Below are 56,326 nucleotides of genomic sequence, written 5' to 3'. Positions count from 1 at the left end.
CGACCCCTTGATACGCGTGTCCTTCGTGGATTGCACGCTCACCGGGCGCCAGCGCCAACTCTTGCGTGGCATAACCCGGAAGATCGGCACGCGCCAGGCGCAGTTCACCATCGGCACGCTGTATGGGTGCGAGCTCGTCGACCTGCGCTACGCGCTCAAGCACCTTGCTGGCGCCGACCGTGAGGCCGAGCATCGCAACGTTCTGCGCCACGGCCACAAGATGGCCAAGCGCAGCCTCGCGATCACCGAGCTCCCAGTCACGGTAGCCCTCATACACTTCCTCGGTCAGCTGCTCGGCGGTGATCGCCAGCAGTGGCAAGCCAAGTTCTGGAACGAAGAAGCTGGCAATGCCCAGAATGTCGAGACCCAGGCCCTTGAGCCAGTGCAGGCGACGATCACGCTCGACGCTGTCGACCAGGCTGGTCGGCACGGCCAGCACCTTTGCATCGTCCAGCAGGGTATCGATCTGCACCTGGCGCAGGTGGGCGAACAGCGCGCCGCCGACAGACTGCCACCGACCATCCAGCTCGATGGTATCCTGCGGGCCGCCTTCGGCCAGCAACCGTTTCAGCACCTGAGCAAAATGCACGCGATCCTTTGCGCTGACGAAGCGCTGGAAGAACGACCAGTAATCAGCCTTACGAAAACGCTTGCCTAACGCTTTGAACAGCTCGGACCAGGAGCGGTGGACACTCAGTACGCCCTGCGGATCGTCCGGTATCCAGGCAATCAACTGCGCAAGCTGAGCATCTGCGCCCTCTTTTACGGGCATCTGGAACACCACCACCCCCTGGATCTTGCGGCCAAGCAGGCGCATGTCCAGTGCCGTCAACGTGGCTGACTGGGGCGTCGCAGCGCAGACCTTTTGCAGCTCCGCCAGCATGTGCTCGTCGATATCGCCCTTGAGCCGCGCCAGCCATGCTGCAGCCTCCAGCCCCTCTCGCCAGCCCCGCTCGAGCAAGGCTTCATTGTTTCGGCGTACGGCATCGTTGCCAAACAGCACGCCCTTGAGATGCTGCTGGTAAAGCCCCCCCAGATCCAGGGAGCGACACAGGCCCGCAAAGGCCCGGGGCTGTAGGGCAAGCCTGTTGCCTTGCGCATCGACCACTGCCGACGCTGCCTGCCAGGCGACCTTCGATGTTTCGGCACGATCGAAATTATGCAGTGCCGAGGCCAGCAGACTGTTTTCGAAACTGCGAGTGACGATGCCATCCGGGACCCAGCCGACGCCTGACGGGAAGCGGATCTGGACTTCGCGCCGCAGCATGCTGCGACGCACATCCAGCGAGGGTTGCACCCGTTTGTCCAACGCTTCGCTCAGCAGGGGCGCGGCGAATTCGTCCAGCGGTTGGATCTGCCCAAGCAAGGCGCGCACCTCATGCTGCGTACGCTGCTGGGCGCGCAACGCCCGATGCAGAGCGTCCAGTTGTTCGGGCTTGGCTGCGCTCAACCAATTGGGCAGACGGCTGGCGATCAGTGTATCGATCGTTCCATCGGGAAGGGGTTGGGTCGACATGATACTGCTCCATCGCATTGAAAACGCGCATGAAGCCAGCGAGTGCAGAAGCGCACGTGGTAGCTATGTCTCAAGTGCCGGGCAAACGCAGGTCCACCCCCATGGCCTGGGCGAAGGTTTTCACCAGTGGGCTGCGTGGGGTGTTGTGCCGCAGGATCAGGCAGAACGGTGTATGAAAACGCACCATCTCTGGATGGATCGCACGCAAGCGGCCCTGGCTGACCAGCGATTGCGCAAAGTGACAGGGCAGAAAACCGATGAAATTGCCCGTGAGCAGCAGCATGGCCACCGCCTCGACCTGGGTGGCCGACGTCTGGTTGTTCTCCTGTTCGAAGAACTGCCATTTGACCGTGTGCATGGCATAGCGATGGTGCACGAAGTTGTGTTCGCGCAGGCTGTCGAGGGGGATGTCCGCATCGCTTCGGGGGAACAATGGATGGCCTTCGCCGCAATACAACGCCGAGGCTTCCTGATACATCTCGAAGTAGTCGAACTCTTCCCGGCGCTGGTACAGCGGGACAATGCCGGCGATGAACCGACCTTCGATGACGCCGCGCTCCACCTCGTCCAGCTGTGCCACGTTCAGGCGGACACGCACCTTCGGGTGATCGCTGGAAATTTGCCGGATCGCAGCGATCAGCGGCGAGCCGCGATCGGACAGGGTGTTGTCGATGGCGCCTACGCCCAGTTCGCCAATCAGCTCGTTCTGGGCACTGCTGATGCGGTCGCGGAAGTTGTCGACCGAGTTGAACAGCTCGATCGAGGCCTGGTACACCACCTGCCCTTCTTCGGTCAGGCTGAAACCTTCGCGCCCGCGGCTGCACAACCGCATGCCGATACGGATTTCCAGATCGGAAATCTGCTTGCTGATGGCTGCCAGGCCCACGTTCAATTCGTTCTGCGCCGCGCTGAAGCCTCCTGCCTCGACCACTGCCTTGAACACCTTGAGCAGTTTGAAGTCCTGGCCACTCAAGGCCAGTGGCGCACGAATGCGGGTTTTTTCCGGCAGGTTTCCCGCAGTGGAAAGTGAGGTTTCCATTGTAAGTATTTACCTCGCGCTCGGCTTTCAACAGGCTGGATAGCACAACAAGAAATCAGCCGGCCTCGCCATCATGACCTTATGCAACGGCATATTGCAAGACTCTCCGCAATCCCCATTTCAGTCGCAAGCGATTGATTTAATTCATTTTTATACCCTGCCCCAAGCTATGTGAAACCTGCTTTCGCAGGCCTCATGACGGCCCGAACCTGCTGATAGAAGATTCTCCTTCGAGGAACGACAACAATGACTCAGCCCACCGATCGCCTCTGGGGCGCCCGCTTCGCCTCAGGCCCTGCAGCCGCCCTCGCCGCCCTGTCGCGCTCGCCGCAACGCTATTTCCAGATGGCACCGTACGACCTCGCAGGCTCCCGTGCCCATACCCGTGAGCTGCAGCGCGCAGGGCTGCTGGACAGCGACGAGACCACGCGCATGCTGGCCGCCATCGACACCCTCGACGCCGACTTTCGTGCCGGCCGCGTGCAGCCGATCGAGGACGACGAGGACGTGCACACCTTCCTCGAGCGCGTGCTGACCGAGCGTCTTGGCGCGCTGGGCGGCAAGCTGCGCGCCGGGCGCTCGCGCAATGACCAGGCGGCCAACGACCTGCGGCTGTTCCTGCGCGATCACGCACGCAAGCTCGCCGAACAGGTGCTGGCCCTGCAGGACGCCCTGGTGAGCCAGGCCGAACAGCACGTCGACACACTGTGCCCAGGCTTCACCCACCTGCAACAGGCGCAGCCGATCAGCTTCGCCCACCAGTTGCTGGCCCATGCGCAAGCGATGCTGCGTGACGTGCAGCGCCTGGTCGACTGGGATGCACGCACGGCCCTGTCACCCTTGGGCGCCGCGGCCATGGCGGGCTCGGCCATCGCCCGCCAGCCACAACAGTCGGCGCTGGAGATGGGCTACAGCGGCCCGTGCGAGAACTCCATCGACGCCGTGGCCAGCCGCGACCATGTCGCCGAGTTCCTGTTCATCGCCAGCATGCTCGGCATCAACCTGTCGCGCCTGTCCGAGGAATTCTGCCTGTGGTCGTCGCGCCAGTTCCGCTGGGTCGAGCTGGACGATGCCTATACCACCGGCAGTTCGATCATGCCGCAGAAGAAGAACCCGGACATCGCCGAGCTCACTCGCGGCAAGGCCGGGCGCCTGATCGGCAACCTGACCGGCCTGCTGTCCACCCTCAAGGCCCTGCCGCTGTCGTACAACCGCGACCTGGCCGAGGACAAGAGCGAGGTGATGGACACGCTCGACACGCTGGGCCTGGTGCTCCCGGCCATGGCCGGCATGGTGCGGACCATGCAGGTGCGCGTGGACGAACTGCGCCGCCAGGCGCCGCTGGGCTTCACCCTGGCCACCGAGGTCGCCGACTGGCTGGCCATGCGCGGCGTACCGTTCAAGGAAGCCCACGAGATCACCGGGGCCTTGGTGCGCGCGTGTGAGGCGCAGGACATGGAGCTGTGGCAGGCGAGCCCGGCGATGCTCGCCGACATCGACCCGCGCCTGACACCCGAGATGCGCGAGAGCCTCACCCTGGAAGCTGCCATCGCCATGCGCAGCGGCCACGGAGGTACCGCCCCACAACGCGTGCGCGAGCAGATCGCGCGCCTGAAAGTCGCCCTTGAAGCACAGCAGGCCTGGGCTGCCCATTACCAAGGGCCGCGCACCTGAAGACCTGTGGGCAGCGGTTTCGCAAGGACCTGCTGCCCGCCACCGATCGACACGCCCAGGCGCCCTGCGCCGACTGCGGAGCCACACCATGAGTCAGATACACGCCAAACGCCTCGCCGATGAGCGCAGGCAACAGGAAAACGAGTTCGACATCAGCCGCTACGAGCATGTCCCGCGCCGTTATTACGGGCGCATGTTCTTCGCCACGCTGATCGTCGTGCTGTTGCTGGGGCTGGCCAATGCCTTTGCCAATGGCAAGATCGAATGGGCCTTCGTCGGCCAGTTCCTGACCTCCGAGGCGATCCTCTGGGGCTTGGGCAATACCATCGTCATGTCGGTGATCGCCATGGCCCTGGGCATCGTCTTCGGCGTCATCACGGCGGTGATGCGCATGTCGCAGAACCCGATCCTGCAGTACGTGGCGCTGGCCTACACCTGGCTGTTCCGGGGTACGCCGCTGATCCTGCAACTGTTGCTGTGGTTCAACCTGGCGCTGATCTTCCCCACCATCGGCATTCCTGGCCTGTTCCAGTTCGACACCGTGACGCTGATGACCCCCTTCGTTGCCGCGCTGCTGGGCCTGAGCATCAACCAGGGCGCCTATACCGCCGAAGTGGTGCGTGCCGGTTTGCTGTCGGTGGACACTGGCCAGTACGAAGCGGCCAAGTCGATCGGCATGCCGCGCCTGCAGGCGCTGCGCCGGATCATCCTGCCCCAGGCCATGCGCATCATCATCCCGCCGGTGGGCAACGAGTTCATCGGCATGGTCAAGATGACCAGCCTGGCCAGCGTCATCCAGTATTCGGAGCTGCTGCACAACGCGCAGAACATCTACTACGCCAACGCCCGAGTGATGGAGCTGCTGATCGTTGCCGGCATCTGGTACCTGGCAGTGGTCACCCTGCTGTCGTTCGGCCAGAGCCGCCTGGAACGTCACTTCGCCAAGGGCGCTGGCAAGCGCTCCTGATCGGCCATAGAGAGAACATGCCCATGAGAAGCATCGTCAAGGCCGTCGGCCTGCAGAAATACTACGGCGACTACCACGCGCTGAACGACATCAACCTGGAAATCGAGCAAGGCGAAGTGCTCTGCGTGATCGGCCCTTCGGGCTCCGGCAAGAGCACCTTCCTGCGCTGCATCAACCAGCTGGAAAAAGTCGATGGCGGCGGCCTGTGGGTCGACGGGGAGCTGGTCGGCTACCGCATGGCCGGCAACAAGCTGCACGAACTGACCGAATCGCAGATCGCCCGCCAGCGCCTGGCCACCGGCATGGTGTTCCAGCGTTTCAACCTGTTCCCGCACCTGACGGTGCTGCAGAACATCATCGAAGGCCCCTGCCAGGTGCTGCGCCGCTCGCCCAAGGAAGCTACCGAGGATGCCCTCGAACTGCTGGCCCGGGTCGGCCTGAGCGACAAGCGCGACCATTACCCGATCCAGCTTTCCGGTGGCCAGCAACAGCGTGTGGCCATCGCCCGCGCCCTGGCCATGCGTCCGAAACTGATGCTGTTCGACGAACCCACCTCCGCGCTGGACCCCGAGCTGGTCGGCGAGGTGCTATCGGTCATGCGTGACCTGGCCAAGTCCGGCATGACCATGGTCGTGGTCACCCATGAGCTGGGCTTTGCCCGCGAGGTGTCCAATCGAGTGGTATTCATGGACGCCGGACAGATCGTAGAAGCAGGAAGCCCCGAAGAGGTGCTCCTGGCCCCCCAGAACCCGCGGACCCAGAACTTCATTTCCGCGGTTCGTACCTGACTGCCGCCCACAACCATAAAGAGAACCCTAGGCATGAAAAAAACCCTTCTTGCGTGCAGCGTACTGACCGCCTTGGCCTTCAACGTCCAGGCCGCCACGGAACTTCCGGCCTCGATCAAGGCCAAGGGCGAAATCGTCGCCGCAATCGTCCCCAACTACCCACCGATGGATTTCAAGGACCCGGCCACCAACCAGCTGACCGGCGTCGATGTCGACCTGGGCAACGCCCTGGCCGAACGCCTGGGGGTGAAGATCAAGTGGCAGGAGACCGCCTTCGAGCAGATGATCAGCGCCCTGGTCACCAAGCGCGTCGACATCATCCTTTCGGGCATGACCGACACCAAGGAACGCCAGCAAGTGGTGACCTTCGTCGACTACTTCACCAGCGGCCCACAGTTCTACACCCTGCAAAGCCGCGGCGAGATCAACGAGATGACCGACCTGTGCGGCAAGAAAGTCGGCACCAGCCGCCGCACCACCTGGCCCAACGATGTCGCTACCTGGAGCAAGGCCAACTGCGAGGCCAACGGCAAGCCGGCAGTGATCGTGCTCGGCTCCGAAGGCAGTGCCGACGCGCGTGCGCAACTGCGCCAAGGGCGCCTTGATGCCGCCGTGCAAGGCAGCGAAACGCTGCCGTATATCCAGGACCTGGAGAAAGGTACCTTCAAGAGCCTTGGCACGCCGCTGACCACCCAGCTCACCGGACTGGGCGTGGCCAAGGATAACGCTGCGCTGTCGGCTGCGATTCGCAGCGAACTGCAGGCGATGGTCGACGATGGCAGCTACCGCAAGATCCTGGAGAAATGGGGCGCAGCCGATGGCGTGCTGAACCCGATCACCATCAACGGCGGGAAGTGATTCGACCGGTTGAAATTGCGGCGTACTTTTCGCGGGTGAAACCGCGAAAAGGCCCATACCGACATTTCCCAATGCCCGAGAATGGACTGTGGCCACTTACTCCCCCGTCATCCGCCGCTTGATGCTGAGCTCGCTGACCCTGGTGATCAGCCGCTCGCTCACCAGCCCCCTGTTGGCCTTGTTCCTCACGACACAACTGGGCATGGCCCAGCATGACGTCGGCTTGCTGATCAGTGTCGCCGCACTGTCGGGCACGGTGTTCGGCCTCTACGGCGGCTACGTGATCGACCGCTTCGACAAGCGTCGCCTGCTGGGCCTGGCGATGCTTTCGACCGCGATCGGTTTCCTCCTGCTGACCTTCGCCCAGGACGCCTGGCAGGCCGTGCTGACCCTGGTGCTGACCGAATCGGCCTCGGCGCTGTTCGTCATCGGTTCCAAGGCCATGCTCGGCGAGTACCTGGCCGTCGAGCAGCGCGCCAAGGCCTTCTCCTTGCGCTACACCCTTACCAATATCGGCTATGCGACCGGCCCGATGCTCGGCGTGGTGCTGGTCGGGGTGCACCCGCTGGCGCCCTTCTGGACCGCCAGTGCGGTGGCACTGCTGAGCCTGTGGGTGATGAGCGCGGTTCCCGCGAGCACGGCGAGCAGCGCCCCGTCCGCGCAGACGCCAACCCGCTTCATGGCGGTACTGGCGGCTGTGCGCACCGACCGCATCCTGTTGCTGTTCACCGCGGGCAGCTTGCTCAACGCACTGGTGCACGGACGCTTCACCATCTACCTGTCGCAGTACCTGCTGGTGAAATACCCACCCGCGCAAGCCATGACCACCCTCTCGGCGCTGCTGGCCTGCAACGCCCTGGTGGTGATCGTGCTGCAATTCCAGTTCGGCCGGTTGCTCAGCCGTGACAACCTGGGGCGCTGGATGAGCATCGGTGCGGTGCTGTTCATCGGCGGGCTGGCGGGGTTCCTGTATGCCGACAACCTGATCAGTTGGTGCCTGGCAATGTTCGTCTTCACCCTGGGCGAGATGATCCTGCTGCCCAGCGAATTCCTGTTCATCGACAGCATTGCCCCTGAACACCTCAAGGGCAGTTACTACGGATTCCAGAACCTGGCGGCAGTCGGCGGCGCACTGAGCCCGGTACTGTGCGGCTACCTGCTGGGGACAGGCATGCCCGGCAGCATGTTCATCGCGCTGATGGTCACCGCCGCCTGCGGCGGCGGGTTGTGTGCTGCGGCATGCCTGTGGGCGCAGCATCGGCGTGAGGGACCGCCGACGCTCTGACTCAATACGCCTGGCGCAGGGCCTGGTCCAGATCGCGTTGCAACGAACGCACGTCCTCCAGCCCCACGTGCAGGCGCACCAGGGGCCCGCCCAGGGTCGGCGCAAACTGGCGCTCGCGTGTGCCGGCCAAGGTCACCAGGCTTTCGTAGCCGCCCCAGGATGCACCGATCCCGAACAGGCGCAGGCCATTGACAAAGGCCTCGGCACTCGCCAGCGATGGATTCGCCAGGGTGAAACTGAGCAAGCCATTGCTACCGCTGAAATCGCGCTGCCACAAGGCGTGCCCAGGGTGCTCCGGCAAGGCTGGATGGAACACCTGCGCCACGTCCTCGCGCTGTTGCAACCAGCGCGCGATGTCCAACCCCTGACGCTCGTGCACGGCCATGCGGCTGGCCAGACTGCGCGCACCACGCAACACCAGCCAGGCATCGTCGGGGCTTACGGTGCAGCCGCAGTTGTCGCTCATGCGCGAGAGCGCGGCAAAGGCTTCGCGGGTGGTGCAGACACTGCCCATCATCACGTCGCTGTGTCCGCCCAGGTACTTGGTCAAGGCCATGACCGAAATGTCGGCGCCCAAGGTCAGCGGCCGGTGCAGGTAGCCCGAGCCCCAGGTGTTGTCGACGGCCAGCAGCACGCCGCGGGCCTTGCACAGGGCAGCCATGGCCGGCAGGTCGTTGAGCTCGTAGAGCAACGAGCTGGGGCTTTCGCTGTAGACCATGCGTGTTTCGGCGCGCAGCGCCTGCTCCAGGTCACGACCGTCGGCGGCGAAGTACTGCACCTGCACGCCGAAGGGTTCGAGCAGCTCACGCGCCAGGCGCCGCACCGGATCGTAGACACCATCGCTGATCAGCAGATGATCTCCCGGACGCAAGTAGGCCAGGAACGTCTGGGCGATTGCCTGCAGGCCGGTGGCAAACAGCCGGGTGCGATACCCCCCTTCCAGTTCGCTGACCAGGTCTTCCAGGGCAAAGGCCGTGGGGTTGCCACGGGCACCATAGCTGAGCACGCGCTCCTGGTCGCGACGGCTACGGGCCTGGCGCATGTCGGCGACGCTGTCGAACAACACCGTGCTCAGGCGACTGACCGGCGGATTGACGCCATGGGCACCCACGCCCTGCTCGCCTCGCCCACCGTGCACCAGGCGCGTGGCCACCGGGTCGACAGCGGTCAATGGGCTGAAGCTACGGGTTTCGGCCTCGTTCATCTGGGCAATCAGGCCGGTTTCCCAGGCCAGGTACTGGCGCGCCGCGTCCTTGTTGCCGCTGTGCCGGTCATGGACGAAGAACAGGAAATCGATACAGTCCGCATCCGGCAACGACAGGTCGTTGTCCACCTGCGGCCAGTCGTCCAGCGATGCACGGGGGAACAGCCGCGCAGCCTGTTGCTGGGCAGGTGTCAGCTCGGCGAGCGCCAACTGTGCCACGCGCGGATCGTCGGCGATGAACACCAGGCGCTGCCCAGCTCCGCCCACCTGCTGCGCCAATTGCGGACGGATCGACCACCGGGCGCCTTGCAGGTGGCGCTTGCGGTAGGCGGTGCTGGAGCGCAGGTCGATCAGTAACGCCTCTGCAAGCTCATCGGCGCGGGCTTCGGCGAGGGTCACCGGCAATGGCGCAGCAACGTCCAGAGCCAGGCCGCTGTCCAGGCCGCCTTCGAGCACATGGGCCTCGTGGCCCATCTGGCGCAGCCAACTGGCGACCACCGGCGCACGCACGCCATCGGTGTCGAACAGCACCACGCGGGCCTTGCGCACACCGATATACAGGTCGGTACCCTGAATCAGCTGGCCGCCTGGGCAATGCTGTGCGCCCGGCAGGCTGCCGGCGGCGAATTCTTCAGGGGTGCGCACGTCGCAGAGAAACAGGCTGCGCCCGGCGTCGGCGGCCCACTGCCGGACCTGCTGTGCGTCCACCCAGGCAACCCCCGCCTGCTGGGCCAGCTGCCGCGCTCGCGCACGCTGTCTGGGCAGTGCGGCGCCGCTGTGTTCGGGATACCCGCGTTGGCTGCCGTGATCCAGCGGCAGGTCCACCAGGTACCAGCCTTGGGTGCCGTTCTCCAAGGCATAGACCGGGTTGTCTATGCCCAGGTTGATCAGCGTCTGCGCACCGATGATGCTGCGGGTGCGGCCGGCGCAATTGATCACCACGGGGGTGTGCGGGTCGCTCACCAGGTCTTCCAGGCGATAGCCCAGCTCGCCATTCGGACAGCAGGTGGCGCCGGGGATGCTCATCTTGGCGAACTCCTCCAGCGGGCGACCATCGAGCAGCACCAACGGCTTGCCTTGGCGCTGCCACTCGGCCAGCTCCTGGGCACTGATGCGCGGGGTGTGGCAGGCATGCTCGACCAGCTCGCCGAAAGCCTTCGAGGGCAAGTGCACACCGGCGAACAGCTCGAAACCGGCGCGCTGCCAGCCCAGGCTGCCGCCCTCCAGGCACTGCACGCAGGTGTAGCCCAACGCTTGCAGACGCTGGGCCCCGCGTTGGGCCAACGCACCGCCGTCCTCGTCGTAGACCACCACGCGTACCGCAGGAGTGGGCGCGAGGCGCTGCGCTTCGAGCTCAAGACGGCTGTAGGGCAGATTGACGGCGTAAAACAGATGGGCCTCGCCGTATTGACCGTGCTCGCGCAGGTCGAACAGGGCGATTTCCTGGCCGTCGAACAGCCAGGTGTGCAGGAGCTCGGGGGTGATGCTGGGGATCATGGGACGCAGTCCGTGGTCGTTGGTGGGGTGCAGGGCTGGCAGATCGTGTCGCGCTGTTCGCGGGCAAGCCCGCTCCTACAGGTGCCTTACTGGGCATTCAGGATGTAGGAGCGGGCTTGCCCGCGAAAAGCGCGACACCGATCTCAAAGCCCGTAAGCCTCGATCGAAGGCGCCATCTGTGATTTGTTGTAGTTCACCACGCTGCCGTCATCCTTGACGCCGTAGCGGTGTTCCAGAGACTCCAGCGGGCGGCCATAGAGGTGGAAGTGCAGCGTCGGGCTGTCGCCCTCGACGCGGATGCCATGCAGATCCTCGCCCAGGAAGGCCACCGAGGTTCCCGGCTGCACCACGATCTCGCGCTCCAGCGCCAGGGTGGCACGGGCCGGATCGCTGCCGTCGTCTTCGCGGCGGTACACGCGGTTGAGCTCCTGGCCCTCGACGGCGACGATGATCGCCCAGGTCTCATGGTTGTGCGGCAGGGTCGCCTTGCCCGGCAACAGCGAATTGACGTACAGGGTCGGCGACTCGCCGTCGTCATTCAGGCGATAGCGAAACTGGGTTTCGCCGGTGGCGGCATCCGGGGCCGGAAAACGCTCGAAGTTGAACAATTCGCGGCGCTCGGCCAGGCCCTCGAGCAGCTTGACGATCTGCTGCAGAGCTGCACGGTCGACGCCGCGCGCATGGATGGCGCGCACTTGCGCAAGGAACGGCTGGATCACGGAATCACGGGACATGGTCGGTCTCTCTTGGCTGGAGGCTGAAATCACACGCTGAGGCTGTAGCGCCCCAGGTTGGTCAATACATCGGGCGCCGGGCGGCTCGGGCGCTGACTGCCCTCGCCCAGCGCGTGCTGGAGGAAGGCCTGGGTGCGTGCATGGGTCGGGGCACGGAACACCTGCTCGGCGCTGCCGTGCTCGACGATGCGGCCATGCTCGGTGAAGTACACCTGGTCGCTGATCTCTTCGGCAAAGCGCATCTCGTGGGTGACCAGCACGCAGGTCATGCCCTCCTCGGTCAACTCGCGGATCACCGCCAGCACCTCGCCGACCATCTCGGGGTCGAGCGCCGAGGTCACCTCATCGAACAGGATCAGCTTGGGCCGCATGGCCAGGGCTCGGGCAATCGCCACGCGCTGCTGCTGGCCGCCGGAGAGCTCACCGGGAAATGCCGTGGCCTTGTGGCCCAGGCGAACCTTGTCGAGCAGTGCCAGGGCCTCGTCACGGACCTCCTGACGCGGGCGGCCAAGGACCTTGGTCGGGGCGATCAGCAGGTTGTCGAGCACACTCAGGTGGGGAAACAGGTTGTACTGCTGGAAGACGAAACCGACCTGCTTGCGCAGGGCGATCAGCCCGGCTTCGCCCTGCAGTTGCTCCACCGCGGTATCGCCTATGCGGATGCTGCCGCGCTGCGGGCGCAACAGCCCGGTCATGCAGCGCAGGATGGTCGATTTGCCTGAGCCGGACGGGCCGATGATCGACACCGCCTGCCCGGCCTGCACGTCCAGGTCGATACCGCGCAGCACCGGATTGTCGCCAAAGGCCAGGTGCACATCGCGAAGCTGGATCAAAGGTTCAGAAGGCATAGCGACGCTCCAGGCGTTGGGTCAGGCGGGCAATCGGGTAGCAGTAGACGAAGAACAGCGCCAGCACACTGAAATACACCAGCACCGTGAAACCGCTACGGTTGACGGTGTTGGCAGCGATTTGCGCGCTGTCGATCAGGTCGTGCACGCCCACCAGCGAAGCCAGTGCGGTGCCCATGGTCACCACCGCGTACAGGTTCATCCACGGCGGCAACATGCGCCGCAGGCACTGCGGCAGAATGATCGAGCAGAAAATCTGACCACGGCTGAAGGCCAGCGAACGCGCAGCCTCCCACTGAGTCGCCGGAATCGAGGCGACCGCGCCGCGGAAGATCTCGGCAACGTTGGCGCTGGCTGGCAGTGCAAGGCCCACAGTGACCTTGAGCCAGTCGGGAAAGGCCACCCAGGTACCGGCAATCTGCACATCGAACGGGAATACATAGGAAGTAAAGTAGATCAGCACCAACCAGGGCGCATTGCGAAACACCTGCACCCACAACCGCGCCACGCCGCGCAGGGGGCGCAGCGGCGACAGCAGCAGCATCCCCACCAACAGGCCCAGCAGCGTACCCAGGGCGATGGCTCCGACGCTGATCTGGATGTTCTGCAACAGGCCCGCGCCCAGGGTGGGCGACCACTGCCAGAGCGTGGCGAAATGCTCAATGGCCATAACCGGGCATCCTCAGGCGCGCTTCCAGGGCGCGGCCGATACAGTTGACTGCAAAGCTGAGCAGTCCGAAAAAGGCCAGGATCAGCAGCATCAGTTCGATGACGTTGTCGCCCTGGGTCCAGATCATGATCGACGCATAGGTGATGTCGTTGACGGCGATGGCCGAGGCCACGGCGGTCATCTTCACCAGGTCGATCAGGTTGTTGACCAGCGCCGGCAAGGCGAAGCGCACGGCCAGTGGCAACTGCACCTGCAGCAGTTGCTGGCGACGGCTGAAGGCCAGCGAGCTGGCCGCTTCGAGGGTCACTGCCGGCACCGCCTCGATCCCTGCGCGCAGGGCTTCGGCGTGAAAGGCGCCCTTGTGCAGGGAGATCACCAGCACCACCCAGGCGAAGGGGGTCATGGGGTTGGCATTGCCCAGGCTCTGGTTGATCAGCATGTTCAACACCAGGAAGGCGCAGTACAGCTGCACCAGGGTCGGCGTGTTACGCGTCACCTCGATGAAGGCCCGCGCCGGCCAGGCCAGCCAGCGCTGCCCGGACGTGACCGCAGCAGCCAGCAGCACCCCCACCAGCAAGCTGCCGAGGATGCTGAACAGGCACAGGCCGAGCGTGGTCAGCGCACCGTCGAACAGCTTGCCACTGGCGTAGGTGTCGAGCAGGAATGCATAGTTCAGGCCGAGATGGGCAAGCTGCCCCACCAGCCAGTGCAGGCTGTCGCTCATCAGGCGCCTTCGCCCTGCAGCTTGGCACGCAACTCCACCAGCGCCGGCGAGGCCGGGGTGATGTGGTTGGCCTGCTCACGTTCGATCAGCCAGCCACTGCGGTGCCATTGCTTGACGAAGGGGTCCAGGCGCTGCTGGGTGTCGGTTTCGCCCAGGCGGGTCCAGATCACCGAGGGCGCCGGGTTCAGCTCCGGGGTCAGGGCACGATAGCCGCTCCACTCTCCCCCCTTGGCCAACAGCGGATTGATCAGCGTGGCGTCATGCACGGCGGCCACGCAGTTGTTACCGCGCAGGGCCAGCAGGGATTCGGCGGAGGTCTTGAAGGCCTTGAGGTCGGCGCCCAGGTCGATCAGTGCCTGGGTGTAGCTGCTGCCCTGGGAGGTGCACACCGGCTGGCCCTTGAGGTCGGCCCAGGTCTTGACCGGGCTGTCCTTGGCCAGCGCGGCGGTGCCGCCAACCCGGTAGAACGGCGTGGGCACATGGCCCAGCAGCTTGTCGCGCTCAGGTGTCCATTCCATGTTGGCGATCAGCAGATCGACCTTGCCTTGCTGCAGGAACTGCACGCGATTGGCCGGCTGTACCGCGACCAGATCGACCTCGACGCCCAACTGGCGCGCCAGGTCGCGGGCCAGATCGACGCTGAAACCGATCGGCTCGCGGGTGTTCGGGTCGATGGCACCGAAGGGACCGCCGGAAAGCACCACCCCCACCGCCAGCTTGTGGCGCTGCTGGATCTTGTCCAGGGTGGCATCGGCCTGGGCAAGGCCGCTGGCGGCAAGGCCGGTGGTGGCGAGCAACGCGGCAAACAGGCCGCGACGGGCAACGGTGGACAGCGACATGGTGGGGCTCCTCATCCCGGCAGCCGGAACATCCGGCCAATGAGGGCGCATCCTAGAAACTTGGTGGGATCAGGGGAAATGCAAATATTGACTATCGTTATAACTTGGATCGAATGAGTAGGAGCTTGATTTGGCATAAGCAGCGTAAAATATGGGTTTTGCATCAAGGCGTTGCAAATCCAGGCCAACAAAACATAATAATTCTTTATTGTTTATTGACTGACAGTAATGTAAAAACGGGCGATCCGCCTCCCCCACTCCAACCGCAGGCCCGCCGATGACCGCACCCGCCCTGGACCTCGATCTGCTACGCACCTTCGTCGCCATCGTCGATCACACAAGCTTCGCCGAAGCCGGTCGCCACCTGGCCCGCACCCAGGCCTCGGTCACCCAGCACATGCAACGGCTGGAACAGCAGGTGGGCGTAGCGCTGCTGCGCAAGCAGGGCCGACACAAAGCCCTCACCGATGCCGGCCGCCAGTTGTTGCGCCATGCCCGGCAGATGCTCGCACTCAATGACGAAGCCCTCGCCGGCCTGCGTCAGGACGGCCTGAGCGGCGTGCTGCGGATCGGTTCGCCGCATGACATCGCCGACACCATCCTGCCACCTCTGCTTGGCCATATCGCCCGTTCGGCGCCGAACCTGCGCCTGGAGATAAACGTCGGCCGCAGCCCGTTTCTGATGGACGACCTGCAGCGTGGCAAGGTCGACATGGTCATTTCCACCGTCACCGCCCCCGGCGTGGAGGGTTTCGCCTTGCGCACCTCGCCGGTGTGGTGGATCTGTGCAGCGCAGTACCAGCACATCCCCGGCGAACCGCTACCGTTGGTGCTGGTGGACGAACCCAGCCTGTACCGCCGACTGGCCCTGGACGCCCTGGAACAGGCCGGCATACCGTGGCGCCAGGCCTACCTGGCGTCCAACCTGATCGGCATCAAGGCCGCAGTCCGCGCAGGATTGGGCATCACCGCGCGCAGCCAGGAGATGGTCGGCCCGGACATGCGCGTGCTCGGCCAGAGCGACGGCCTGCCGCCTCTGCCGGACGTCACCTACCACCTGTGGGTACGGGCCAATACGGTCAACCCGCTAGTGCGCCAGGCCTATGCCATGGTGCGCGCCAGCGTGGGGCTGTGAGCCAATCGCCACGGCCCACCGCGATGCGCTAGAGTGGCGACCTCTCACTCGGTAAGGATGCCCCCATGTCGTTCGCCCCCGCCATTCCCGTGCTGCGCATCTTCTCGGTCGACAAGGCCAAGGAGTTCTACCTCGATTTCCTGGGCTTCACCATCGACTGGGAACACCGCTTCGCCCCGGACCTGCCGCTGTATGTGCAGATTCACCGCGACGGGCTGATCCTGCACCTGTCCGAACACTATGGCGACGCCACGCCAGGCTCCACCGTGTTTGCCCGGGTCGAAGACCTCAAGGCGCTCGAAAGCGAACTGCAGGCCAAAAAGTACGGTTATTCACGCCCCGAAGCCGAGCGGGTGGACTGGGGGCTGCAAATGCAGATCCGTGATCCGTTCGGCAATTTGCTGCGGTTTTGTCAGCAGATAGGGGATGCATAGCATTACTGAAATCTCCTACGCACTACTTAGAAGCAAGTGAATAGGCTCAGCAGCGAAAGTTCTGCATTGTGCGCGAACCTGAAATGGATTCGACACCAGTAAGGAACTTCGCTTGCAGGTTACAAGGACATATCAAGTCGTCGCTCATCACGGGATCACATTCCAAATCAACGAATTGATCGTCCAACCCTCAGATCGAAGCCGCTTGAACCAGCTTTGTTTTACCGCGGCCCGTCAAGATAATTATCGAATTACCGACCTCATCATTGATGTCTACGATCGCATGCAGGCAAATGACAGGCCGTGCTCGCTGCGTGTAGCCATCTCCTCCCCTCTCACTCGAAGCCAGGCTGACCTGTTGAACGAGCAGCGCAACAGCGTCGGCGCCGTATTTGGAAGCGCCGTCAGCACCCCGATCGGGACCGTTACGCTTGCAGGAGGCTTGGTAGTGGGCGGCCTGGTCGGCTCCTATGTCACCAGTCGCATCCCGACATTCCACTCCGGAGACAGAATTGTCAGTATTCAAGCCCAAGTTCAAGGCGGCATAGGACCTCAGCGCACCAACAAGAGCCTGATCATCAACAGTCGAGCCACCTGATGAACGATTTGATCAGCATCATCTTATTGTCCCTGATTGCACTCATCACAGACCGAATCCTTTGTCGTCCGAACATGCGCAAGTGGGCGGGCATCGCATTAATCTCATGTGCCATCGCAAGCCTTTTCTTGCTCGGACATGGAACATTGCTGGGCATCCCAGCATTTCTATGGCCGATATTTCTGGCCGCCACAGGCATCCACCTGCTTACCCATCAAACGAAACATTGTTCAGATGCCGATCATGGAGAAGGCTCGTAGCACAACGGTACAGAGCGAGCACTGCGGATAGGCCAAACGGCTACGCAAAATACCTCACGCCCGACCAGAGCCCCCACCAGCACTGCACTGCAGATCATCCGACAGCCAGCCAACCAATTCATGACTGGCCGTTCCCCATCCTCTGCGGATGTATTATCGTGGCGAGGTGCGCATTTAAAAGCAGCCCGAGCGATCGGGCCTCTGCAAGACAATAGAGGGTGTCATGAGCAACGAGATCAACTGGGACAAGCTGGGCTTCGACTACATCAAGACCGACAAGCGCTACCTGTCCGTGTGGCGCAACGGCGAGTGGGACAAAGGCACCCTGACCGACGACAACGTGCTGCACATCAGCGAAGGCTCGACTGCCCTGCACTACGGCCAGCAATGCTTCGAGGGCCTGAAGGCCTACCGCTGCAAGGACGGCTCGATCAACCTGTTCCGCCCGGACCAGAACGCCGCACGCATGCAGCGCAGCTGCGCCCGCCTGCTGATGCCACACGTGCCGACCGATGTGTTCATCGAGGCCTGCAAGCAGGTGGTCAAGGCCAACGAGAAGTTCGTCCCGCCGCATGGCAAGGGAGCCCTGTACCTGCGTCCGTTCGTGATCGGCACCGGTGACAACATCGGCGTGCGCACCGCGCCGGAGTTCATCTTCTCGGTGTTCGCCATCCCGGTTGGCTCGTACTTCAAGGGCGGCATGAAGCCGCACAACTTCCAGATCTCCAGCTTCGACCGCGCCGCCCCGCAGGGCACCGGTGCAGCCAAGGTCGGGGGCAACTATGCCGCCAGCCTGCAACCGGGTTCCGAAGCGAAGAAAGCCAACTTCGCCGACGCCATCTACCTGGATCCGCTGACCCACACCAAGATCGAGGAGGTCGGGTCGGCCAACTTCTTCGGCATTACCGCCAACAACGAGTTCGTCACGCCGAAATCGGCCTCGGTCCTGCCCGGTATCACTCGCCTGTCGCTGATGGAACTGGCGCAATCGCGCCTGGGCCTGACCGTGATCGAAGGCGACGTCGAAATCAGCAAGCTTGACCGCTTCATCGAAGCGGGCGCTTGCGGTACCGCCGCAGTCATCACCCCGATCGGCGGCATCGAGTACAACGGCAAACTGCACGTGTTCCACGACCTGGAAAAGGTCGGCCCGGTCACCCAGAAGCTCTACAACGAGCTGACCGGCATCCAGAGCGGTGACGTCGAAGCACCGGCGGGCTGGATCATCAAGGTCGCCTGAGGCATCGCCTTGCAATGAAAACGGGGCGTGCCAGCAATGGCACGCCCCGTTTTCATTGCTGTCAGGGCCGGTTTCTTTGCAGGCGAGCCTGCTCCCCAACGGAGTCGCGCTGAACGCCAAACGCGTGAAAACACCGATACTGGCACCCTGCCTCTGATAGATGAATTTTTCTTAAATCGCCGTTTGTCTATTCTTTGGCACAATCAGCCATCCAATCGCCGCCCAGGTATTAGCATGCCCCGCGTACTGACTATCGAAGACGACGCCGTCACCGCCCAGGAAATCGTCGCCGAACTTTCCAGCCACGGGCTGGAGGTCGACTGGGCAGACAATGGCCGCGAAGGCCTGGCCAAGGCCATTGCCGGCGGCTACGACCTGATCACCGTGGACCGGATGCTCCCGGAAGTCGACGGCCTGACCATCGTCACCACCCTGCGCAGTCTGAAGATCGCCACGCCCATCCTGATGATCAGTGCCCTGTCGGATGTCGACGAGCGCGTGCGCGGTCTGCGTGCAGGCGGCGACGACTACCTCACCAAGCCTTTCGCCTCCGACGAGATGGCGGCCCGCGTCGAGGTGCTGCTGCGGCGCAACAGCGTGCCCATGACCCAGACCCGCCTCCAGGTCGCCGACCTGGAGCTGGACTTGATCAGCCATGAGGCCCGACGCGGCGAGAGCAGCCTGAACCTGCTGCCAACCGAATACAAACTGCTCGAATACCTGATGCGTCACTCCGGGCAGGTCATCACTCGCATGATGATCTTCGAGGAAGTGTGGGGTTATCACTTCGATCCCGGCACCAACCTGATCGACGTCCACATCGGTCGTCTGCGCAAGAAGATCGACCCACCCGGCCAGACACCGCTGATCCGAACCGTACGGGGCTCCGGTTATGCCATTGCTGAACCCATCTAAGGGCTGGAGCTCCTCGACCAGCCGCCTGCTGGCGCTGTACAGCTTCCTGTTCGTGGCCTGGAGCAGCATCCTCATGGGGGTGCTGTACTTCGAGGTCACCAGCTACCTCAACAAGCTGACCCGCCACTCCATGCTGCAACGCCAGCACCTCTTCGCGCACATGACCGGCAAGCAGCTGGACGATGCGTTGATCGCCAGCCAGGCCTTCGAGGAACGCAGCTTCGACGCGTACGGCCTGTTCGACCCGCAGCTCAACCCCATCGGCGGTCGTATCCGCTCGATTCCGTCGGAATTGGGCCTGGACGGCAAGGTTCACGAACTCAAGCGTTGCCTGGATGCCGACGATCCGCACCTGCCGCGCGACAGCTGTGATGCGGTGGCGATCCGCATCCCCGATGGGCGCTGGCTGGTGCTGGTGCGCGACAACGGCTCGCTGTTCGTGGTGACCCGAATCATTCTGCACGCGCTGCTCTGGGGCATTTCGCTGACGCTGATTCCCGGTTTCGCCGGCTGGTACCTGCTACGCAGGCGCCCGCTCAAGCGTATCCGCGCCGTACAGGCGAGCGCCGAGCTGATCGTGGCCGGCGATCTCACCCACCGCTTGCCGCTGTCGGCACGACGAGACGAGCTGGACATGCTGGCCGCGATCGTCAACGCCATGCTCGACCGCATCGAACGGCTGATGCACGAGGTCAAGGGTGTCTGCGACAACATTGCCCACGACCTGCGTACACCGCTGACCCGCCTGCGCGCCCAGCTCTACCGCATTCGCCAGCAGAGCGGAGCGAACTCGCCGGAAGCCGAAGCGCTGGATCAAGCCATTAGCGAGACCGACACCCTGATGGCACGTTTCCGCGGCCTGCTGCGCATCAGCGAGCTGGAAGACCGCCAGCGCCGCGCAGGTTTCGTCGAGCTTGATCCGCACAATTTGCTGGTGGAGTTGCACGACTTCTACCTGCCGCTCGCAGAGGATGGCAGCATTCGCCTGCAACTGGAGCAGCCTGCGCAGCTGCCCGCGCTGCACGGCGACCGCGAACTGCTATTCGAGGCTTTGGCCAACCTGGTCGGCAACGGCATCAAGTTCACCCCGGAGGGTGGGCAGGTACGGATCCAGGCACTGCACGACGACGATGGCGTGCATATCGCCATCGAGGACAGCGGACCGGGGATTCCGGAACAGGAGCGTGCTGCGGTGCTCAAGCGCTTCTATCGCAGCGAGGAAGGACATCGTCACCCAGGGTTCGGGCTAGGCTTGTCGATCGTCGCAGCGATCGTCGACCTGCATGGGTTCAGACTGGAAGTGGGCAGTAGCGAGCTGGGTGGAGCGAAGCTGGTGCTGCACTGCTCGACGGCCTGAAAAGCATCACGGGACAAGTCGGTTCGGTGCCCCGACTTGTCCCGCAACAGGGCTGCTGGGCAGCCCTCGAGTCGTATCAGTCAGCCAGACGCCAGGTGGTGGTGCCTTTGCTGTCTTCAAGCACCACACCCATGGCAGCCAGTTGATCGCGAATGCGATCGGACTCTGCCCAGTTCTTGTCCGTACGCGCCTGCAAACGCGCCTGGATCAAAGCCTCGACCTCGGCAGCATCGACCTTGCCTTCAGCACCGGCACGCAAAAAGTCGTCGGCATCAAGCTGCAGCACACCCAATACATCACCCAGCTCACGCAGGCGACCGGCAAGGCCTGCCGCTGCCTCAGCGTCGCTGTCGCGCAGGCGGTTGATCTCGCGGACCAGGTCGAACAGCACGGCGCAGGCTTCAGGGGTGCCGAAGTCATCGTTCATCGCCACGCTGAACCGCTCGACGAACGCCTCGCCACCCTTGGCGGCGACGCGCGGCAGGCCACGCAGTGCGTGATAGAAACGCTCCAGGGCGCCCTTGGCATCGCGCAAGCTGTCTTCGGAGTAATTGATGGCGCTGCGGTAGTGGCTGGCCACCAGCAGATAACGCACCACCTCCGGGTGGTACTTCTCGAGCACGTCGCGAATGGTGAAGAAGTTGTTCAGCGACTTCGACATCTTCTCGCCATTGATACGGATCATGCCGCAGTGCATCCAGGCCGCCGCATAAGGCTTGCCGGTGGCTGCCTCGCTCTGGGCGATCTCGTTCTCGTGGTGCGGGAACTCGAGGTCGCTGCCACCACCGTGGATGTCGAAGCTCTCGCCCAGGCAGCAGGTGGACATCACCGAGCACTCGATGTGCCAGCCCGGACGGCCCGGGCCCCAGGGCGAATCCCAGCTCGGCTCGCCCGGCTTGGCGCCCTTCCACAGGACGAAGTCCAGCGGATCCTGCTTGGCCTCGTCGACCTCGATCCGCGCGCCGATACGCAGGTCTTCGATCTTGCGTCGCGACAGCTTGCCGTAGCCGACGAACTTGCCGACGCGGTAGTACACGTCGCCATTGCCCGGCGCGTAGGCATAGCCCTTGTCGATCAGGGTCTGGATCATCGCGTGCATGCCGGGGATGTGATCGGTGGCGCGCGGTTCCAGGTCCGGCTTGAGGATGTTGAGACGACGCTCATCCTCATGCATGGCATCGATCATGCGCGCAGTCAGCTCATCGAAGCGCTCGCCGTTTTCGTTGGCGCGGTTGATGATCTTGTCGTCGATGTCGGTGATGTTGCGCACGTACGTGAGCGCGTAGCCACTCTTGCGCAGCCAACGGGTGATCAGGTCGAACGCCACCATGCTGCGACCATGGCCCAGGTGGCAGTAGTCGTACACGGTCATGCCGCAGACGTACATGCGCACGTTGTTGCCATCCAGGGGTTTGAAGACTTCCTTGGTCTTGCTCAGGGTGTTGTAGATGTTAAGCACGAGGATTCCTTAGCTGCCCCACGAATCGCGCAGGGTCACGGTGCGGTTGAACACCGGGCGACCCGGCTGGCTGTCTTTCAGGTCGGCGCAGAAGTAGCCTTCACGCTCGAACTGGAAGCGATCTTCTGGCTGGGCCTGGCCCAGCGAAGGTTCGGCACGACAACCCGTCAGCACCTGCAGCGATTGCGGATTGATATTTTCAAGGAAGCTGCCGCCCTCATCGGTTTTCTCCGGATTGGGCGAGCGGAACAGGCGGTCGTACAGGCGCACCTCGCACTCGATGCTGGCGGCGGCCGGCACCCAGTGGATCACGCCCTTGACCTTGCGACCCTCGGGGTTCTTGCCCAGCGTGTCCGGATCGTACGAGCAGCGCAGCTCGACGATATTGCCCTCGGCATCCTTGATCGCCTCGTCGGCACGAATTACATAGCTGCCGCGCAGGCGCACTTCACCGGCTGGCTCCAGGCGCTTGTATCCCTTGGGCGGCTCTTCCATGAAGTCATCGCGGTCGATGTACAGCTCACGGGCGAACGGCAGGACGCGCACGCCCATGTCTTCCTTCGGGTGGCGCGGCAGTTCGAGCTGCTCGACCTGGCCTTCAGGGTAGTTGGTGATCACCACCTTCAGCGGACGCAGTACGCACATGGCGCGCGGCGCGGTGCGGTCGAGGTCGTCCCGAATGCTGAACTCGAGCATCGACATGTCGACCACGCCATCGGAGCGGTTGGTGCCGACCATGTCGCAGAAGTTGCGGATCGAGGCCGGGGTGTAGCCACGACGGCGGTAGCCCGAGAGCGTGGACATGCGCGGATCGTCCCAGCCCTCGACGTGCTGCTCGTCCACCAACTGCTTGAGCTTGCGCTTGGAGGTGATGGTGTAGTTCAGGTTCAGGCGGCTGAACTCGTACTGGCGCGGATGCGCCGGGACCGGCAGGTTGTCGAGGAACCAGTCATACAGTGGACGATGGCCCTCGAACTCCAGGGTGCAGATCGAGTGGGTAATGCCCTCGATGGCGTCCGACTGGCCGTGGGTGAAGTCGTAGTTGGGGTAGATGCACCACTTGTCACCGGTCTGGTGGTGGTGGGCATGGCGGATGCGGTAAAGAATGGGGTCGCGCAGGTTCATGTTGGGCGAAGCCATGTCGATCTTGGCACGCAGCACACGCTCACCGTCCTTGAACTCGCCAGCCTTCATGCGGGCGAACAGGTCGAGGTTCTCCTCGACGCTGCGCTCGCGGAACGGGCTGTTCTTGCCGGGCTGGGTCAGGGTGCCGCGATACTCCTTGGCCTGCTCGGGGGTCAGGTCGCAGACGTAGGCCTTGCCGCGCTTGATCAGCTCGACCGCCCAGTCGTGCAACTGGTCGAAATAATCGGAAGCAAAGCGCACCGGACCGGTCCACTCGAAGCCCAGCCACTTGACATCACGCTGGATGGCGTCGATGTACTCCTGGTCCTCCTTGGCCGGGTTGGTGTCGTCGAAACGCAAGTGGCAGGCGCCACCGAACTCCTGGGCCAGACCGAAGTTGACGCAGATCGACTTGGCGTGGCCGATGTGCAGATAACCGTTCGGTTCCGGCGGGAAGCGGGTGACGATACTGCTGTGCTTGCCCGAGTCCAGGTCAGCCTGGACGATCGGTCGCAGGAAGTTCGCAGGGACGGCGGGGGCGCCTTTGGCAGCGGCGTTGGTCGCGTTGTCGGTGGGCTTGCTCATAGGATCCTTGAATGCAGATGTCCGGTCCGGGTAGGCCGATTGAATCAAAGGGCCTATCATAGCCGAAGCAGTCAAGCTGCTGACAGCCGGGCACCGACAAACTGGCGCGATTTCTCGCAGCGTTTTGTCGCCAGCTGGCAAAATGGCCGCCGCGCGCCTTGTGTCGCCGCCGCCAGATCCTGCGTCAGGTACAGTACGCGACCTGTGCACCCTATTTCCGAATGCCTTGAAAGAGCGAATTTCAGCATGTCCAAAGTCAAACTGAGCACCAACCACGGCGACATCGTTCTGCAACTGAACGCCGAAAAAGCCCCGCAAACCGTCGAGAACTTCGTTCAATACGTCAAGGACGGCCACTTCGACGGCACCGTGTTCCACCGTGTGATCAAGGGCTTCATGATCCAGGGCGGCGGCTTCGAGCCTGGCATGAACCAGAAGAAAACCCGCGCCAGCATCCAGAACGAAGCCGACAACGGCCTGAAGAACACCAAGTACAGCATCGCCATGGCCCGCACCATGGAGCCGCACTCCGCCTCGGCGCAGTTCTTCATCAACGCTTCCGACAACGACTTCCTCAACCACAGCGGCAAGAACGTGCAGGGCTGGGGCTACGCGGTATTCGGCGAAGTGACCGAAGGCCGTGAAGTGGTCGATGCCATCGAGAAAGTCGCCACCGGTTCCAAGGCTGGCCACCAGGACGTGCCGAAGGACGACGTGATCATCGAGAAAGCCGAGATCATTGAGTGATCCTGCTGATCTCCGATCTGCACCTGCAAGAAGAACGCCCGGACATTACCCGGGCGTTTCTTGATCTGCTCGATGGGCGGGCGCGACACGCCAAGGCGCTGTACATTCTTGGCGACTTCTTCGATGCCTGGATCGGCGACGATGCCATGACGCCGTTCCAGCAATCGATCTGCCAGGCGTTGCGCACGCTGTCCGACAGCGGCACGGCGATCTACCTGATGCACGGCAACCGCGACTTTCTCATCGGCCAGGACTTCTGCAAGGCCGCTGGCTGCACCCTGCTGACCGACCCTAGCGTGGTTGAGCTGGGTGGCGAGCCGGTACTGCTGATGCATGGCGACACCCTGTGCACCCGCGACGTGGCCTACATGAAGCTGCGCCGCTACCTGCGCAACCCGCTGAGCCTCTGGATTCTGCGTCACTTGCCGCGATCCACGCGCCAGAAACTGGCGCGCAAGCTGCGCAGTGAAAGCCAGGCGCAGGTGCGGATGAAGAACACTGAAATCGTCGATGTCACCCCCGACGAAGTGCCCAAGGTGATGAGCGAGCACAGTGTGCGCACGCTGATCCATGGCCATACTCACCGCCCTGCCCTGCACAAGCTGGTGGTCGAGGGCCAGCCGGCTCGGCGCATCGTACTGGGGGACTGGGATCGCCGAGGCTGGGCGCTGCAGGTGGACGACCAGGGCATGCACCTGGCGCCGTTCGAATTTTCCTGACGCGCAGGCCCTGAGGTGGCTCGTGCCACCACAGGGCCACTGATTTCGACTATTTCCCCGCGCTGACCAGTGCCTGCTCATCCCGCTCGCTCACCACATACTGGCGATACTGAGGATCGGACGTGATCTGCGCTTCGGTAAACGGAATGGGCGCCAATTGTCCGACCGCAAAGGCACGCGTCTGGTCAAATGCGTGTACCGAGGCCGACTCGCTGGACAGTGAAAACGCCAGCAACCCCTTGGCCTGAGGCCCCTGCTCGGTGAAGCTGACCAACTGCAGGTAGCTGGTACCGCTGACTACCAGACGCTTCCCTGCCCCATTGGGCACACTGACCATGGCGTTGTAGACCCCCAACTCCTGCGGGCCACCCGGCACCGGCGTGCCGTCCAGCGCTTGCTGTACCTGCCCCCACTGCTGTTCTTGCGCCATGCCGCCTTCCTGCACCTGCGCCAAAGAAGCCAGCGCCGCCTCACGCAGCAGCGCGCGTACTGCTGCTTGCTCTACTGCAAGACCACGCGGCGTGTGCTGCGGATCTGCCGGATCGAACGCCACACGCCAGATTTGCGGCTGGTCGCCCAGCGCTTCCATGATGTTGGCAAAATGCACAAGCCCCATGCCGCTGTCGGTGCCGGCCTTGCCGTTCCAGGCCTCGAGGCTGGCGCAAACAGCCTGCAGATCGCGTTCGGTGCCTTTGCACCAGTCCAGCAGCTCTGGCAGCAGTTGGCTGGCCAGATACACCTCGTCGTCCAGCACCATGTGCTGCAGCTCAGCTACGCCGAGCTTGGCGCGACCTTGCAGGCGCTGCAAGGCAAAGCGGGTACGCATCCCCAAGGGTTGGTCTTCACGGCTGATCAGCGGCGAGAAGCCTGTCAGCGGCTGGGCCGGGTTGACCTGCCAGGCCGAGTCATTGGAGTTCTGCACGAAGTCCGCACGCTCAAGGCTTGGCTGCAGGCGCGCGGGGAAGATTCCAGGTTGCGCAGCGTCGGGGTCGACCTTCCACTGGCAGGCGCTGCGCGAACCGTCCAGTACGACCAACGGCCCGACCAGCGATGGATCGCTGCACTGGGCAAGCATGGCCTTGTCGACATACGGCACCACCGACTGATTCAGGTACAGCGCGCGGCCACCGGCATCCACCGCCAGGGTGTTGACCCAAGGAATGCCCTGAAGCTTGGCCACCGAGGTCTTGACAGCATCGATGTCCTTGGCGCGATTGATCCCGTACCACTGCTCAAGCACTCGCGTGTTGTCGAGATTGGCATCGCGCAGGCTGTAGGCATATTTGCCATCCCAGTCCAGACGCCCCGGCCACTGCACCACAGGGCCGAACCTGGAGACGTGGATCTGGCGCTGCACCTGGCTGAGCGTTCCGTCTGCCCCCTTCACCGCAACAGTGATTGCCTGCTGTTGGAGCGGCAGCGACTGGCCATCCAGCAGGTAACGGGTGGGATCCTTCGGGTCGAGCTGCAGACGGTACAGGGTGAAGTGCTTGGAGGTGTCGACGGTATGGGTCCAGGCCAGATCACGGTTGAAACCGATGTTGATCACTGGCAACCCCGGCAGCGCCGCCCCCATCACATCCAGTTGCCCGGGAATGGTCAACTGCATCTGATAGAACCGCAGGCCGCCAATCCAGGGGAAGTGCGGGTTGGCGAGCAACAAGCCACGCCCATTGGCCGAGCGCTGCGCACCGACGGCCACGGCGTTGCTGCCACGCTCGCTGGCGAACGCCTGCTGGCGTGCCAGGGCCACGCTGTAGTCGGCCTTTGGCCTGTGCATGGCCAGCCCCGGCGGCGTCGCCGCAACCACCGCTTCGGCGAACTGACCGATGCCCCCTTCAGCCAGCAGTCGGCGGGTCAGCTTCACCAGGTCCAGGCTGGTGATTGGCCTGACCCAGTCGCCCGCCCCGCACTCCACCGGCAGCCCCTGGGCCTTGCGTTCGGCAAGCGCTCGGTTGTAGCCGGCAGCGTAGCCCTCCAGGCGATCGCGAATGGGTGCCGACTGCGCCTGGAGGAATCCGTTGACTGCCGCATTGTCGTTCAGCCAGGTGAAGAACAGATCGCTGTCGAGGTTGCCGCGCTGCTCGACCGTCTTGCCTTCGGCACCCAAATATTTCGACCGCTCACCATTGACCGTGAGCACTTCGTCAGCCAGCAGGCACAGGTTGTCCTGGGCATAGGCGTAGCCGATGCCATAGCCCAGGCCACGCTCATCGCTGGCCAGGATATGCGGCACACCGAAGCTGGTGCGGCGAATCTGCGCCGAAGCATCTCCGGCAACCTCCCGCGCCTGAACGCCGACGGCAGCGGCGGCAAGCACGATGGCCAGGCCAAGGCAGGACAAGGGACGCGATAGTGTGATCACGGGCACTCCTGGGGTATGAGAGGTCATCCCGATCAGACGAGCAGCCAGATGAAAATTTTACGTATTGCGCTATGCGGGAACGTCTTGAAAAGGACGTGGCAGTTTTTTTTCAGTCAGAACTGCAGTTTTCCCGCGCTCATTCGTCCTAATAGTTAGGCACTCATGATTTCGGGACAGTCCACGAAAAGGAGCATTCACATGTACAACCCGCAACTGCAGGCGCAGCACCAGCGCACCGCTGAGCGCACATCGCCGCAAGACAGCACTGGCGCGCAGGAACGGATCGGCAACGAACAGATCCGCGAACTGTTGCGCGCCTACGGTCTGCGCACCAGCCTGATTCGCCTGAAAGTCATCGATGCGCTGCATTCGGCCGATCGCAGTGGCCGTAGCATCGGCGTACGCGGCGTGCATGCGCAGCTGGAGCAACTGGACATCCCGCTGTCATTCCTGAGCGTGCGCGAAGTGCTCAAGCGACTCTGCACCGAGGGCGTCATCAGCCTGGGCGATGACAAGTGCTACAGCCTTCAGCCCGCAGCCCGCGCCGTACTGGAGCAGAACGCCCTGCGCTGATTCCCCGGCCGGCCAGGATGGCCGGCTGGCCTGCGTCAGGACTTGACCTTGCGCCGCAGGATGCCGTTGATCACCACGACGACCACGGCGATACCGATGGCCAGGTACTGGAAGGTCTGCTCGCTGATCGTGCCCTGTTTCTGCAGGTAGCTCAGGCCGAACATCACACCCATCATCACCACGATGATGAGGATCGAATATTTGAAGCGCTGCATGTGTGTCATCGGCAATTCCTTGGAGCATCAGGGACAAAAGAAGCTCGTCACGAGCCGGCCACATGATACATGGCCAGATCCACACGCGATGCATTTCCTGCTGAGCTTCGCCGCTCAAGATTGAAAACATGGACGCCCGACTCGTGCCCCGGAGCGACCATGCCAAAACCCCTCGTGCTTTGCACCTTGCTGTTTCTCCCGCTCACCTGCGCCCACGCCATCGATACCAGCACCCTGCCCCGCGAACAACTGCTCGAGCTCGGCACCCGCCTCGAAGCCTCCAGCGGCAGCAACCAATGGCAGCAGTTGTGGCAACAGGTTCGTGGCAACGGCTTGTTACAGGCCCAGCCAGGCCAGTTGCGCTTCGTCCCTCCCCCCTCGAAACTGCCGGCCATGGTCAGATTGACCCTGGCACAGGCGCAGCATGTAGAACCCTTCTCCATTACCCACGCGCGCTACCGCCGGGTATTCAGCCCGCAAGTCATCGGCTATCGCGGTAGCCAAGCGCTCGAAGCACTGTGCGTGGACGTGGACTGGCGCGCATTGCCCGCCGCAGCGGTGTCCAGCCCTCAAAGCTACCTAGGCTTGGCAAGCCTGCGCAAAGCCTACCCCTGCGATTGAAATGGGTACCGACACCCTTGGAACACACCTAAGAAGTCGACCGATAAAGAACAAGACCTGCTGCAAAATCACGGTTCAACTTCCTACGCAAGAGCTCTCATCTGCCTGCAACAAACGCTCTACAGGAACTACAGAGCATGGGCCACTTGGCGCCTAGGAATGATCGGGAGAGGTGACTGAGAATCCCTGGGCACCCATCGTGCTGGCCTCTAAGACACAGGGAAATCGAATATGGAACTGCCAGATCTGACTGCAATCGATGTCGCCCAGCTACCTCATTCACTGCAATCGCTGATCGAGTGCATCGGCCTTGAAAATGCGTACCGGCTGACCTGCGCCTACGGCGGCCGCCCCAAGTACATCCCCAAACACCGTGACCGCACACGGCTGGCCGATCTTCTGCCAGCCGACGCGCTGGACGCACTGATCAAGCGCTATGCCGGCATTGCCCTGGAGATTCCCAAGGCCGACCACTTCCAGCGCCAGTTGCGCAACCTGCAAATCCAGAAAGAAAGTGCCAGCGGGCTGTCGCGCAGCCTGCTCGCGGACAAGTACGGACTGAGCCTGCGTCAGATCGGCAACATCCGGCGCCAGGACAACCACCCCCACTGAAAACCGGGCCTGAGCTTTCACCGCCCCCGAAGGAGTATCACCCATGTCCATTGACAACAGCCTGATCGGTTCTGTCATCAACTCTCTACCCATGGACCGAATGATTGCCGGCCCCTTGCAGGCCATGGTCCAGGCGCAGGTCACCGCGAGCAAGTCGTACGCCGACTTCCTCATGAATGTCTGCATCCAGGATGGCAAGGCAGTCGCCATCCAGTTCGACTACGACGAGACCATCGTCGGTGAGGATGGCGAATACAAAGGTATCGTCGCCAAGAGCATGAAGGTGCCACTGCTGGCGGCCATCACCCACCCGAACATTGCCATCGACGAAGGCAAGATCGAGTTCGAGATGACCATCAACCAGATGGCCGAGGACCGATCCTCCAAGGAGGCGGAAGGCAGCATGGAGGCCTCGCTCGGCTGGGGACCTTTCAAGCTGAATGTGAAAGGCAGTGTAAGCCACAAGTCGGAACAGACCCGCAAGACCGATACCCGCGCGCGCTACGCCTTCAACACTACCGTGCGCCGTCAGCAACCACCGGAAGCCCTCATGCGCGTGATGGATTTCCTCACTGATGCCGCAACCAAACCTACCGTGCTCGCCAGTGAACAGCTGCGCAGCAGCGACAGCATCTCGAATGAGGACACCCTGCCCGCCGCCGAAAAATCCACAGCAACACCTTGATGCGCTATAGCCTAGCTCGCGCCCACCTGCCGCAGGTCTCCACCCGGGCACCTGCGGCATCCGCACCGGAGACCGTTGATTGGATCAGCCCTGCGAACACGCTCAACCAACGCCCATGACATCCACCGACCTGCGCGACATCACACGCGGGCTCCAGGAAGCCGCCGCGGCAACCAATACCCTGATTGCCCAGCAATACCTCAGACTCTTCGATCAGTTCTTCGACGTGGACGCCGAGCAGCCCGGCATGCCGATGCGCGCCAAGATGGTAGAAGTGGCGATGGACGACACGCACACCTTGCGCATCCCGCTGATTGCCCTGGTGTCCACCAAGGGCCTGGCCCTGGAGCGCATGCAGGTCGACCTGTCGGTTCACGTGAAGAACGCTCAGGCCCGACAGGATTTGCTGCAGCAGGCCAACGACACCACCTCATGCTCGCACTTCAAGGTCACCGTCGGCGCCCAAACGCGCCGTGGCGAAGGACGCGACCCCGACGAAGTACAGATTCGCATGCAGTTCCAGGCCTGCGAGCCGCCCGAAGCGATCAACCGGCTGATCGAGGAGTACACCAACCTGATCATGCCTGTGCGCACACCGCCCATGCCCGCCCCGGAGCCAGGCGCAGACGGCAACGAGTTCATCGAAGCCGCCACTGTCCGCCGATCAGATCAGAAGTCGCGTTTGTAGAAGATGTCCAGCGAGCTCGCCAGCCCGCTGGCGGCCTCCAGATAGACCTTCTTGCTCAGTTTGTAGCGCAAGGCAATGGTGTTGGCTGGCTCGAACACACCGACCCCATAACGCAGGCTGAGGCGTTCGGTCAGGTTGCCGCTGGCCACCACGTTGGTCTTGTTGCCCGAACCTTCGGTGTCGAGCTGAAAATCATCGATTCCCAGGCTCGAGGCCAGGCTCCCGGTAATCCCGGCGCTACCGGCAAGGCCCAGGCCCAAGGCCGCTTCAGCCAGCATGTTGTTATCCTCGCCAGAATTGCCCAGGGGACGTCCCAACACGAGATACGACAACGCCTGCTCCTGGCTCATGGCCGGCTCCGAGAACACTTGGGTAGTCGGCTGCTCGGCACTGCCGCTCAGGCGAATACCCGCAATCACGTCATCGACCTTGCGGATCGCTTCGATATCCAGGTATGGCTGATCGAGGGGGCCTGCGAACAACAGCCGCGCACGACGGATGGTCAGGCGCTGGCCGTAGGCTCGATAACGACCGTCAGCCAGGCTCAACTCACCACGCGTGTCCAGGTTGTCACCTATGTGCACATGACCCAGCAGATTGGCGGTCAGGCCAAAGCCGCTGAAGGACAACTTGTCACGACCGACTTCGACATCGATGTCCATCGCGACCGCCATCGGCGGCGTACCCTCTTCGGTCTGGTGGCCGACAATCACCGTGTCGTCGGAGACCTTCACCGTCGAAGGCGGCAGCTCGCGCACGGTGATCTTGCCCTTGGGTACCTGAACTTTGCCCGTCACCGCCAGCTTGTCGCCGGACAGGCGGATATTGAGATCCGGCGCGACCTCCAGCGCGGCATAGGGCTCGACGTTCACTGGAAGCTGCTGGCCTTGCAAACGCAAGTCGACAGCCAACGCCTGCCCCCAAGCCAGCTCGCCGGCCAATTGCCCGCGACCGGCCTCGCCACTTCGCCAGTCACCGCTGATCCGGATCTGCTCCCCGGCGACGAGCGCTCGCAACGACAAGTCTTCCAGGCTGACCGGCAACTCGGCGCCACTGACATGCCCGCCGCTAAGCGTCAGGTTGCCGTTGACCTGGGGCGCCAGCAAGGTACCCGACAAACGCCCGTCGCCGTTGAGTTGCCCGGCCAGGCGCTCGACCATCGGCACGAAAGGCCGGGCGATCGATAGGTCCAGCCCGGAAAGGCGAAATTCACCGGAAAGCGGTTTGTCCCGGCCCAGGGGATCGATGCGTGTCGACAGGTTAAACTCCCCCAACCGGTCGCCACGAAACGCCAGCGACGTGTCTACCCGCCGCGGTGCCAAGGTACTGTCCAGGCGGAGCGTCTGGTAGGGGAAGTCGATCCAGCGCCCGTTATCGCGGACCCGCAGCGTGCCGCCGCTGGCATCGATGCGCACCGTGCCTTTGGGGCCGCTGGCCGGCATATCCAGGTTGATGTCGGCATTGAGCATGCCTTGCCAGGCGAAATCCTTCGGCAGCCACTGGGCCAGACTGTCGATGGGGAACTGCTTGAGGTGGTAGCGCAAACGTGGATCCGGCGCCAGGCGCTGATCCTCACCACACAGGCTGGCAGCGCCGGAGCGCCAGCAATGTGCACCGAAGTCGAGCTGGCCGTTGGCCAGGCGCTGGAGGCGGGCGGGGGCTTGCAATTGCCAGTCCTGACCGCCCGCCTGGATGCGCCCGCTGGCCAGGCGGCCACGCCAATCACCCTTGCCGAGCGTGCCGTCCAATGCAAGGTCGAGCTTGAGCTGGGGGCCATTCAGCGCCACTGTCAGCGCCTGCTGACGGATATCACCTTTGCCCGTGGCATCAAGATTGCCCAAGGCCGTTTCGCCCAGGCGGATATTGCCGGCCTTGAGGGTGATCAGTCCACGCTGGGCGCTGTCCAGGTGTGCGTCGAGATCCAGGCGCTGTATGCGGTTGTCGGCCTGGGCCAGCTGTTGCCCCTGAAGACTAAAGGCACCCTGCGGCGCAGCCAGCGTGCCAGCCAGATCGAGGCGACCTTTGACCTGCCCCTGCAAGCGCGGCCACAGCTGGCCAAGGCGCGGCAAGTCGAGATCGAGGCGACCGGCAAGGCGCTGCTGAAGGCTGCCACTGCCATTGATCCGGTTGTCACCCAACTGGATCGCCAGCGCACCGAGCGTCCAGTCCTCACCTGCACCCTTGGCATCCGCCTTGAGCACCGCCGGCTGACCACGCAGGCGCCCTTTGAGGTCAAGTTGGGCAGCGAGCTGCAGACGCTCGTTCTTCAATTCACCCTTGCTGCGCAGCGGCCCTGCCAGGGTGCCCGGCAGCTCCGCCAGCCAATAGGCGGGGTCGAGCGCCGACAGTTGCAGATCGACATCCCAGGTAATCGCGTCAGCAAAGCCCAGCGCCACGGCACCCGATGCCCTGCCCTGCCCGGCCACGAGTGCCAACTGTGGCAGGCGCACCTGGGTCAGGTCGCCATCGAACGGGCTGGCCAGGCTGAACGCACCGGCCGGGCCATCGAGGTCTCCTTTGAAATCACCGGTGTAGGTACCGTCGCGATAGTGCACCTGGGCGTTGAAGCGTTTGAGCGTGACTTGCGGTGCTTCGTCCATCGGGTACAGACGCAGCCAGGGAAAATCGAGCCAGTCGATCCGGGCATCGGCCGTCAGCCCTTGCTGCCAGTCGGCACTGGCCTGCAACGTGAGGCGCTGGGTCTCACTGGCGCTGAGGTCCAGTGTCTCGAGTCGGGCACCCTTGGCATCGACCTTGCCGCTCAGGGCCAGGGCCACTGGCCCCTGCTCGGCCGGAAGGCTGGCCGTACCCTTGAGCAGGTATCCCTTGAGCAGATCACCCTTGGCCTGAAGGTTGAGCTGGTTCAGTTGCAGCGGGTCGGGTAACGAGGCAGAGGGCCGGAACGTCTCGGCGCGGATCTGCAGTGTCGCGGGCAAGTGATCGGCCAGCGCTTGCAGCTCACCCTCGAGCTTCGCCTCGAGATAACCCGTGCTGGTGCCCTCGAGGGCCAAGGTCTTCTGCAGGTCGCCCTTGGCATTGAGCACCAATTGCCAGGCCTGACCATCCACTGCCGGCAGTTGCAGGGTGGCATCGGCCTGAAGCGGCCAATCACCTTGGGGCAGCAGATTGCCCTGCAGGCTCAGGTGCAGGTCGTCACGCTGCAATTGCAGGGCGTCGATACGCAGGCCTTCGGTGGTCCAGTGGGCGGCCAGTTGCAGGTCGCCGAGCAGGTCACTGCCATCCAGGCGTAACTGACCGATCTTGACCTCACCCAGCTCGATTGCGATCGGCAAACGCAGTTCGGGCAGTTGCAACGGCCCAGTTTCTGGCTGCGACTCACTCGCAGCGAACGCCATGTCGATGCGCTCGGCTTGCAACCGCTGCACGCACAGCGTGGCGCGCAACAGGCACGATGGTGACCATTGCAGTTGCGGTGCCTGCAGCTCGACCCGGCTGCCATCCTGGGCCCAGACCACACGGGCGGCCTGCCATTGGCCTCCCAGATGGCCTTGGAAGTCTTCGACCTCAAGCCCCGGCACCCGGCTCAGGGCCCAGCGGCTGCCCGCTTGCGTTCCCAGTACCAAAGTTGCGCAAAGTCCCACCAGCACCAGCAAGCCCAATACGATCGACAACACAGGTTTGAGCAGGCGCATCACAGTTCAGGCCCCATGGAGAAATGCAGCCGGATACCACCGTCGTCGTCCAGCGCGCGCGCCAGGTCCAGACGCAGCGGCCCGACTGGCGAGACCCAGCGCACGCCGATGCCGACCCCGGTCTTGAGGCTGGGCAGTTCCAGCGAATTGAACGAATTGCCCTGGTCGATAAAGGTCGCCACGCGCCATTTCTCCGTGAGCGAATACTGGTACTCGGCACTGCCGGCCACCAGGTAGCGGCCACCGATACGGTCGCCCTTGTTGTTCTTCGGCGACAGCGTCTGGTAGTCATAGCCCCTTACGCTCTGGTCGCCACCGGCGAAGAAGCGTAGTGAGGGCGGGACGTTCTGCTGGTAGCCGTTGGTAGCGCTGCCACCGAACTGCACGCGCCCGAGGAAGCGATGGTTCTGCCCCAGGGTGGTGAGGCCCTTGAGCAGGACATTGCCATGCACCAGGTTGGTGTCGGAGCCCAGCCCTTCCTTGGCCGCCTGCAGGTCGAACTGCAGGCGATAGCCATTGTGCGGGTCGATGCGGTTGTCACTGTGCAAATAGGAAAAGCTCACCCCAGGCATCAGCAGGTTGCTCAGCCCGGAGTCGTCGCCCAGGCGGTATTCCTCGCGCTGGTACTTCAGCGAGATCACCCGCTGCCAGCCGCTGGGCAATTTGCTGTGCCATTCGGGGCCGACAGTCAGCAGCTTGCTGAGGGTGTCGGTGCCGGCGATCTCTTCGTTCTGGTAACCACCGGCAAAGCGCAGCTTGTCGGTCAGTGGAGGGTCCAGCGGGATGTCATACCACAGGCCGACGTTCTGCCGGGGCGCCGAGAGCTCGGTCTCCCAGCCATAACTGTGGCCTTGGGGATTGACCCAGTGCCGTGTCCAGTTGGCCTTGCCCCGTGGCCCCACGTCGGTCGAAAACCCCAGGCCCAGCCCAAGCGTTCGCGGTTTACGGGTATCCAGGCGCACGTCCACCGGCACCACGTCATCGACCGCCGCCGTCGGCGCCGCATCGACACGTACTCCTTCGAAATAGCCACTGGACTGCAGGTCGTTATTGAGTTCGGCCACCAGTTCGGAATCGTAGGGTGTTCCCGGCTTGAAGCCGACCATGCGTTGCAGCAGGTCGTCGTCCAGCGGTGCGTCGCCGCCGAAGGTCACCTTGCCCAGGCGATAACGCGGGCCACTCTGGTACACCAGTTCGATATCCGCAACGCCTGCTTGCGGGTCTACCGCAAGGCGCTGACGGGAAAAGCGCCCGTCGAAGAAGCCATAGCGCGAAGCCTGGTTCTGGATCAGCCGCTTGGCGTCCTCGTAGACGCCATGATTGAGCTGCTCGCCCGGGCGCAATGCCTTGCTGTCCGGAATGCGAAAGGCCTTCATCTCGCTCGCCGGGCCTTCGATGCGCACGGTCACATTGCGCAGGCGCACCGGCTCGCCCGGGTCGACCCGGATGATCAGTTGTACGGGTTGATCGGCCTTGCTCGGCGGCTTGACCTCGGTGTCGATCTGCGCCTGGTAATAGCCCAGCGCCTGGGCCGCCTTGCGCGCCTGCTCCTCAGCCCCGCGGCTGAACCGCAGCAAGGCCTCCTCGTCGCGATCACCCAGGCTGCCGATGTAGCCTTCGATATTGGCCTGCAACGTCTTGTTGGACGGTTTGACCCGTACCAACAGTTCGCTCTGGCCCCATGCTGTGCAGCTGGCGGCGAGCAACAGCACGCCCCAACCAAGTCTTCCTGAATACGTCATGCGGGGCATGCTACCAGAGCGAAGCGGCAGCGTAAGCCGCAGGAGGTTGCGATCAAGCAATTGCCGGGTTGGAGGACAGCGGATTCGGATGAAAGAACACTCTCTCTCGGATTGGCCCGACCGCGACCTCACCAATCTCCTGATAGCCCTGGCGCTCGTAGAAGGCCAGGTAATGGGCATTGCCGGTGTCGAGGATCACGCCTTGGGTATCGGGATCGTCGGCGCACCAGTCGTGCACCGCCTGTAACAATTGCTCACCATAGTGTTGTCCCTGAAACTGCGGGTGCACCCCCAGCAGAGGCAGCACATGGACTTGCTGACTGGGCAGGCACGCCGCCAGTGCCGCTTGATACTCGAGGTATCGACGCGTGCAGCGCCGGCCTGTCCCCAGCAGCATGCGCAGGCGCCAGGCCCAACTGTCGGCCACTCCAAGGCGACGTTGCGGCGGCACGATCAGCGCGGCACCGACCAGGCGGTCGTTGACCAGCACACCGATTGCCGGCAACTGCAGGTAGAAGTGCTGGCGCACCCATTCGCGCACCATCACCCGCAGGCGCCGCTCATAACCCCGCCGCTGTGCATCGAACAGATAGGCGAAGGTCGGCTCGTGACGATACGCATGGTAGAGCAGCGAACGCACTTCGCGGCTGTAGCCATCGTCGAGCAGGCTGATATGCGCCGGGGCGTCGGACATTGCGATGATCCTCCTGGAATGTACGTAGCAGAGCCTTGGAGGCGTCGTGTCGTACATCGTTCCCCCTCCAGCACGTTAGCAGCGCCCCAGCGACGCTGCCACGCTGGTGATGACGGCCGATGTCGGCTAGCATCCGAGGCTTTTACCAGGATCGTCTTTCCATGAAGATCGTCTCGTTCAACATCAATGGCCTGCGCGCCCGCCCGCACCAGCTGGCTGCGCTGATCGAGAAGCACCAGCCAGACGTCATCGGCCTGCAGGAAACCAAGGTCAGTGACGATCAGTTCCCGCTGGCCGAAGTACAAGCATTGGGCTATCACGTGCATTTCCATGGCCAGAAGGGCCACTACGGGGTTGCCCTGCTCTCGCGCCAGGCGCCATTGTCGCTGGTCAAGGGCTTCAGCACCGATGAAGAGGACGCTCAACGCCGCTTCATCTGGGGCACCTTCGCCGATGCCGACGGCACCCCGATCACCATCATGAACGGCTACTTCCCCCAGGGCGAAAGCCGCGACCACCCCACCAAGTTCCCGGCCAAGCAACGCTTCTACAGCGACCTGCAGACCCTGCTCGAAGGTCAGTTCCGCAATGACCAGCCATTGGTGGTGATGGGCGATGTGAACATCTCGCCCCAGGACTGCGACATCGGCATCGGTGCCGATAACGCCAAGCGCTGGCTCAAGACCGGCAAATGCAGCTTCCTGCCCGAAGAACGTGAATGGATGGAGCGCCTCAAAGGCTGGGGCCTGGTGGACAGCTTCCGTCACCTGCACCCGGAGGTAGCGGACCGCTTCAGCTGGTTCGACTACCGCAGCCGCGGTTTCGAGGACGAACCCAAGCGTGGCCTGCGCATCGACCTGATCATGGCGTCGCAGGCACTGCTTCCACGCCTGAAGGCGGCGGGCGTCGACTATGAACTGCGGGCGATGGAGAAGCCCTCGGACCACGCCCCCATCTGGCTGGAACTGGCCTGACGGCGCAGGCCATCGGACTCAACCGCGCAGGAACGCCTCGACCGCCTGCGCGGCGCTCACCGGATCTTCCTGCATGAAGCAATGACCACCCGCCACCTGTCGCTCGCTGACATTGGCATTGAGCGCCACCAGGCGCCGCACCGAATGCGGCACGAATGGGTAGGTGGTTTCACCATGCAGGATCAGCGTCGGCGTGGTGATGCGCTGCAGACTTGGCCACATGCGCGCCGGGAAGGTGCTGAAAATCTCAACCTCACGGCCGGGTCGGCACTTGAGCACCACGCCTTCGCCGCAATCGCCGATGGCATGCCCGATATACGCGTGCAGCGCCGCGTCGCTCCAACCCTTGAAGATCCCCCGCCCCTGCAGCGACGCCAGCGCCGCCTCGCGGTCCGGCCAATGGCTGCGCCGGGTTGCGGCCTTGCGCGCCAGGGCATGACGCCGGTGCAGGCCCACCAGTGCCGCCGCGCCCATCACCCCGATCATGCGTCGGCTGAACAACACCGGATCGAGCAGTACTGCACGCTCGAACAACCCAGGCCTGCTGGCGAGGATCAGCCCGGTCAGCACCCCACCAAAACTGTGTCCGAGCGCATGGCGCGGCACATCGCCAAACACCTGGCGTCCCGCCTCGAATGCTTCCAGGACCAACTCCGCAGTGCGGTTCCAGCCACGAAAGGCGCCGCCGTGATCGCTGTCGCCGTGCCCCTGGACGTCGCACAACCACAGGTCGAAGTGTTCCCCCAGGCGCATCAGCATGGGCTCGTATGCCAGGCAGCAGAAACCGTTGCCGTGCAGAAAATGCAGCAACGGTTTGCCGCTCGGCTCGGAATGCCAACCCCGTAGCGTGAAACCTTCCGAGCAATCATGGGACCAGGGAATCAGCTGCATCGTGTACCGCACTCATCGAACTAGGAAAACGACGATTCTACAAACAGCAGCGGATACAACGAAATCACCAGCAGCAAGGCCATCAGGACATTGAACAGCATCAGCCAGCGCGGATTTTGCAGAAGGTTGCGCAAGGCGCTGCCAAACATGACCCAGATCCCCACGCTGGGCAGGTTGACCAAGGCGAACAGCGCGGCGATGACAATCACGTTGAGCACATAGCCCTGGGCCGGGGTGTAGGTGGTGATCGCACCGACCGCCATGACCCAGGCCTTCGGATTGACCCACTGGAAAGCAGCCGCTCCCCAGAAGCTCAGGGGCTTGCGCGTCCCTGCGGCATCCCCGGAGATCGGCCCGGAAGTTGCGATCTTCCACGCCAGGTACAGCAGGTAAGCGGCCCCCACGTAGCGCAGGATGCTGTACAGCGGCGGCCAGGCCTTGAACAGTTCGCCCAGCCCGAACCCCACGCCCAGCACCATCAGCATGAAGCCGATGCTGATGCCCATTGCATGGGGGATCGAACGGCGCACACCGAAGTTGACGCCGGACGCCAGCAACATGGTGTTGTTCGGCCCTGGGGTGATCGAAGAAACGAAGGCGAACAGGATGAATGCGGTGAGCAGATCGTATGAGCCGAGCATGGCAGGGACTTCCGTCAGGTACTGATTATCGTGTCCTGCCACACTAGCGGAACCCCTCACGCCTAGACCGGTACAGTTACCTTAAATTAAACCTGTACACATCACTGTACCGCCGCAGAGGGATCGAAGATCTCTTCGATACTCAACTCGAAAACCCCGGCAATGCTGAAGGCCAGCGGCAGGCTGGGATCGTAGCGGCCGGTCTCGATGGCATTGACGGTCTGGCGCGAAACACCGAGCCGCTCGGCCAGTTCGGCCTGCGACCAGCCACGCGCACTTCGCAATTCACGGATGCGGTTGTTCAACGGTAACGCCTCACCCCGATGAAGGTCCCCAGCGCCCACAACGGCCCCATCAGGCTCCAGACCATGAACATCGACAAACGTGGGAAGCCAGCGGTCTCCAGAAAACCGTAGCTGAAGGTCAACAGCGCCGTCGCGACGAATGCCAGCCCCAACGCCTCCAGTTGGATGCGCCGGACCATTTCATCGAGGCTGCGCAGTTGCTGCACCACAGCCCAGGCCATACCGATCATGGCCGGCACCGGCACCAGCGCCACCAGGGTCTTGGCAACGCCTGGCGCCATGGACGCGAGGAAATGGCTGCTGACCAGCACACAGGCCATATAGGCGACGAGGAACAGGACGAATGAAATCACATGACGTTTGTGCAGCATGCCAACAGCCTCGGATGTAAAGTGTGTTTTACATTGAAGGCGAGGCCGCGCATCATGTCAAGCTTGCTTTACATCTCGGCAAGCCGGCCCAGGCCCATTACCATGGTGCCCGCCAACCACAAGGAAGCCTTCATGAGTCTGACCATCCGCCCTGCCCGTCGCGCCGACGCCGCCAAGATCCTCGACTTCATCACCGAGCTTGCCGACTACGAGCGCGCGCGCCACGAAGTGGTAGCGACCCTGGCCGATATCGAGCACAGCCTGTTCGATGAAGGCAGCACCGTGCACAGCCTGATGTGCGAGCGCGACGGCACGGCCATCGGCTTTGCCGTGTACTTCTATAGCTACTCAACCTGGCTGGGCCGCAACGGCATTTACCTCGAAGACCTGTACATCACCCCCGAACAACGCGGCGGCGGTGCTGGTCGCCAGGTACTGCGGCACATCGCGCGCGAGGCCGTAGCCAGAGGTTGCGGCCGCCTGGAATGGAGCGTACTGGACTGGAATGAACCGGCTATCGGTTTTTACCAGGCGCTGGGCGCAGAAGCGCAAGATGAATGGGTACGTTATCGCCTGGACGGCGAGCGCCTGAAGGCATTCGCACAGGGGTAAGCCGCGCCCGACCACACGACTGTGCCAAAAGTGTTACCCGGCCCCGTCCACCCAGCAAAAAATCGGGTAACACGGAAACAATTCGAGAGATTTTCAGGTCATAAAAAATCGCCTCAAATCTCTAAGCCCTTGATTTTAATGGATATTGAAAAGTTGGCACGGCATCTGCTTTATCTCTGGCACAACAAAAATAAAAAAACGTGACACCCCAATAAAAACAACATGCACCGGCTCTGACATAACAAGAACAACACGGCAGAGGCGCAGCAAGCAGATTTTTTTGGAGTAGGCACGCGTTCCAGGGGTTCGTCCCCGCGACCTGACGCAGAACAACAAAACTACCTTGAGGTAGCGACTGTCAGGATCGGATCAGCAATGATGAAGGCAGGTCAGCGCTCAAAAAAATACGTTTGCTCTTGGCCCCGGATAGGGGCCCGGTTACACCGAAACAGGCTGACAAAAACAACAACAGGCCGGTTTTCAATAATAAAAAGAGCAGGCAACAACGCTTTGAGGGGAGCTTCGGCTCCCCTCAGTGCTTTGTGTTTTCCTCATTCTTCGCCTCACCACCCTCCCCCTCGACCTTCTCCACCAGCACCGGCATGCTGCTCAACACCAGCAAGGCCAGCACCGTACTGACCAACGCCGTCGCCTCGCGCCCCATGCCCGCCGCCGTGCCGATCGCCGCCGTCATCCACAGGCCTGCCGCCGTCGTCAGCCCTTTAACGTGATTGGTGTCCTGGCCATGGCCCTTGAGAATGGTGCCCGCGCCAAGAAAACCGATCCCGGCGACGATCCCCTGTATCACCCGGCTCAGCGCCTGTGCATCGGCACCGGCCATGCTCGGTGCCAGCACGAACAGGGCTGCACCCATGGACACCAGCATGTGTGTCCGCACCCCGGCCGACTTGCCCTTGTGCTCGCGCTCGAAACCCAACACCGCGCCGAGCACCGCCGCCATCAGCAGACGCACGAGAATCCGCGTCACCTCGCCTTCATCGGTGATGTCGGTGAACTCTGCCCGTATCGCTTGCCAAACATTCTGCCACCAGGAATCCATGGGTTTCTCCACACCAGCGCGCCGTGGCCTATTGAAAGATTGACCGCTGCGTTTGCCCGGAGTGCGGCAGCATCCGCCCGGCGGAACGATGCAGCAACCCGAAGCGCGCTGTGGTCACACCCGTAACCATCTGCGGAGGGTAACGTCATGCCGGTAGAAATCGACGAAAGCAACCAACGCTGCACACTGATCGGTGACAAGCTGCGCATAGAAGGCCTGGGGCCGGAGATCGAGATCTTCACCGATGAACAGCTGCGCATGTCGGTCGCGGTGCTGGCGGGTGAACGCATACCAATCACCGAAGCCGAAGCCGACGCCCTGACCGTGATCGGTGCGGTGGATAGTCGCAGACATCTCAAGAGCAGTGCTCCAGGCTCCGTAATCTGAGGCCTGCAAGGGACTTCTCGTTCATCTGATATGGTTTTTATCGCTCTACCTGAGCCTGTGCTGTAAACAGATCGGGGGCCATAGTGCCCGGGCCTGATCGAGGCCTGATGAGCGAACCACCATGAGCGAGAGAATCCCCTTCCGAATCATCGAGATCGAGCCTGCGGCCAAGACCCCCAAGCGCCACGCAGACGGGCGCATCCAGACCCGCAGCTTCACAGGCCTGTACCGCAACCTGCGGATCGGCTTCGCCGGCCTGTTGTTCGTGTTGTTCTTCGGCACGGCCTGGCTGGACTGGAACGGTCGCCAGGCCGTGCTCTGGGACCTTGCCGACAGCAAGTTCCACATCTTTGCCGCAACCTTCTGGCCACAGGATTTCATCCTGCTGTCGGCACTGCTGATCATCTGCGCCTTCGGCCTGTTCGCCATCACCGTCTTCGCCGGGCGGGTGTGGTGTGGCTACAGCTGCCCGCAGAGCGTCTGGACCTGGCTTTTCATGTGGTGCGAGAAGGTCACCGAAGGCGACCGCAACCAGCGCATCCGCCTGGCCGCCGCGCCCTGGAGCCTCGGCAAGTTCGCCCGCCGCAGCCTCAAGCATGGGTTGTGGCTGGCCATCGGGGTGATCACTGGCCTCACCTTCGTCGGTTACTTCACCCCCATCCGCCCGCTGGCCCAGGAGCTGCTGACCCTTCAGCTGGGCGGCGTAGCGTTGTTCTGGGTGGTCTTTTTCACTGCCGCCACCTACCTGAACGCCGGCTGGCTGCGTGAAGCCGTGTGCATGCACATGTGCCCCTATGCGCGCTTTCAGAGCGTGATGTTCGACAAGGACACCCTGGCCGTGGCCTACGATCCAGGCCGCGGTGAAAGCCGCGGTCCCCGCAAGAAAGGCAGCGACCGACAGGCACAGCATCTGGGCGACTGCATCGACTGCACACTGTGCGTGCAGGTCTGCCCCACCGGCATCGACATCCGCGACGGCCTGCAGATGGCCTGTATCGGTTGCGCTGCGTGCATCGACGCCTGCGACGGGGTCATGGACAAGATGGGCTACCCCCGCGGCCTGATCGGCTACAAGTCCGAACACAACCTCCAAGGCGGCCGCACCCACTGGCTGAGACCGCGCCTGCTGGGTTACGCCACGGCCCTGCTGGTCATGATCGGCGCCCTGGTGATGGCCTTGCAGACGCGCCCGATGGTGTCGCTGGACGTCATCAAGGACCGCGGCCTGTTCCGTGAAAATGCCCAGGGCCAGATCGAGAATATCTACCTGCTCAAGATCATCAACAAGACCCAGCATCCCCAGCACTATCGACTACGTCTGGTCGACGCCGAAGGCTTCGTGCTGCACGGCAAGCAAGCGATATCCATTCCAGCCGGAGAAATGAGCGAACTGCCGGTATCGGTGGCGATGCTCGCCGACCGCCCAACGAGCAGTTCGGTAGACCTCACGTTCGAAGTACAGGACAGCGACCAGCCGCAGGTGCACAGCCGTGCACGCAGCCGTTTCGTTGCGCCGCTCAACCGCTGATCCCTTACACTGCCTTGAACCTTGCCTGCCAGGCCGAATAACACAACGATGAAACGCTACGAACGATTCGCCGACGATATCGCAGAACTGATCCGCTCCGGGGTGCTTGGCCCCGGACAGCGTGTGCCCTCGGTACGCTACGCCAGCCAGACCCACGGGGTCAGCCCCTCCACGGTGTTCCAGGCCTATTACCTGCTCGAGCGCCGCGGGCTGATTCGTGCCCGGCCGCGTTCGGGCTACTTCGTCAATACCCACGCACCTCGCCAGTTCAGCGAACCCCAGGCACAGGCACCGGTCAGCGAATCCACCGATGTCGACGTCAGTGCCCTGGTATTTTCCATCCTTGATTCGATCAAGGACCCTCACACCGTGCCCTTCGGCTCGGCCTTCCCCAGCCCCACCCTGTTCCCGCTGCAGCGCCTGGCCCGCTCGCTGGCCAGCGCCAGCCGCGCCATGGACCCACGCGTGGTGGTCACCGACCTGTCACCGGGCAACCCGCAGTTGCGCCGCCAGATCGCCCTGCGCTACATGGTCGCCGGCCTGATGCTGCCGATGGAAGAGCTGCTGATCACCAATGGCGCGCTGGAAGCCCTCAACCTGTGCCTGCAGGCAGTCACAGAGCCGGGAGATCTGGTTGCCATCGAAGCCCCGGCCTTCTACGTGTGCCTGCAGGTGCTCGAACGACTGAAGCTCAAGGCCGTGGAAATTCCCGTGCACCCACGTGAAGGCATGGACCTGGGGGTGCTGGCACAAACCCTGGAGAAACACCCGGTCAAGGCCGTATGGTCGATGACCAACTTCCAGAACCCGGTCGGTGCGAGCATGCCCGAGGCGAAAAAGCAGGCACTGGTCGAACTCCTGCACCGCCACCAGGTGCCGCTGATCGAGGACGACGTCTACGCCGAGCTCTACTACGCCCAGCAAGCGCCCAAGCCGGCCAAGGCCTTCGACCGCGATGGCCTGGTCATGCACTGCGGCTCGTTCTCCAAGAGCCTGGCCCCAGGCTACCGGGTGGGCTGGGTCGCCGCCGGCCGTTTCGCACAGAAGATCGAGCGGCTCAAGCTGATGACCTCGCTCTGCGCCTCGATGCCGGCTCAGGCCGCCATCGCCGACTACCTGCAACATGGCGGTTACGATCGCCACCTGCGCAAGTTGCGCTACGCCCTGGAAGGCCAGCAGGCCAACATGCTCGCCGCCATTGCCCGCCACTTCCCGGCGCAGACACGGGTCAGCCAGCCCGCCGGCGGCTACTTCCTGTGGCTGGAATTGCCCGAGCAGATGGACGCGCTCAAGCTGTTCCACATGGCCCTGGCGCAAGGCATCAGCATCGCACCGGGGCCGATCTTCTCGCCGACCCGGCGCTTCGGCAACTGCATCAGGCTGAACTACGGCAGCCCGTGGAACGACGCCACGGAGACTGCGATGGAGACACTGGGGCGTATCGTGCGCTCATTCTGAAGGATCAGCCGCTATAGTGAGGCTACCTGCACATGGACGAGCACCCGATGAACGACCCCACTCAACTGCGCCAACAGATCCTGGCCTTGCAGCAGCGCAACGGCGAGCTGGAAAACCGGCTGGCGCAGCAAGCCGAAGTATCGCCCTTGGACAACGTCCTGTTGCGCCGAGTGCACGAGCAACTCGAGCAGCGCTTCGACCAGACCCTGGCCGAACGCCGGCTGTTCATCGAGCTGGTCGATCACAGCCTGGCCAATGTCTTCGTCATCGCCCCGGACCTGCGTCTGCAAGCGATCAACCGTACTGCCCGACAGACATTCCAGCGCCTGCACGGTTTCTGCCCCAGGACCGGCGATCGCCTGGATGAAGCGCTTGCCGGCCTGCCACAGCCGCTCCAATGCCTGCTACCACTGGTCAACCGAGCGCTGGCGGGGGAAACGGTGATCGAAAGCGTCGCCTTCGACGGGCCGCCCTATCGGCGCCACTACGAGCTGCGGATCACCCCGCTGCACAGCGACGAACGCCCGCCACTCAGCGCCTGCCTGTTCGCCTACGACATCACCGAGCGCACCCTTGAGCAGGAGCGCCTGCGCGAAGCCGAGCAGGCGCTGCGCCAGGCGCAGAAAATGGAAGCGGTCGGCCAACTCACCGGCGGCATCGCCCACGACTTCAATAACCTGCTCGGTGGCATCTTCGGTGCGCTGGAGCTTGCCAAGCCACGCCTGTGCGGGCCGCAGAACGATGAGGTGAGCCGGCTGTTCGGCATCATCGAGCAAAACGCGTCCAAGGCCGCGTCACTGGTGCAGCGCCTGCTGGCCTTCTCGCGCAGACAGACATTGCTGCCCCGCGCCACCGACATCCAGCAACTGGTCGGCGACATGCTGGCGCTGCTGCAGAGCTCGCTGCGCTCGGACATCGAGCTCATCGATCGCACAGCTTCACAGCTGTGGCCAACCTGCATCGACCCCTCGCAACTGGAAAGCGCGCTGCTCAACCTGTGCATCAATGCCCGCGATGCCATGCCCGACGGTGGCACCTTGGTGATTCATTGCGAAAACCTGGAAATGACCCCGGCGCAAGCCCAACGTCTGCGACTCGCCCCGGGCCAATACCTGCACTTGCGAGTCGAGGACAACGGCCAAGGCATGCCAGCGGAGGTGGCGCAACGAGCCATCGAACCGTTCTACACCACCAAGCCGCTCGGGCAGGGCACTGGCTTGGGGTTGTCCATGGTGTACGGCTTCGTGCGGCAGTCTGGGGGGCAAATGCACCTCGATTCGATTCCGGGCAACGGCACCTGCGTTCACCTTTATTTGCCCAGGGCTGAAAACCTCCCGCCCCCCGAACCGCAGAGCCTGCCGGCCCCGCCACCTGCGCGGTCAATCCTGCTGGTCGAGGACCAGGCGGCGATGAAGCTGGTCATCAGCGAGCTGCTGAGCGAGGCGGGCTACGACGTGCATGCCTTCGCCAGCACCGACCGGGCGCTTGCCGCCCTGCGCAAGGGGCTGCGCCCGGGCCTGCTGGTCGGCAACACCGCCTTGTCCGACAGCCCCAAGGGTAGACAACTGATCGAAATGAATGCGGCCCTGACACCTGGCTGCACAGCCTTGCTCATCACCGGCTACGCCACCCAGACGCTGGCAGACCACGACGGTTTGCCAACAAATATCGAAATCATTTCCAGCCCGTTCGAGCTGAAAACACTGCTCGAACGGGTGACACACATCCTGGGCTGAGGCTCAGCGCCCGCCTCCCAGATCGATGAAGCTGCCGGTGGAATAGGATGCTTTCTCCGACAACAACCAGAGGATCGCCTCGGCCACTTCCTCCGGTTGCCCACCGCGGCCCATGGGCAGGCCAGGTTCGAGCTTGGTGACGCGCTGGGCATCACCGCTCAAGGCGTGGAAGTCGGTATGGATATAACCGGGACGCACGCCGTTGACCCGCACCCCCTCGCCCGCCACTTCCTTGGCAAGCCCAAGGGTGAAGGTGTCCAACGCGCCCTTGGAAGCGGCATAGTCGACGTACTCGTTGGGCGAGCCCAGGCGTGCAGCCACCGACGACACGTTGACGATCGCACCACCCTGCCCGCCGTGGCGCCGCGACATGCGCAGCAAGGCATGTTTGGCACAGAGCATCGGGCCGACCACGTTGGTTTTCATCAGCTTGAGCAGGCGGAATTCGGACATTTCGTCGACCCGGCTCTGGGTCGCGATGGTCCCGGCATTATTGACCAGTGCGGTGACAGGGCCCAGCTCCTGGTCGATCCGCTGGAACACCTGGATCACTTCATCCTCGACGCTGGCATCGGCTCGCACGGCGATGGCCTGGGCGCCCAGCCCCCGAACCTCAGCCAGGATGCGTTCGGCAGCGTGATCGTCGGCGTGATAATTGATGCAGATGCGGTAGCCCTGTTGCGCCGCCAACCGCGCGGTCGCGGCACCGATACCGCGGCTGGCGCCAGTGATGAGAATGACCTTGTCCATGAAACTGCCACTGTCGAAGGAATAGACCTACAAGGTTAGGGGAAAAGCCCCGATTGCGGCAACGGCTGCACGCAGCCGTGCCGCAAGTACACCTCAGTGCCCCGCCGAAGCGGGTCCGGCTTTGGCCGTGAAAGGCGGGCGAGCGAGCCACACCAGCAGGATCAAGGCGCCAAACACCCAGGTCAGCAAGGTGAAGTAGTCCACCGTCGACATCATGTAGGCCTGGCTGTTGAGGATCTGCTCAAGCTGCGCATAGCTCTGCGGAGTCGCCCCGCCGAGTTGCTCGAGGGTGTGACGCGTTGCCGGGTCGTACTGACTGATGTGCTCGCTCAGGTAGGCATGGTGCTGGTCGGCCCGGCGGATCCAGATCCAGGTGGTCAGCGAGGCGGCGAAACTGCCGCCGAGTGTACGCAGGAACGTCGCCAGCCCAGAGCCGTCGGCAATCTGATGCGGCGGCAGGTCCGAAAGCAGGATGGTCAGGGTCGGCATGAAGAACAGCGCTACCCCGATCCCCATGAACAATTGCACCAGGGCGATGTGCAGGAAGTCGACCTCGTTGGTGAAACCCGCACGCATGTAGCAGCTTGCGCCAATGGCCAGAAAGGCGATCCCTGCGAGCAGGCGCAGGTCGAAGCGATGCGCATACTTGCCAACGAAGGGCGACATGATCACCGGCAGCAGGCCGATCGGCGCTACCGCAAGCCCCGCCCAAGTCGCCGTGTAGCCCATCTGCGTCTGCAGCCACTGGGGCAGGATCAGGTTGATGCCAAAGAAGCCCGCATACCCGCCCACCAACACCAGGGTGCCGATGCGGAAATTGCGGTGCACGAATAGCCGCAGGTTCACCACCGGGTGCCGATCGGTGAGTTCCCAGATCACGAAGATGGCCAGGAAGACCGCGGAAATCAGGCTACCCACCACGATGAACGAGGACTCGAACCAATCCAGGTCGTTACCCTTGTCGAGCACCACCTGCAAGGCGCCGACACCGACGATCAGCGTCAGCAGGCCGATGTAATCCATCGGCTGGCGACTGGTGGTCACCGGACGTGTGCGCATCTGCTGGCGCACAACGGCGGCAGCGAACAGACCGATCGGTACATTGATGAAGAAAATCCACGGCCAGCTATAGCTGTCGGTGATCCAGCCGCCGAGGATTGGCCCGGCAATCGGGGCCACCACCGTCACCATTGCCAGCAACGCAAGCGCCATCCCCCGTTTGGCGGGAGGGTAGACCGCAATCAGCAAGGTCTGGGTCATCGGATACAAGGGGCCTGCGACCACGCCCTGGAGCACGCGAAAGCCCACAAGCTCGGGCATCGACTGGGCAATACCACAGAGGAACGACGCCAGCACGAACAGCAAGGTGGCCCAGATGAACAGTTTCACCTCGCCAAAACGGCGGCTCAGCCACCCCGTCAGCGGCAGCGCAATGGCATTGCTTACCGCAAAGGAGGTGATGACCCAGGTGCCCTGCTCGTAGCTCACCCCCAGGTTGCCGGAAATGGTTGGCAACGCCACGTTGGCGATGGTGGTGTCGAGCACCTGCATGAAGGTCGCCAGCGACAACCCAATGGTGGTCAGCAGCAGGCTCGGCGGGGTGAACTGGGCGGATGCGCCGTTGCTCATCGCTGCGCCGTCTTGCCACTGGCGGCGCTGTTGTCATGGATCAGCTGGGCGATCAGACGATCGGCCTCGGCCAACTGACGGTCATACACCTGGGTGGTGTAGCTGGCCTGTTGCGGCGGCTGTTGGGCCAGCGCCGGGCCACTCTGGTCGTGCAGGTCGACCTCGACCACGGTGGACAGGCCGATGCGCAGCGGATGGTCCTTGAGCTGGTCGGGGTTCAGGTGCACCCGCACCGGCACACGCTGGACGATCTTGATCCAGTTGCCCGTGGCGTTCTGCGCGGGCAGCAGGGCGAAGGCACTGCCAGTGCCGGCGCCCAGGCTGTCGACCGTCCCGCTGTACTTGACTTCGCTACCGTACAGGTCGGCGGTGATCTCCACTGGCTGACCGATACGCATGTCACGCAGCTGGGTTTCCTTGAAGTTGGCGTCGATCCATACCTGGTCGAGCGGAATCACCGCCATGGTCGCGGTACCCGGCTGCAGGCGCTGCCCCAATTGCACGGTGCGCTTGGCGACGTAGCCGGTCACCGGCGCCACCAACGTGGTGCGAGCGTTGTCCAGGTAAGCCTGACGCAGGTCGGAGGCCGCGGCCATCACGTCCGGGTGCGACGACACCACGGTGTCGTCGATCAGCGCAGTGCTGGTGTTGAGTTGCTGGCGGGCGTTGTCCAGGGCGCTCTGCGCAGCGGTCAGGTCGTCGCGTGAGTGCGACAGCTCTTCAGCGGCGATCGCCCCGCTGTCAGCCAGGACCTTGCGCCGGGCGTAGTTCTCGCGAGCCTTCTTCAGTTCGGCCTGGCGCGTCTGCACCTGGGCCTTGAGTGCATCGACGTTACTGTACAAGCCGCGCACCTGGCGCACCGTGCGCGCCAGCTTGGCCTCGCTGGCCTGCAGCGCGACCTCGCTGTCACTGGGGTCGAAGCGCAACAGCACCTGGCCGGCGTGCACCAGGTCGCCATCGTCGGCGCCGATGCTGGTGACGGTACCCGTCACCAATGGAGTGATCTCCACCACGTTACCGTTGACGTAGGCATCGTCGGTGCTTTCGTGCCAGCGCCCGACCAAGCTGTACCAGGCCCAGCCGGCGGCGCCGGCCAATATCAATACCAGCAACAGGGCCAGCAGCCAGGTCTTGCGCTTGCGCGTGGCGTCGGGCACTTCGGCGGGAGTGGGTGCATCCGAGGGTGTGGCCATGAGAAGTACCTTTGAATCAAGTCGGATCAGGGGTGCGATCGCCGAAACGGGCAATCGTCAACGGGTCGCTGGCGGCCAAGAGAATCTTTGCCAGCAGCGTCTCGAGGATCTTGAGCTCGTCGGGTTCGAGCGAACCGACCAGCTCGTTCATCGCCATTGCCCCGATCTCCGGCAGACGGTCAGCCAGACGTTGACCGTCGTCGGTCAGCGCCAGCCGCACCTGGCGACGGTCGTCGGGACAGCGGTTGCGCAGGATCAGGCCCTTCTGCTCGAGGCGATCGAGCATGCGCGTCATCGAACCGCTGTCCAGCCCCAGGCAGCGGCACAGTTCGGCCGGGGTATCTACCTGGTACTGGGTCACGATGATCAACACCTTGAACTGCGCAGCGGTAACGCCATCAGCTTCCAGGTGCCAGTCGAGAATGCGGTCCTTCAATAACGAGGCGCGGCCGAGCAACATGCCAATGGCGCAGGTCTGGAAGTTTTCCGGGGTGAAATGGGCCATCGGCATCGCTCAGAAAAGATGTTAGAAAATATTACTGCCTAGGCAGTTAATGTCAAAGCTTTTATTAGCAGGCTATCTAAGTCGTTGTTCCCTCAGCCCTCTCGGTGCCCCCTATGCCGCTGCGCCGGAAAACCGACAAAAAAATCGCAACTGATAGTCATTCGCCATTATCTTGGTTCTCGCAGGGCCCTTCTGGCAGGTAGAATGCGCAAAACCGGGAGCCGCAATGAACCAAGACCGCCTCACCCCCCTCGACGACGATGCCATCACCGATGCCGCTGCGCACTGGTGCATGCGCCTGCACGCCGAGGACTGCTCGGCCGCCGAGCGTGAGGCATTTGCCCAGTGGCTGGCCACCGACACCCGGCATGCCGAGGAATACCAGGCGATGCTGGAGATCTGGCATACCGCCGACATGTTGCCGCGTACTACCAACGTGACCGAACTGCCTGCGGCCAGGTCCCACCAGCGCAACTGGCGACCACTGGCCTCAGCCGCGGTGATCACCCTGCTCGCCCTGCCCCTGGCCGGCTGGGTTGGCTGGGAGCAAGGCTGGTTGCCCAATCGCTATCAGCATTTCGACAGCGACCAGCAGGTGCGTACGGTGCAACTGCACGACGGCAGCCAGGTCGAGCTCAATTTGAACAGCGAGCTGCGCTACCTCAACTACAAGGACCGGCGCCAGGTCGACCTGATCAAGGGCGAAGCCTTCTTCAAGGTTACCCACGACAGCGAGCACCCTTTCATCGTGCGCGCCGGTCACGGCCAGACGCGGGTCACCGGCACGCAGTTCAACGTGTGGAAGTACGAAGATCAGGTCAAGGTGACCCTGGTCGAAGGCTCAGTGCTGGTTTCCAGCCACAGTGGCGAAGGCGGCTACCGCCTCGGCCCCGGCATGCAGGCCAGCTACAGCATCGGTGACTTCGAACCGCAACTGGCCCAGAGCGACGACTATGCCAATAGCCTGGCCTGGCGCAGCGGTCGCCTGGTACTCGACAACCTCAGCCTGTCCCAGGCATTGCCGGTGATCAACCGCTACCTGGACAAACCCCTGTTGCTGGCCGACAGCACTGTCGGCAACATCCGCATCAGCGGCATCTACGACACCCGCGACGTCAACCGTCTGGTAAACAACCTGCCCAAGGTCCTGCCGATCTACCTGACCCGCAACGACAACGGCAGCACGGTCATCAACCGCATCCTGCCGTCCTCCGACAAGGGGTGATGTGCGCTGCCAAATGGCAGCCACAAAAAAGGCGCCTCAATCGAGGCGCCAAGACATTCACCTGCAACCAAAGGAGCGCAAGGCTTCTGAAGGTGAATGGGCTCAAGCTCAAAGGATCGACAACGGATACTCGACGATCACCCGCACCTCATCCAGATCGGACTCGAACGCCGTCGCCCGGGTGGTCGCCTGGCGCACGCGCAGCGAAAGGTCCTTGGCCGCGCCGGTCTGCACTACGTACTTGACCTCGATGTCGCGCTCCCAGCGCTTCTGGTCGGTCAGCGGATCGCCATTGCCATCGCGACGCATGTAATAGGCGTTGGCGTTCGAGTAATCAGCGTCACTGCCGCGCCCGTAGCGGGTCATGAACGACAGCCCGGGGACGCCATACCCGGCCATGTTCAGGTCATAGCGCAGCATCCACGAGCGCTCCTTGGGCGAGTTGAAGTCGCTGTACTGGATGGAGTTGTCGAGAAAGATCGAGTCGGACTGGCGCAGGTAATCGAAATCGTCGTTGCCATTGTTGCGTTGGTGGGTCAAGGCGACGGTGTGGGCGCCGTAACGCACACCGAGCTTGGCGCTCCAGATGTTGTTGTCGAAGGTGCCCAGGCGTTTACGCCCTTCGTCCTTGGCGTTGTAGAAGTTGAAGCCACCGATCAACGCCAGCTCATCGCTCAATGGCCAGGTAACGCTGGTACCGGCGTAGTACTGGTTCCACACATCCTTCAGGCGACTGCCGAACAGGCTGACGCTGACATGTTCGTTGATGGCATAGTCGCCGCCGCCATAGGCGATCCATGGCGAATCCACAGGCCCGCCATAGAAGGTCGCGAAAGACTCGCGCATGTCGCTGGACATCGGCTGGCTCATTGCATGCAGGCGCCCGGCCTGCAAGTTCAGGCCCGCCAGGCTGGTGTTCTCGACGGTCACGCCGCGAAAGCTCTCCGGCAGCAGGCGTGAATCGCCCGCCGCGACCACCGGGTTGGCCGGAAACACATCGCCCACCCGCAGCACCGTGTCGAACACCCGCACCTTGGCCGCGCCGCCGAGCTTGCTGTATTCGTCACGCGCCTGGCCGTCGCGATCCACCGGCAGTACATCGAACGAGCTGCGTCCACCGTTGCGCCCGCCTCCGGTGTCGAGCTTGAGCCCGAGCATGGCAAAGGCATCGACCCCTACCCCCACGGTGCCCTGGGTAAAGCCGGACTCGAAGCGGGTGATGACAGCATGCGCCCAGGCTTCGGAATAGCCATTGTCGGGCGCCTTGGCTCTGTTATAGGTCGGTGCCACCGCGTCGCGGTTGTCACGGTTGAAGTAGTAGTTGCGGTTCAGCACGCTCAGGCGGCTGCCCTCTATGAACCCTTCTTTCGTAGCGTCCTCGGCCCACGCCGAAGGACCGGCCAGCGCCACCAGCGCGGCCAGGGAAAGTCCCGGACGATATCTCATGCGAATGCTCCTTCGATAACGGCTGTTGTTCTTGTCAGGCCGTTTCGCAGGTGCGTTCGCGGCCAGCATCGATGCTCGCCGCAGGTGGATAACGGGAAGGTGATCGGCACATTACAATGGCGTCATGCGTGCGGACCTTTCACAACTGTAAGGCTGTCGTCATGCCCTTGTTGGCTGCTGCTCGCTAGCGTGATCCGGAAACCACAGCCCTTCCGGAGACACCCCATGAAACGACTGAGTACAGCGATCGCCCTGCTCCTGCTGGCCTTCGGCGTCCAAGCCACCGGCTTTTCCGCTCAGCGCAGCGAGCAGTTGCTGCAGGCGCACCAGCAAGCCGTGGCCGCCTACGCCATCAAGCGCGACAAGCCCATGCCGGAGATCGTCGACTACCGCTATGGCATGCCACTGGATGTGGCGCGGCTGGTGCGCCAGTCAGGCGACCCGCGCACGTGCGAGGTGGTACCGCGCCTGATGACCTTCGAGGACAGCCAGGGCACCCTGCGCACCGTGCGTTATTCGGTGCAGTCCGAATGCATCAACAACAAGTGAAAGCCCGATGCCGGCTCAATCGCCCGTCAAGGTCAGGTCCACCAGGCGCATGCTGTCGCGTCCACTGCGCTTGGACTGATACAGCGCGGCATCGCTCTGCTCGATCAGCGCCGTGAGGCTGGCCGGCGGCTGATCGAACAGGTTGGCACCGATGCTCAGGGTCACCGCCATCGGGGTGACGAAGGATTGTGCAGCGATGTCCTGGAAGCGCTCGCGCAGAATAGTGCCCAGCACCTCGACTTCGTCGCGGCGCGCATTGCCCAGCAGAATGACGAACTCATCACCCCCCAGTCGCGCTGCCAGGGCATTGGCCGGCAGCAGGCCACGAATGGTTTCGCTCAGCGCCACCAGCAGCCGGTCACCTGCGGTATGGCCGTAAAGGTCGTTGACCAGCTTGAAGTTGTCGATATCGATCAACAGCACGGCGCCAGGGCGCTCGTGGCTTGTCGCCCGCAGCAACACCGGCGCACGCACTTCCAGGGCGCGGCGGTTGAACAGCGCCGTGAGCGGATCACGCGCGGCGAGAAGCGCGATGCGCTCCTCACGCCGGTAGCGCTCGGTGCCGGTCATCGACAAGGCGATCAGCATGATCGCCATCGCCCCTTCGATCAGCGAAATCTGGATGATTTCACCGCGAAATGCCGCAAGGTCGATCAAGGTTCCCGGAATCACCACGGTCAGGGCCTTGATCACGTAGAACAGCCCGTGGATCAGCATCACGTAGCGCAGTTGCACCGCCCCCACACTCAGCGACACGCCGTGCGGACGCAGCAGGAAACTGGCACGTAGCGACACCAGGGCCACCAGCAGCGAATTGACCACCAGCATGATCTTCGACCACGACGGCCCTTCCGGCAGCAGCAGCAGGCTCACCCACAGCAGCACGACCAGCAGCCAGCCCCGTGACAATCGCACCTCGGTGAAACGGGCAACGCCCAGCAGGAAGCAGAAATGCGCGAACACCAGCATCCCATTGGCGAACCAGATACCAATCAGCAGAAAACCGTTCATGCGCAGCAGCGCGAGGGTAGAACCAACGGTGATGGTGGCGAAACCGGCACTCCAGTAGAGCAACGACGACTCGCGCACACTGCGCCATTCGATCGCCAGGTATAGCGCAGCTGCTGCCGCAAGGGCGACGGTCAGGGCCAGGAGGGTTGGGGGGTCGAGCGTCATTGACCGGCGTGCCTGTCTTGGAGGGCAAAAGCGGTGATTGTAAGCGCTCCGGCCAGGATTGCAGAGTGCCAGCTCATCGGATTACTGCCCGGAAAGGAAGGTGACCAGTTGCCTGGCGTGGGAACTGAGACCTTCCCAACTGCGAAAGCAGATGCGCAGCTCCAGAGTCGCCCAACGCTCCTCCAGTGCCACCCTGCGCACCGCGAACTCCTGCTCGGCGCGCACAGCCGCGATCTCCGGGACAATCGCCAGCCCGGCGCGCTGGGCCACCAGCTGGGCGATGGCCTCGAAGCTGGGCGCGCGCACGCGGATCTTCAGCGGCATGGCCAGGTTCATCGCCAGCTCCTCGACAAAGCGCTGCATGGCACGCTCTGCCGGCAGGCAGACGAAGGCATGATCCAGGGCATCGACCAGACGCAGCTGCTCACGCGTCGCCAGTTCATGATCGGCAGGCACCAGCAGCACCAGACGCTCGGTGCGAAACGGCAGCGACACCAGCCCATCGTTGACCAGGTTGCCGTCGAACACGCCGATCTCGCACTCCCCAGCCAGCACCACCCGCAATACATCGACGCTCTTGTGCTCGACCAGCAGCAGGTCGACCTCGGGGTAGTCGGCCAGGAACGGCCCCAGTACCGCCGGCAGCAAGGTGCTGTTGGTGACCGTCGAGGCCGCCAGGTGCAGGTTGATTCGACGCTGGCCGGCCAGCTCCTTGAGCGTGTCCTGCAGTTTCTGCGCCTCGCCCAGCACCCCACGGGCCGACTCCAGTACCAACCGCCCAGATGGGGTCAACTGCATACCGTCAGCCCTGCGGGTGAACAACAT

General features: G+C 63.2%; 54 protein-coding genes (2 of these 54 only partly in view). 27 read left to right on the top strand and 27 right to left on the bottom strand.

Features of this window, described 5'->3' with window-relative positions; genetic code table 11:
* Both IAE40_RS14840 and IAE40_RS14835 read right to left on the bottom strand, forming a co-directional pair.
* Positions 1-1,516, bottom strand: the start of a protein-coding gene (locus tag IAE40_RS14840) for an NEL-type E3 ubiquitin ligase domain-containing protein (protein ID WP_200603454.1). The gene continues 2,810 nt to the left of window position 1, outside the view; the window shows 1,516 of its 4,326 coding nt (coding positions 1-1,516); it begins with the start codon at positions 1,514-1,516; the stop codon falls past the left edge of the window.
* Positions 1,517-1,586: 70 nt separating this feature from the next.
* Positions 1,587-2,555: a LysR family transcriptional regulator gene (locus tag IAE40_RS14835; protein WP_200603453.1), complete on the bottom strand. Its 969-nt coding sequence runs from the start codon at positions 2,553-2,555 to the stop codon at positions 1,587-1,589.
* 246 nt (positions 2,556-2,801) lie between these two features.
* Between IAE40_RS14835 and argH the strand changes: the two genes are divergently transcribed.
* From argH to IAE40_RS14810, 5 genes are all read left to right on the top strand, one after another.
* Complete coding sequence (argH, locus tag IAE40_RS14830) at positions 2,802-4,229, top strand: argininosuccinate lyase (RefSeq protein ID WP_200603452.1); 1,428 nt, start codon at positions 2,802-2,804, stop codon at positions 4,227-4,229.
* An 88-nt stretch (positions 4,230-4,317) separates the two neighbouring features.
* On the top strand, positions 4,318-5,196 hold the full coding sequence (locus tag IAE40_RS14825) for an amino acid ABC transporter permease (RefSeq protein ID WP_054891502.1): 879 nt from the start codon (positions 4,318-4,320) through the stop codon (positions 5,194-5,196).
* A gap of 23 nt (positions 5,197-5,219) precedes the next feature.
* Positions 5,220-5,984 (top strand): amino acid ABC transporter ATP-binding protein, encoded by a 765-nt coding sequence (locus IAE40_RS14820; protein ID WP_054891503.1) that lies wholly within the window; start codon positions 5,220-5,222, stop codon positions 5,982-5,984.
* A gap of 33 nt (positions 5,985-6,017) precedes the next feature.
* Positions 6,018-6,842 carry an ABC transporter substrate-binding protein gene (locus tag IAE40_RS14815; RefSeq protein ID WP_197890956.1) on the top strand — a complete coding sequence of 275 codons (825 nt, stop codon included), beginning with the start codon at positions 6,018-6,020 and terminating at the stop codon, positions 6,840-6,842.
* 88 nt (positions 6,843-6,930) lie between these two features.
* Positions 6,931-8,127, top strand: a complete 1,197-nt coding sequence (locus tag IAE40_RS14810) for an MFS transporter (RefSeq protein ID WP_200603451.1) — start codon at positions 6,931-6,933, stop codon at positions 8,125-8,127.
* Between the two features lies 1 nt (position 8,128).
* Here IAE40_RS14810 and metC read toward each other — a convergent pair whose 3' ends face one another.
* From metC to IAE40_RS14780, 6 genes are all read right to left on the bottom strand, one after another.
* Positions 8,129-10,828 carry a cystathionine beta-lyase gene (metC, locus tag IAE40_RS14805; protein WP_197890952.1) on the bottom strand — a complete coding sequence of 900 codons (2,700 nt, stop codon included), beginning with the start codon at positions 10,826-10,828 and terminating at the stop codon, positions 8,129-8,131.
* 143 nt (positions 10,829-10,971) lie between these two features.
* Positions 10,972-11,562 carry a cysteine dioxygenase family protein gene (locus tag IAE40_RS14800; RefSeq protein ID WP_063545217.1) on the bottom strand — a complete coding sequence of 197 codons (591 nt, stop codon included), beginning with the start codon at positions 11,560-11,562 and terminating at the stop codon, positions 10,972-10,974.
* 29 nt (positions 11,563-11,591) lie between these two features.
* The gene (locus tag IAE40_RS14795) at positions 11,592-12,410 is read right to left on the bottom strand and encodes an amino acid ABC transporter ATP-binding protein (protein ID WP_054891508.1); all 819 of its coding nucleotides are present in this window, start codon (positions 12,408-12,410) and stop codon (positions 11,592-11,594) included.
* The gene (locus tag IAE40_RS14790; RefSeq protein ID WP_200603450.1) at positions 12,400-13,080 is read right to left on the bottom strand and encodes an amino acid ABC transporter permease; all 681 of its coding nucleotides are present in this window, start codon (positions 13,078-13,080) and stop codon (positions 12,400-12,402) included. Before IAE40_RS14790 ends, IAE40_RS14795 begins: the two co-directional genes overlap by 11 nt.
* Positions 13,070-13,804, bottom strand: a complete 735-nt coding sequence (locus IAE40_RS14785; protein WP_200603449.1) for an ABC transporter permease subunit — start codon at positions 13,802-13,804, stop codon at positions 13,070-13,072. Before IAE40_RS14785 ends, IAE40_RS14790 begins: the two co-directional genes overlap by 11 nt.
* Positions 13,804-14,643, bottom strand: a complete 840-nt coding sequence (locus IAE40_RS14780) for a transporter substrate-binding domain-containing protein (RefSeq protein WP_125929664.1) — start codon at positions 14,641-14,643, stop codon at positions 13,804-13,806. The genes IAE40_RS14785 and IAE40_RS14780 overlap by 1 nt, the downstream gene beginning before the upstream one ends.
* Before the next feature lie 277 nt (positions 14,644-14,920).
* On the opposite strand from IAE40_RS14780, the gene IAE40_RS14775 reads away from it, so the two are divergent.
* The 7 genes from IAE40_RS14775 to IAE40_RS14745 all read left to right on the top strand — a co-directional run bounded on the left by IAE40_RS14775 (position 14,921) and on the right by IAE40_RS14745 (position 20,582).
* Positions 14,921-15,778 (top strand): LysR substrate-binding domain-containing protein, encoded by an 858-nt coding sequence (locus IAE40_RS14775; protein WP_054891512.1) that lies wholly within the window; start codon positions 14,921-14,923, stop codon positions 15,776-15,778.
* A gap of 65 nt (positions 15,779-15,843) precedes the next feature.
* Positions 15,844-16,212 carry a glyoxalase superfamily protein gene (locus IAE40_RS14770; RefSeq protein ID WP_200603448.1) on the top strand — a complete coding sequence of 123 codons (369 nt, stop codon included), beginning with the start codon at positions 15,844-15,846 and terminating at the stop codon, positions 16,210-16,212.
* A gap of 205 nt (positions 16,213-16,417) precedes the next feature.
* Complete coding sequence (locus IAE40_RS14765; protein ID WP_200603447.1) at positions 16,418-16,810, top strand: hypothetical protein; 393 nt, start codon at positions 16,418-16,420, stop codon at positions 16,808-16,810.
* The gene (locus tag IAE40_RS14760; protein ID WP_200603446.1) at positions 16,810-17,070 is read left to right on the top strand and encodes a hypothetical protein; all 261 of its coding nucleotides are present in this window, start codon (positions 16,810-16,812) and stop codon (positions 17,068-17,070) included. The genes IAE40_RS14765 and IAE40_RS14760 overlap by 1 nt, the downstream gene beginning before the upstream one ends.
* 223 nt (positions 17,071-17,293) lie before the next feature.
* Complete coding sequence (locus IAE40_RS14755; protein WP_054891515.1) at positions 17,294-18,310, top strand: branched-chain amino acid aminotransferase; 1,017 nt, start codon at positions 17,294-17,296, stop codon at positions 18,308-18,310.
* 234 nt (positions 18,311-18,544) lie between these two features.
* Entirely contained in the window at positions 18,545-19,225 is a 681-nt protein-coding gene (locus tag IAE40_RS14750) for a response regulator transcription factor (protein ID WP_054891589.1), read from the top strand.
* A complete protein-coding gene (locus IAE40_RS14745; RefSeq protein WP_054891516.1) occupies positions 19,203-20,582 on the top strand; it encodes a sensor histidine kinase in 1,380 nt (459 codons plus the stop codon). Before IAE40_RS14750 ends, IAE40_RS14745 begins: the two co-directional genes overlap by 23 nt.
* Before the next feature lie 76 nt (positions 20,583-20,658).
* On the opposite strand, the gene cysS is transcribed toward IAE40_RS14745, so the two are convergent.
* Both cysS and IAE40_RS14735 read right to left on the bottom strand, forming a co-directional pair.
* Positions 20,659-22,041, bottom strand: coding sequence for a cysteine--tRNA ligase (cysS, locus tag IAE40_RS14740; protein WP_063545225.1), 1,383 nt, complete (start codon positions 22,039-22,041; stop codon positions 20,659-20,661).
* A gap of 9 nt (positions 22,042-22,050) precedes the next feature.
* On the bottom strand, positions 22,051-23,751 hold the full coding sequence (locus IAE40_RS14735) for a glutamine--tRNA ligase/YqeY domain fusion protein (RefSeq protein WP_054891518.1): 1,701 nt from the start codon (positions 23,749-23,751) through the stop codon (positions 22,051-22,053).
* A 246-nt stretch (positions 23,752-23,997) separates the two neighbouring features.
* Between IAE40_RS14735 and IAE40_RS14730 the strand changes: the two genes are divergently transcribed.
* Both IAE40_RS14730 and IAE40_RS14725 read left to right on the top strand, forming a co-directional pair.
* Entirely contained in the window at positions 23,998-24,498 is a 501-nt protein-coding gene (locus tag IAE40_RS14730; protein WP_063545226.1) for a peptidylprolyl isomerase, read from the top strand.
* Positions 24,495-25,217, top strand: a complete 723-nt coding sequence (locus IAE40_RS14725) for a UDP-2,3-diacylglucosamine diphosphatase (protein ID WP_054891520.1) — start codon at positions 24,495-24,497, stop codon at positions 25,215-25,217. The genes IAE40_RS14730 and IAE40_RS14725 overlap by 4 nt, the downstream gene beginning before the upstream one ends.
* Before the next feature lie 49 nt (positions 25,218-25,266).
* Here the strand turns inward: IAE40_RS14725 and pvdQ are convergent, their stop codons facing one another.
* The gene (gene pvdQ / locus IAE40_RS14720) at positions 25,267-27,609 is read right to left on the bottom strand and encodes a bifunctional acylase PvdQ (protein WP_200603445.1); all 2,343 of its coding nucleotides are present in this window, start codon (positions 27,607-27,609) and stop codon (positions 25,267-25,269) included.
* Positions 27,610-27,780: 171 nt separating this feature from the next.
* Here pvdQ and IAE40_RS14715 point away from each other — a divergent pair, with 171 nt between their 5' ends.
* Complete coding sequence (locus IAE40_RS14715; protein ID WP_063545229.1) at positions 27,781-28,155, top strand: hypothetical protein; 375 nt, start codon at positions 27,781-27,783, stop codon at positions 28,153-28,155.
* Positions 28,156-28,190: 35 nt separating this feature from the next.
* On the opposite strand, the gene IAE40_RS14710 is transcribed toward IAE40_RS14715, so the two are convergent.
* On the bottom strand, positions 28,191-28,379 hold the full coding sequence (locus tag IAE40_RS14710; RefSeq protein WP_054891523.1) for a hypothetical protein: 189 nt from the start codon (positions 28,377-28,379) through the stop codon (positions 28,191-28,193).
* 150 nt (positions 28,380-28,529) lie between these two features.
* On the opposite strand from IAE40_RS14710, the gene IAE40_RS14705 reads away from it, so the two are divergent.
* The 4 genes from IAE40_RS14705 to IAE40_RS14690 all read left to right on the top strand — a co-directional run bounded on the left by IAE40_RS14705 (position 28,530) and on the right by IAE40_RS14690 (position 30,976).
* The gene (locus tag IAE40_RS14705) at positions 28,530-28,991 is read left to right on the top strand and encodes a hypothetical protein (RefSeq protein WP_153772717.1); all 462 of its coding nucleotides are present in this window, start codon (positions 28,530-28,532) and stop codon (positions 28,989-28,991) included.
* Positions 28,992-29,222: 231 nt separating this feature from the next.
* Positions 29,223-29,603: a Mor transcription activator family protein gene (locus tag IAE40_RS14700; protein ID WP_054891525.1), complete on the top strand. Its 381-nt coding sequence runs from the start codon at positions 29,223-29,225 to the stop codon at positions 29,601-29,603.
* 43 nt (positions 29,604-29,646) lie between these two features.
* Positions 29,647-30,288: a DUF2589 domain-containing protein gene (locus IAE40_RS14695; protein WP_153772718.1), complete on the top strand. Its 642-nt coding sequence runs from the start codon at positions 29,647-29,649 to the stop codon at positions 30,286-30,288.
* Positions 30,289-30,403: 115 nt separating this feature from the next.
* Positions 30,404-30,976: a DUF2589 domain-containing protein gene (locus IAE40_RS14690; RefSeq protein WP_151924919.1), complete on the top strand. Its 573-nt coding sequence runs from the start codon at positions 30,404-30,406 to the stop codon at positions 30,974-30,976.
* Here IAE40_RS14690 and IAE40_RS14685 read toward each other — a convergent pair.
* From IAE40_RS14685 to IAE40_RS14675, 3 genes are read right to left on the bottom strand one after another with little or no spacing between them, the layout of a single operon-like run.
* Positions 30,958-34,629, bottom strand: a complete 3,672-nt coding sequence (locus IAE40_RS14685) for a translocation/assembly module TamB domain-containing protein (protein ID WP_200603444.1) — start codon at positions 34,627-34,629, stop codon at positions 30,958-30,960. The two genes, IAE40_RS14690 and IAE40_RS14685, sit on opposite strands and share 19 nt — an antisense overlap.
* The gene (locus tag IAE40_RS14680) at positions 34,629-36,371 is read right to left on the bottom strand and encodes an autotransporter assembly complex protein TamA (RefSeq protein WP_200603443.1); all 1,743 of its coding nucleotides are present in this window, start codon (positions 36,369-36,371) and stop codon (positions 34,629-34,631) included. The genes IAE40_RS14685 and IAE40_RS14680 overlap by 1 nt, the downstream gene beginning before the upstream one ends.
* Before the next feature lie 52 nt (positions 36,372-36,423).
* Positions 36,424-37,065 (bottom strand): GNAT family N-acetyltransferase, encoded by a 642-nt coding sequence (locus IAE40_RS14675; RefSeq protein ID WP_153772721.1) that lies wholly within the window; start codon positions 37,063-37,065, stop codon positions 36,424-36,426.
* A gap of 161 nt (positions 37,066-37,226) precedes the next feature.
* Between IAE40_RS14675 and xthA the strand changes: the two genes are divergently transcribed.
* Positions 37,227-38,039 (top strand): exodeoxyribonuclease III, encoded by an 813-nt coding sequence (xthA, locus tag IAE40_RS14670; protein WP_054891531.1) that lies wholly within the window; start codon positions 37,227-37,229, stop codon positions 38,037-38,039.
* Positions 38,040-38,057: 18 nt separating this feature from the next.
* Here xthA and IAE40_RS14665 read toward each other — a convergent pair whose 3' ends face one another.
* The 4 genes from IAE40_RS14665 to IAE40_RS14650 all read right to left on the bottom strand — a co-directional run bounded on the left by IAE40_RS14665 (position 38,058) and on the right by IAE40_RS14650 (position 40,247).
* A complete protein-coding gene (locus tag IAE40_RS14665) occupies positions 38,058-38,930 on the bottom strand; it encodes an alpha/beta fold hydrolase (RefSeq protein WP_153772722.1) in 873 nt (290 codons plus the stop codon).
* Between the two features lie 20 nt (positions 38,931-38,950).
* A complete protein-coding gene (locus tag IAE40_RS14660; RefSeq protein WP_054891533.1) occupies positions 38,951-39,571 on the bottom strand; it encodes a LysE family translocator in 621 nt (206 codons plus the stop codon).
* A 101-nt stretch (positions 39,572-39,672) separates the two neighbouring features.
* Complete coding sequence (locus IAE40_RS14655; protein WP_200603442.1) at positions 39,673-39,876, bottom strand: helix-turn-helix transcriptional regulator; 204 nt, start codon at positions 39,874-39,876, stop codon at positions 39,673-39,675.
* Positions 39,873-40,247, bottom strand: coding sequence for a hypothetical protein (locus tag IAE40_RS14650; RefSeq protein WP_153772723.1), 375 nt, complete (start codon positions 40,245-40,247; stop codon positions 39,873-39,875). The genes IAE40_RS14655 and IAE40_RS14650 overlap by 4 nt, the downstream gene beginning before the upstream one ends.
* A gap of 132 nt (positions 40,248-40,379) precedes the next feature.
* Here IAE40_RS14650 and IAE40_RS14645 point away from each other — a divergent pair, with 132 nt between their 5' ends.
* Positions 40,380-40,859, top strand: a complete 480-nt coding sequence (locus IAE40_RS14645) for a GNAT family N-acetyltransferase (RefSeq protein ID WP_197893443.1) — start codon at positions 40,380-40,382, stop codon at positions 40,857-40,859.
* A gap of 532 nt (positions 40,860-41,391) precedes the next feature.
* On the opposite strand, the gene IAE40_RS14640 is transcribed toward IAE40_RS14645, so the two are convergent.
* On the bottom strand, positions 41,392-41,919 hold the full coding sequence (locus IAE40_RS14640; protein ID WP_054891536.1) for an MgtC/SapB family protein: 528 nt from the start codon (positions 41,917-41,919) through the stop codon (positions 41,392-41,394).
* Between the two features lie 147 nt (positions 41,920-42,066).
* Here IAE40_RS14640 and IAE40_RS14635 point away from each other — a divergent pair, with 147 nt between their 5' ends.
* The 4 genes from IAE40_RS14635 (at position 42,067) to IAE40_RS14620 (ending at position 47,028) form a co-directional block, all read left to right on the top strand.
* The gene (locus IAE40_RS14635; RefSeq protein ID WP_054891537.1) at positions 42,067-42,306 is read left to right on the top strand and encodes a DUF3203 family protein; all 240 of its coding nucleotides are present in this window, start codon (positions 42,067-42,069) and stop codon (positions 42,304-42,306) included.
* 121 nt (positions 42,307-42,427) lie between these two features.
* Complete coding sequence (ccoG, locus tag IAE40_RS14630) at positions 42,428-43,834, top strand: cytochrome c oxidase accessory protein CcoG (protein ID WP_200603441.1); 1,407 nt, start codon at positions 42,428-42,430, stop codon at positions 43,832-43,834.
* 48 nt (positions 43,835-43,882) lie between these two features.
* Positions 43,883-45,292, top strand: coding sequence for a GntR family transcriptional regulator MpaR (gene mapR, locus IAE40_RS14625; RefSeq protein ID WP_054891539.1), 1,410 nt, complete (start codon positions 43,883-43,885; stop codon positions 45,290-45,292).
* Between the two features lie 47 nt (positions 45,293-45,339).
* On the top strand, positions 45,340-47,028 hold the full coding sequence (locus IAE40_RS14620) for a PAS domain-containing sensor histidine kinase (protein ID WP_200603440.1): 1,689 nt from the start codon (positions 45,340-45,342) through the stop codon (positions 47,026-47,028).
* 3 nt (positions 47,029-47,031) lie between these two features.
* On the opposite strand, the gene IAE40_RS14615 is transcribed toward IAE40_RS14620, so the two are convergent.
* From IAE40_RS14615 to IAE40_RS14600, 4 genes are all read right to left on the bottom strand, one after another.
* Positions 47,032-47,778, bottom strand: a complete 747-nt coding sequence (locus IAE40_RS14615; RefSeq protein WP_054891540.1) for an SDR family oxidoreductase — start codon at positions 47,776-47,778, stop codon at positions 47,032-47,034.
* 93 nt (positions 47,779-47,871) lie between these two features.
* A complete protein-coding gene (locus IAE40_RS14610; protein WP_153772727.1) occupies positions 47,872-49,407 on the bottom strand; it encodes a DHA2 family efflux MFS transporter permease subunit in 1,536 nt (511 codons plus the stop codon).
* Positions 49,404-50,600, bottom strand: coding sequence for an HlyD family secretion protein (locus IAE40_RS14605; protein ID WP_200603439.1), 1,197 nt, complete (start codon positions 50,598-50,600; stop codon positions 49,404-49,406). Before IAE40_RS14605 ends, IAE40_RS14610 begins: the two co-directional genes overlap by 4 nt.
* A gap of 16 nt (positions 50,601-50,616) precedes the next feature.
* Complete coding sequence (locus IAE40_RS14600; protein ID WP_054925628.1) at positions 50,617-51,105, bottom strand: MarR family winged helix-turn-helix transcriptional regulator; 489 nt, start codon at positions 51,103-51,105, stop codon at positions 50,617-50,619.
* A gap of 226 nt (positions 51,106-51,331) precedes the next feature.
* Here IAE40_RS14600 and IAE40_RS14595 point away from each other — a divergent pair, with 226 nt between their 5' ends.
* On the top strand, positions 51,332-52,330 hold the full coding sequence (locus IAE40_RS14595) for a FecR family protein (protein ID WP_200603438.1): 999 nt from the start codon (positions 51,332-51,334) through the stop codon (positions 52,328-52,330).
* A gap of 108 nt (positions 52,331-52,438) precedes the next feature.
* Here IAE40_RS14595 and IAE40_RS14590 read toward each other — a convergent pair whose 3' ends face one another.
* On the bottom strand, positions 52,439-53,776 hold the full coding sequence (locus tag IAE40_RS14590) for an OprD family porin (protein WP_200603437.1): 1,338 nt from the start codon (positions 53,774-53,776) through the stop codon (positions 52,439-52,441).
* A gap of 225 nt (positions 53,777-54,001) precedes the next feature.
* Between IAE40_RS14590 and IAE40_RS14585 the strand changes: the two genes are divergently transcribed.
* A complete protein-coding gene (locus IAE40_RS14585; protein WP_065862581.1) occupies positions 54,002-54,325 on the top strand; it encodes a DUF2790 domain-containing protein in 324 nt (107 codons plus the stop codon).
* Positions 54,326-54,340: 15 nt separating this feature from the next.
* On the opposite strand, the gene IAE40_RS14580 is transcribed toward IAE40_RS14585, so the two are convergent.
* Positions 54,341-55,501 (bottom strand): GGDEF domain-containing protein, encoded by a 1,161-nt coding sequence (locus IAE40_RS14580; RefSeq protein ID WP_054891547.1) that lies wholly within the window; start codon positions 55,499-55,501, stop codon positions 54,341-54,343.
* An 81-nt stretch (positions 55,502-55,582) separates the two neighbouring features.
* Positions 55,583-56,326, bottom strand: partial view of a LysR substrate-binding domain-containing protein gene (locus tag IAE40_RS14575; protein ID WP_200603436.1) — the 3' portion only. It continues 141 nt past the right edge of the window; only the last 744 of its 885 coding nucleotides appear in the window; the start codon falls outside the window, past its right edge; it ends in the stop codon at positions 55,583-55,585.

This window comes from Pseudomonas sp. S44, assembly GCF_016624805.1.
Lineage (GTDB): Bacteria > Pseudomonadota > Gammaproteobacteria > Pseudomonadales > Pseudomonadaceae > Aquipseudomonas > Aquipseudomonas machongensis.
This window is presented reverse-complemented; position numbering and strand designations above follow the sequence as displayed.

Coding starts and splice junctions, on each gene's coding strand:
- IAE40_RS14835 (WP_200603453.1), bottom strand. CDS start 2,555: ATGGAAACCTCACTTTCCACTGCGGGAAACCTGCCGGAAAAAACCCGC.
- argH (WP_200603452.1), top strand. CDS start 2,802: ATGACTCAGCCCACCGATCGCCTCTGGGGCGCCCGCTTCGCCTCAGGC.
- IAE40_RS14825 (WP_054891502.1), top strand. CDS start 4,318: ATGAGTCAGATACACGCCAAACGCCTCGCCGATGAGCGCAGGCAACAG.
- IAE40_RS14820 (WP_054891503.1), top strand. CDS start 5,220: ATGAGAAGCATCGTCAAGGCCGTCGGCCTGCAGAAATACTACGGCGAC.
- IAE40_RS14815 (WP_197890956.1), top strand. CDS start 6,018: ATGAAAAAAACCCTTCTTGCGTGCAGCGTACTGACCGCCTTGGCCTTC.
- metC (WP_197890952.1), bottom strand. CDS start 10,828: ATGATCCCCAGCATCACCCCCGAGCTCCTGCACACCTGGCTGTTCGAC.
- IAE40_RS14800 (WP_063545217.1), bottom strand. CDS start 11,562: ATGTCCCGTGATTCCGTGATCCAGCCGTTCCTTGCGCAAGTGCGCGCC.
- IAE40_RS14795 (WP_054891508.1), bottom strand. CDS start 12,410: ATGCCTTCTGAACCTTTGATCCAGCTTCGCGATGTGCACCTGGCCTTT.
- IAE40_RS14790 (WP_200603450.1), bottom strand. CDS start 13,080: ATGGCCATTGAGCATTTCGCCACGCTCTGGCAGTGGTCGCCCACCCTG.
- IAE40_RS14785 (WP_200603449.1), bottom strand. CDS start 13,804: ATGAGCGACAGCCTGCACTGGCTGGTGGGGCAGCTTGCCCATCTCGGC.
- IAE40_RS14780 (WP_125929664.1), bottom strand. CDS start 14,643: ATGTCGCTGTCCACCGTTGCCCGTCGCGGCCTGTTTGCCGCGTTGCTC.
- IAE40_RS14775 (WP_054891512.1), top strand. CDS start 14,921: ATGACCGCACCCGCCCTGGACCTCGATCTGCTACGCACCTTCGTCGCC.
- IAE40_RS14770 (WP_200603448.1), top strand. CDS start 15,844: ATGTCGTTCGCCCCCGCCATTCCCGTGCTGCGCATCTTCTCGGTCGAC.
- IAE40_RS14760 (WP_200603446.1), top strand. CDS start 16,810: ATGAACGATTTGATCAGCATCATCTTATTGTCCCTGATTGCACTCATC.
- IAE40_RS14755 (WP_054891515.1), top strand. CDS start 17,294: ATGAGCAACGAGATCAACTGGGACAAGCTGGGCTTCGACTACATCAAG.
- IAE40_RS14750 (WP_054891589.1), top strand. CDS start 18,545: ATGCCCCGCGTACTGACTATCGAAGACGACGCCGTCACCGCCCAGGAA.
- IAE40_RS14745 (WP_054891516.1), top strand. CDS start 19,203: ATGCCATTGCTGAACCCATCTAAGGGCTGGAGCTCCTCGACCAGCCGC.
- IAE40_RS14735 (WP_054891518.1), bottom strand. CDS start 23,751: ATGAGCAAGCCCACCGACAACGCGACCAACGCCGCTGCCAAAGGCGCC.
- IAE40_RS14730 (WP_063545226.1), top strand. CDS start 23,998: ATGTCCAAAGTCAAACTGAGCACCAACCACGGCGACATCGTTCTGCAA.
- pvdQ (WP_200603445.1), bottom strand. CDS start 27,609: ATGACCTCTCATACCCCAGGAGTGCCCGTGATCACACTATCGCGTCCC.
- IAE40_RS14715 (WP_063545229.1), top strand. CDS start 27,781: ATGTACAACCCGCAACTGCAGGCGCAGCACCAGCGCACCGCTGAGCGC.
- IAE40_RS14710 (WP_054891523.1), bottom strand. CDS start 28,379: ATGACACACATGCAGCGCTTCAAATATTCGATCCTCATCATCGTGGTG.
- IAE40_RS14705 (WP_153772717.1), top strand. CDS start 28,530: ATGCCAAAACCCCTCGTGCTTTGCACCTTGCTGTTTCTCCCGCTCACC.
- IAE40_RS14700 (WP_054891525.1), top strand. CDS start 29,223: ATGGAACTGCCAGATCTGACTGCAATCGATGTCGCCCAGCTACCTCAT.
- IAE40_RS14695 (WP_153772718.1), top strand. CDS start 29,647: ATGTCCATTGACAACAGCCTGATCGGTTCTGTCATCAACTCTCTACCC.
- IAE40_RS14690 (WP_151924919.1), top strand. CDS start 30,404: ATGACATCCACCGACCTGCGCGACATCACACGCGGGCTCCAGGAAGCC.
- IAE40_RS14685 (WP_200603444.1), bottom strand. CDS start 34,629: ATGCGCCTGCTCAAACCTGTGTTGTCGATCGTATTGGGCTTGCTGGTG.
- IAE40_RS14680 (WP_200603443.1), bottom strand. CDS start 36,371: ATGACGTATTCAGGAAGACTTGGTTGGGGCGTGCTGTTGCTCGCCGCC.
- IAE40_RS14675 (WP_153772721.1), bottom strand. CDS start 37,065: ATGTCCGACGCCCCGGCGCATATCAGCCTGCTCGACGATGGCTACAGC.
- xthA (WP_054891531.1), top strand. CDS start 37,227: ATGAAGATCGTCTCGTTCAACATCAATGGCCTGCGCGCCCGCCCGCAC.
- IAE40_RS14665 (WP_153772722.1), bottom strand. CDS start 38,930: ATGCAGCTGATTCCCTGGTCCCATGATTGCTCGGAAGGTTTCACGCTA.
- IAE40_RS14660 (WP_054891533.1), bottom strand. CDS start 39,571: ATGCTCGGCTCATACGATCTGCTCACCGCATTCATCCTGTTCGCCTTC.
- IAE40_RS14650 (WP_153772723.1), bottom strand. CDS start 40,247: ATGCTGCACAAACGTCATGTGATTTCATTCGTCCTGTTCCTCGTCGCC.
- IAE40_RS14645 (WP_197893443.1), top strand. CDS start 40,380: ATGAGTCTGACCATCCGCCCTGCCCGTCGCGCCGACGCCGCCAAGATC.
- IAE40_RS14640 (WP_054891536.1), bottom strand. CDS start 41,919: ATGGATTCCTGGTGGCAGAATGTTTGGCAAGCGATACGGGCAGAGTTC.
- IAE40_RS14635 (WP_054891537.1), top strand. CDS start 42,067: ATGCCGGTAGAAATCGACGAAAGCAACCAACGCTGCACACTGATCGGT.
- ccoG (WP_200603441.1), top strand. CDS start 42,428: ATGAGCGAGAGAATCCCCTTCCGAATCATCGAGATCGAGCCTGCGGCC.
- mapR (WP_054891539.1), top strand. CDS start 43,883: ATGAAACGCTACGAACGATTCGCCGACGATATCGCAGAACTGATCCGC.
- IAE40_RS14620 (WP_200603440.1), top strand. CDS start 45,340: ATGAACGACCCCACTCAACTGCGCCAACAGATCCTGGCCTTGCAGCAG.
- IAE40_RS14615 (WP_054891540.1), bottom strand. CDS start 47,778: ATGGACAAGGTCATTCTCATCACTGGCGCCAGCCGCGGTATCGGTGCC.
- IAE40_RS14610 (WP_153772727.1), bottom strand. CDS start 49,407: ATGAGCAACGGCGCATCCGCCCAGTTCACCCCGCCGAGCCTGCTGCTG.
- IAE40_RS14605 (WP_200603439.1), bottom strand. CDS start 50,600: ATGGCCACACCCTCGGATGCACCCACTCCCGCCGAAGTGCCCGACGCC.
- IAE40_RS14600 (WP_054925628.1), bottom strand. CDS start 51,105: ATGGCCCATTTCACCCCGGAAAACTTCCAGACCTGCGCCATTGGCATG.
- IAE40_RS14595 (WP_200603438.1), top strand. CDS start 51,332: ATGAACCAAGACCGCCTCACCCCCCTCGACGACGATGCCATCACCGAT.
- IAE40_RS14590 (WP_200603437.1), bottom strand. CDS start 53,776: ATGAGATATCGTCCGGGACTTTCCCTGGCCGCGCTGGTGGCGCTGGCC.
- IAE40_RS14585 (WP_065862581.1), top strand. CDS start 54,002: ATGAAACGACTGAGTACAGCGATCGCCCTGCTCCTGCTGGCCTTCGGC.
- IAE40_RS14580 (WP_054891547.1), bottom strand. CDS start 55,501: ATGACGCTCGACCCCCCAACCCTCCTGGCCCTGACCGTCGCCCTTGCG.